This is a genomic window from Sphingomonas sp. CCH10-B3 (genome assembly GCF_001556185.1).
Classification (GTDB): domain Bacteria; phylum Pseudomonadota; class Alphaproteobacteria; order Sphingomonadales; family Sphingomonadaceae; genus Sphingomonas; species Sphingomonas aquatica.
Window position 1 is genome coordinate 1 of the sequence record NZ_LSIJ01000019.1, and the last position, 45236, is coordinate 45236.

Annotated in this window: 41 protein-coding genes; 20 read left to right on the plus strand and 21 right to left on the minus strand. The window is 65.0% G+C overall.

All coding sequences use genetic code 11. The features are described from left to right. On the plus strand, window positions 1-180 hold a 180-nt coding region (locus AX672_RS04485; RefSeq protein WP_168727329.1), incomplete at its 5' end, for a hypothetical protein. On the opposite strand, the gene AX672_RS04490 is transcribed toward AX672_RS04485, so the two are convergent. The 5 genes from AX672_RS04490 to serS form a co-directional block, all read right to left on the minus strand. Next, a complete protein-coding gene (locus AX672_RS04490; RefSeq protein WP_066648987.1) occupies window positions 181-501 on the minus strand; it encodes a pilus assembly protein PilZ in 321 nt (106 codons plus the stop codon). 92 nt (window positions 502-593) lie between these two features. Next, the gene (gene tyrS, locus AX672_RS04495; protein ID WP_066648894.1) at window positions 594-1772 is read right to left on the minus strand and encodes a tyrosine--tRNA ligase; all 1179 of its coding nucleotides are present in this window, start codon (window positions 1770-1772) and stop codon (window positions 594-596) included. A 38-nt stretch (window positions 1773-1810) separates the two neighbouring features. Continuing rightward, window positions 1811-2860 (minus strand): M23 family metallopeptidase, encoded by a 1050-nt coding sequence (locus AX672_RS04500; protein ID WP_066648897.1) that lies wholly within the window; start codon window positions 2858-2860, stop codon window positions 1811-1813. 15 nt (window positions 2861-2875) lie between these two features. Continuing rightward, window positions 2876-3640 (minus strand): 5'/3'-nucleotidase SurE, encoded by a 765-nt coding sequence (gene surE, locus AX672_RS04505; RefSeq protein ID WP_066648901.1) that lies wholly within the window; start codon window positions 3638-3640, stop codon window positions 2876-2878. Continuing rightward, window positions 3640-4923, minus strand: coding sequence for a serine--tRNA ligase (gene serS, locus AX672_RS04510; RefSeq protein ID WP_066648906.1), 1284 nt, complete (start codon window positions 4921-4923; stop codon window positions 3640-3642). Before serS ends, surE begins: the two co-directional genes overlap by 1 nt. An 80-nt stretch (window positions 4924-5003) precedes the next feature. On the opposite strand from serS, the gene AX672_RS18490 reads away from it, so the two are divergent. The 3 genes from AX672_RS18490 (at window position 5004) to AX672_RS04525 (ending at window position 7633) form a co-directional block, all read left to right on the plus strand. Further along, window positions 5004-5993, plus strand: a complete 990-nt coding sequence (locus AX672_RS18490) for a hypothetical protein (protein WP_066648908.1) — start codon at window positions 5004-5006, stop codon at window positions 5991-5993. Window positions 5994-6689: 696 nt separating this feature from the next. Further along, window positions 6690-7157 (plus strand): RNA polymerase-binding protein DksA, encoded by a 468-nt coding sequence (gene dksA, locus AX672_RS04520; protein ID WP_066648910.1) that lies wholly within the window; start codon window positions 6690-6692, stop codon window positions 7155-7157. A 95-nt stretch (window positions 7158-7252) separates the two neighbouring features. Next, window positions 7253-7633 (plus strand): PilZ domain-containing protein, encoded by a 381-nt coding sequence (locus tag AX672_RS04525; RefSeq protein WP_066648912.1) that lies wholly within the window; start codon window positions 7253-7255, stop codon window positions 7631-7633. Between the two features lie 55 nt (window positions 7634-7688). Here AX672_RS04525 and AX672_RS18135 read toward each other — a convergent pair whose 3' ends face one another. Then, window positions 7689-7844: a DUF465 domain-containing protein gene (locus tag AX672_RS18135; RefSeq protein ID WP_082730375.1), complete on the minus strand. Its 156-nt coding sequence runs from the start codon at window positions 7842-7844 to the stop codon at window positions 7689-7691. 206 nt (window positions 7845-8050) lie between these two features. Here AX672_RS18135 and AX672_RS04530 point away from each other — a divergent pair, with 206 nt between their 5' ends. Beyond that, window positions 8051-8248, plus strand: coding sequence for a YdcH family protein (locus AX672_RS04530; protein WP_066648915.1), 198 nt, complete (start codon window positions 8051-8053; stop codon window positions 8246-8248). Window positions 8249-8320: 72 nt separating this feature from the next. Further along, on the plus strand, window positions 8321-8779 hold the full coding sequence (locus AX672_RS04535) for a DUF1465 family protein (protein WP_066648918.1): 459 nt from the start codon (window positions 8321-8323) through the stop codon (window positions 8777-8779). 197 nt (window positions 8780-8976) lie between these two features. Here AX672_RS04535 and AX672_RS04540 read toward each other — a convergent pair whose 3' ends face one another. Beyond that, entirely contained in the window at window positions 8977-9948 is a 972-nt protein-coding gene (locus tag AX672_RS04540) for an NAD(P)H-dependent flavin oxidoreductase (RefSeq protein WP_066648989.1), read from the minus strand. Between the two features lie 103 nt (window positions 9949-10051). On the opposite strand from AX672_RS04540, the gene AX672_RS04545 reads away from it, so the two are divergent. Then, on the plus strand, window positions 10052-12649 hold the full coding sequence (locus AX672_RS04545; RefSeq protein WP_066648921.1) for a M1 family metallopeptidase: 2598 nt from the start codon (window positions 10052-10054) through the stop codon (window positions 12647-12649). Here the strand turns inward: AX672_RS04545 and AX672_RS04550 are convergent. After that, window positions 12646-13173 carry a gamma carbonic anhydrase family protein gene (locus AX672_RS04550; RefSeq protein ID WP_066648924.1) on the minus strand — a complete coding sequence of 176 codons (528 nt, stop codon included), beginning with the start codon at window positions 13171-13173 and terminating at the stop codon, window positions 12646-12648. The genes AX672_RS04545 and AX672_RS04550 overlap by 4 nt on opposite strands. A 68-nt stretch (window positions 13174-13241) precedes the next feature. Here AX672_RS04550 and AX672_RS04555 point away from each other — a divergent pair, with 68 nt between their 5' ends. Further along, window positions 13242-13604 (plus strand): winged helix-turn-helix domain-containing protein, encoded by a 363-nt coding sequence (locus tag AX672_RS04555; RefSeq protein WP_066648927.1) that lies wholly within the window; start codon window positions 13242-13244, stop codon window positions 13602-13604. A gap of 378 nt (window positions 13605-13982) precedes the next feature. On the opposite strand, the gene AX672_RS04560 is transcribed toward AX672_RS04555, so the two are convergent. The 3 genes from AX672_RS04560 to AX672_RS04570 form a co-directional block, all read right to left on the minus strand. Beyond that, complete coding sequence (locus AX672_RS04560) at window positions 13983-19868, minus strand: Ig-like domain-containing protein (RefSeq protein ID WP_066648930.1); 5886 nt, start codon at window positions 19866-19868, stop codon at window positions 13983-13985. Window positions 19869-20026: 158 nt separating this feature from the next. Next, on the minus strand, window positions 20027-21409 hold the full coding sequence (locus AX672_RS04565) for a leucyl aminopeptidase family protein (protein WP_066648934.1): 1383 nt from the start codon (window positions 21407-21409) through the stop codon (window positions 20027-20029). Then, window positions 21406-22806 (minus strand): serine hydrolase domain-containing protein, encoded by a 1401-nt coding sequence (locus tag AX672_RS04570; RefSeq protein ID WP_066648936.1) that lies wholly within the window; start codon window positions 22804-22806, stop codon window positions 21406-21408. Before AX672_RS04570 ends, AX672_RS04565 begins: the two co-directional genes overlap by 4 nt. A gap of 126 nt (window positions 22807-22932) precedes the next feature. On the opposite strand from AX672_RS04570, the gene AX672_RS04575 reads away from it, so the two are divergent. The 4 genes from AX672_RS04575 (at window position 22933) to AX672_RS04590 (ending at window position 25737) form a co-directional block, all read left to right on the plus strand. Then, the gene (locus AX672_RS04575; RefSeq protein WP_066648938.1) at window positions 22933-24159 is read left to right on the plus strand and encodes a Coenzyme F420 hydrogenase/dehydrogenase, beta subunit C-terminal domain; all 1227 of its coding nucleotides are present in this window, start codon (window positions 22933-22935) and stop codon (window positions 24157-24159) included. Further along, window positions 24156-24590 (plus strand): hypothetical protein, encoded by a 435-nt coding sequence (locus AX672_RS04580; protein WP_066648941.1) that lies wholly within the window; start codon window positions 24156-24158, stop codon window positions 24588-24590. Before AX672_RS04575 ends, AX672_RS04580 begins: the two co-directional genes overlap by 4 nt. A gap of 43 nt (window positions 24591-24633) precedes the next feature. Continuing rightward, the gene (locus AX672_RS04585) at window positions 24634-25077 is read left to right on the plus strand and encodes a MarR family winged helix-turn-helix transcriptional regulator (RefSeq protein ID WP_066648944.1); all 444 of its coding nucleotides are present in this window, start codon (window positions 24634-24636) and stop codon (window positions 25075-25077) included. Window positions 25078-25146: 69 nt separating this feature from the next. Next, window positions 25147-25737 carry a hypothetical protein gene (locus tag AX672_RS04590; RefSeq protein ID WP_168727332.1) on the plus strand — a complete coding sequence of 197 codons (591 nt, stop codon included), beginning with the start codon at window positions 25147-25149 and terminating at the stop codon, window positions 25735-25737. Here AX672_RS04590 and rimO read toward each other — a convergent pair. Then, window positions 25734-27068 carry a 30S ribosomal protein S12 methylthiotransferase RimO gene (rimO, locus tag AX672_RS04595; RefSeq protein WP_066648990.1) on the minus strand — a complete coding sequence of 445 codons (1335 nt, stop codon included), beginning with the start codon at window positions 27066-27068 and terminating at the stop codon, window positions 25734-25736. The genes AX672_RS04590 and rimO overlap by 4 nt on opposite strands. A gap of 42 nt (window positions 27069-27110) precedes the next feature. Here rimO and AX672_RS04600 point away from each other — a divergent pair, with 42 nt between their 5' ends. From AX672_RS04600 to AX672_RS04610, 3 genes are read left to right on the plus strand one after another with little or no spacing between them, the layout of a single operon-like run. Beyond that, on the plus strand, window positions 27111-27659 hold the full coding sequence (locus AX672_RS04600; protein WP_066648950.1) for a DOMON-like domain-containing protein: 549 nt from the start codon (window positions 27111-27113) through the stop codon (window positions 27657-27659). Then, entirely contained in the window at window positions 27656-28861 is a 1206-nt protein-coding gene (locus AX672_RS04605) for an exo-beta-N-acetylmuramidase NamZ family protein (RefSeq protein WP_066648953.1), read from the plus strand. The genes AX672_RS04600 and AX672_RS04605 overlap by 4 nt, the downstream gene beginning before the upstream one ends. Continuing rightward, the gene (locus AX672_RS04610) at window positions 28858-30003 is read left to right on the plus strand and encodes an aspartyl/asparaginyl beta-hydroxylase domain-containing protein (protein WP_066648955.1); all 1146 of its coding nucleotides are present in this window, start codon (window positions 28858-28860) and stop codon (window positions 30001-30003) included. The genes AX672_RS04605 and AX672_RS04610 overlap by 4 nt, the downstream gene beginning before the upstream one ends. Here AX672_RS04610 and AX672_RS04615 read toward each other — a convergent pair. Both AX672_RS04615 and AX672_RS19180 read right to left on the minus strand, forming a co-directional pair. Then, window positions 30000-30470 carry a hypothetical protein gene (locus tag AX672_RS04615; RefSeq protein ID WP_066648957.1) on the minus strand — a complete coding sequence of 157 codons (471 nt, stop codon included), beginning with the start codon at window positions 30468-30470 and terminating at the stop codon, window positions 30000-30002. The genes AX672_RS04610 and AX672_RS04615 overlap by 4 nt on opposite strands. A 226-nt stretch (window positions 30471-30696) precedes the next feature. After that, window positions 30697-30822 carry a hypothetical protein gene (locus AX672_RS19180; protein ID WP_269454027.1) on the minus strand — a complete coding sequence of 42 codons (126 nt, stop codon included), beginning with the start codon at window positions 30820-30822 and terminating at the stop codon, window positions 30697-30699. A 172-nt stretch (window positions 30823-30994) separates the two neighbouring features. Here AX672_RS19180 and AX672_RS04625 point away from each other — a divergent pair, with 172 nt between their 5' ends. Beyond that, on the plus strand, window positions 30995-31939 hold the full coding sequence (locus AX672_RS04625) for a hypothetical protein (protein WP_066648963.1): 945 nt from the start codon (window positions 30995-30997) through the stop codon (window positions 31937-31939). Window positions 31940-31954: 15 nt separating this feature from the next. On the opposite strand, the gene AX672_RS04630 is transcribed toward AX672_RS04625, so the two are convergent. After that, a complete protein-coding gene (locus tag AX672_RS04630) occupies window positions 31955-33133 on the minus strand; it encodes a vWA domain-containing protein (RefSeq protein WP_066648966.1) in 1179 nt (392 codons plus the stop codon). A 127-nt stretch (window positions 33134-33260) separates the two neighbouring features. Here AX672_RS04630 and AX672_RS04635 point away from each other — a divergent pair, with 127 nt between their 5' ends. Then, entirely contained in the window at window positions 33261-34739 is a 1479-nt protein-coding gene (locus tag AX672_RS04635) for a methyl-accepting chemotaxis protein (protein ID WP_066648969.1), read from the plus strand. Window positions 34740-34746: 7 nt separating this feature from the next. Here AX672_RS04635 and AX672_RS04640 read toward each other — a convergent pair whose 3' ends face one another. Further along, window positions 34747-35295 (minus strand): CHAP domain-containing protein, encoded by a 549-nt coding sequence (locus AX672_RS04640; protein WP_372587565.1) that lies wholly within the window; start codon window positions 35293-35295, stop codon window positions 34747-34749. 160 nt (window positions 35296-35455) lie between these two features. Between AX672_RS04640 and AX672_RS04645 the strand changes: the two genes are divergently transcribed. Next, on the plus strand, window positions 35456-36286 hold the full coding sequence (locus tag AX672_RS04645) for a GDSL-type esterase/lipase family protein (protein ID WP_066648979.1): 831 nt from the start codon (window positions 35456-35458) through the stop codon (window positions 36284-36286). Window positions 36287-36288: 2 nt separating this feature from the next. Here the strand turns inward: AX672_RS04645 and AX672_RS04650 are convergent, their stop codons facing one another. The 3 genes from AX672_RS04650 to AX672_RS04660 all read right to left on the minus strand — a co-directional run bounded on the left by AX672_RS04650 (window position 36289) and on the right by AX672_RS04660 (window position 38760). Continuing rightward, window positions 36289-37161, minus strand: coding sequence for a DUF817 domain-containing protein (locus tag AX672_RS04650; RefSeq protein ID WP_066648980.1), 873 nt, complete (start codon window positions 37159-37161; stop codon window positions 36289-36291). After that, window positions 37158-38012, minus strand: a complete 855-nt coding sequence (locus tag AX672_RS04655) for an AAA family ATPase (RefSeq protein ID WP_066648991.1) — start codon at window positions 38010-38012, stop codon at window positions 37158-37160. Before AX672_RS04655 ends, AX672_RS04650 begins: the two co-directional genes overlap by 4 nt. Before the next feature lie 82 nt (window positions 38013-38094). Next, complete coding sequence (locus AX672_RS04660) at window positions 38095-38760, minus strand: DUF6975 family protein (protein ID WP_202189236.1); 666 nt, start codon at window positions 38758-38760, stop codon at window positions 38095-38097. Window positions 38761-39018: 258 nt separating this feature from the next. Here AX672_RS04660 and AX672_RS04665 point away from each other — a divergent pair, with 258 nt between their 5' ends. Beyond that, the gene (locus tag AX672_RS04665; RefSeq protein WP_168727334.1) at window positions 39019-39966 is read left to right on the plus strand and encodes a hypothetical protein; all 948 of its coding nucleotides are present in this window, start codon (window positions 39019-39021) and stop codon (window positions 39964-39966) included. Window positions 39967-40000: 34 nt separating this feature from the next. Beyond that, window positions 40001-41221: a TonB family protein gene (locus AX672_RS04670; RefSeq protein WP_082730377.1), complete on the plus strand. Its 1221-nt coding sequence runs from the start codon at window positions 40001-40003 to the stop codon at window positions 41219-41221. Between the two features lie 85 nt (window positions 41222-41306). Here the strand turns inward: AX672_RS04670 and rpoD are convergent, their stop codons facing one another. Then, window positions 41307-43337 (minus strand): RNA polymerase sigma factor RpoD, encoded by a 2031-nt coding sequence (rpoD, locus tag AX672_RS04675; RefSeq protein ID WP_066648984.1) that lies wholly within the window; start codon window positions 43335-43337, stop codon window positions 41307-41309. Then, window positions 43337-45223, minus strand: a complete 1887-nt coding sequence (gene dnaG / locus AX672_RS04680) for a DNA primase (RefSeq protein WP_066648985.1) — start codon at window positions 45221-45223, stop codon at window positions 43337-43339. The genes rpoD and dnaG overlap by 1 nt, the downstream gene beginning before the upstream one ends. Window positions 45224-45236: the final 13 nt, after the last annotated feature.

Below are 45236 nucleotides of genomic sequence, written 5' to 3' on the forward strand. Positions count from 1 at the left end.
GCGCAGTTCCGGCTTGCGAGCCCCGAGATGCTCGGCGAGCTGCTGCCGATCGCGCATGACGACACCCGCCTGCTGATCGATCGCGACGGCGGGCTGGCGGGCGAGCGCGGCCAGGCGGCGCGGCTGGCGCTGTATCTGTTCGAACGCGATGCCGGGGTGGCGCTGCTGCGGTCGGGCTGATCAGCGCGGCTTGAGCATCGCTGCGAGCAGTTCGTAATAGTCGGCGAGTTCGATCATCCGGTCGAGTTCGCAGCCGATCCGGCCACCCAGCGACCAGCGCACCTGCGCGGAGACGACACCGACCACCGGCAGCGTGATGTGCAACCGTTCACCTTCGCGAAAATCGCCGTCGCAGCGCGCCATCAGCCCGAGCGCCGAGATATTGACGATCACCAGCTGCAGCGGTCGCGCGTCGGGGCCGATCGCGCGTGCCCGGTAATGAACCTCGTCGCGACCGGTGGTGCGTTCGTCCCGGTACGCGGCGGCCGAAGCGCCTGCCATCATCGCCATCCCTGTATCGTGCCCCCCGCACGCTCGCAGTCCCGGGTAAATGGCAGGGGTAGAGAAAGCGCTAATGCGAAATTGACTACAACTTATTGTGTAGCGACCAGCAGCCCGTGGTTCTTTTTGCCGGCCGACAGGCGGACGATGCGCGCGCCGCCGCCCTTGATCAGCCGCCGCGCTTCGCCCTTCGATGCCGCAAAGCCCAGCGCGACCAGCGCATCGACCAGCGCGATTCTGCCGCCTTCGACCACGTGCGTCGGCAGGGCGCCACCCGCACTGCCTTCCTCGAACATCTTGCGCGCGGTCTCGGATGCTTCGGCAGCAGCGGCTTCCCCGCGGCACATCGCGGTTGCCGCATCGGCGAGCGCGATCTTGGCGGCGTTGATCTCCGCGCCTTCCAGCGCTTCGAGCCGGGCGATCTCGTCGAGCGGCAGGTCGGTGAACAGCCGCAGGAAACGGCCGACGTCGCGGTCGTCGGTGTTGCGCCAGAACTGCCAGTAATCATAGGCGGACAGCTGATCCTCGTTCAGCCACACCGCACCGCTCGCGGTCTTGCCCATCTTGGCGCCATCGGCGGTGGTGATCAGCGGCGTCGTGATCCCGAACACTTCGGTGCCGTCGACGCGGCGCGCAAGCTCGATCCCGTTGACGATATTGCCCCATTGGTCCGACCCGCCCATCTGCAACCGGCAGCCGGCACGGCGCGACAGCTCCATGAAGTCATAGGCCTGCAGAATCATGTAGTTGAATTCGAGGAAGGTCAGCGGCTGTTCGCGGTCGAGCCGCAGCTTGACCGAATCGAACGCGAGCATTCGGTTGATCGTGAAATGCCGCCCGATGTCGCGCAGGAACGGGATATAGGCAATCGCGTCGAGCCAGTCGGCGTTGTTGAGCAGCACCGCATCGCTCGGGCCGTCGCCGAACGTCAGGAAGCGCTCAAACACCGTTCGGATCGAGGCGATGTTGGCGGCAATCGCGGCGTCGTCGAGCAGCTTGCGGCTCTCGTCCTTGCCCGATGGATCACCAACCTTCGTCGTCCCGCCGCCCATCAGCACGATCGGCTTGTGCCCGGCCTGTTGCAGCCGCCGCAGCATCATGATCTGGACGAGGCTGCCGATGTGGAGCGACGGCGCGGTCGCGTCGAAGCCGATATAGCCGGGCACGACCTGTTTTGCCGCAAGCGCATCGAGCCCGTGCGCGTCGGTCAGCTGGTGGATATAGCCGCGGCTGTCGAGCAGGCGGAGCAGATCGGAAGCGTAATTGGACATGCCGGTCGCTTAGAGGAAAGTGCCGCGCTCGCGCAATCTCAGCGCGGCGGAAGCTGGGTCAGCGGGTCGACGGGCGTTCGCCCCTTGCGCAGTTCGAAATGCAATTCGGGCCGGTCGGCCGTGCCGCTGGCGCCCGACAGCGCAACAGCCTGCCCACGCCGCACCGACTGGCCGCGCTGCACGAGCAATTGGCTGTTGTGCCCGTATACGCTGACCCAGCCATCGCTGTGCCGGACCATCACCAGGCTGCCGAGCCCCGGTACGCCGTCGCCGACATAGAGCACCACGCCGTCGGCAGCGGCGAGCACCGGCGTGCCGGTCCGGGCTGCGATCTTGATTCCGTCCATGCGCTCGCCGGTGCCGCCGGGGCCGAAGCGGCGCACGACGGTGCCGCTCACGGGCCAGACGAAGCCGCCCGTCCGGCGCGGCGGCGCGGCGATGGCGGCGTCGGGCGGCAGGATCCGCGTCGGCGAGGATGACGCCGGCGCCGGGCGCTTGTTGGGGCCGAGCGCTGGCTCGCTGCCGGTCACGATGTCGTCGATGTCGAGGTGAAACGCCGCCGCGCGTTCGGCGGCGCTCGGCGGATTGCTGGCGGTGCGCGGAATGATGATCCGTCGCCCGGCGCGCAGCACATAGGGCTCGACAAGATTGTTGACCGCGACGATCTGTGCCCAGGGCACGCCATAAGCGCGGGCAATGGCAATGCCGGTCTCGCCCGGGCGCACGAGGTGATAGCGGCCCGCCGGAATCCGCAGTCGCTGGCCGACATAGACGGTGTAGGGCGGGATCAGGCCGTTGGCGTCGCCGATCGCCTCGGTCCCCGCGCCGGTGCGGTTGGCGATGGCGCGTAGCGTATCGCCGGGGACGACGACATATTCGCTCGCCGGAATTTCGACCGCGTCGGGCGTGACGGGGCGCGCTTCCCAGGCCGGGCGCGGCGGGGCGGGGATGCGGGTGTCGGATTCGATCTGCGGCGGCGGCAGTGTGGGGCGACGGTCGGGCGGATAGTCGCTGGCGCGCTCGATCGGGGGCGGGACGCAGGCCGAAGCCAGTGCCGCCAGCGCCAGCAATCCCCACCACCCGCGCATTTCAAGCCACCTTCGTCAACGATACGCCGCCGTCAGCATATCGAGCGATTCACGATGTGTCAGGTCGAGATGGAGCGGCGTCACCGAAATGTAACCGTCGGCGATGGCCTCGACATCGGTCGAATGCGCGGGCGTCTCGATCGACGGCCCGAGCGCGAACCAGTGATATTCATAACCGCGTGGATCGCGATTGCTGACGATCTGCAATCGCCCATAATCGCGCAGCCCTTGGTCGACGACGCGCACGCCCAGCACCCGGTCGGCAGCCAGCGCCGGGAAATTGATGTTGACGAGCGTCCGCGGTGCGAGCGGCGCGTCGAGCAGCGGGCGCAGCACGCGTTCGCCCCAAACGCTGGCAGCTTCGAACGGGACGACATCGCCCATGCCTTCGCGCGCATAAGCCTGACTGAGCGCGATCGAGCGGACGCCTGCGAGTGCGCCTTCCATGGCTGCCGATACCGTACCCGAATAAGTGACATCCTCGGCGAGGTTGGCGCCGCGGTTGACGCCCGACAGGATGAGGTCGGGCGGCGTGTCCTTCATGATCTTGGCGAGCGCCATCATCACCGCGTCGGTCGGCGTACCCGCAACGGCATAGCGCTTGTCGCCATGTTTGCGCACGCGGATCGGGCGCGTGAGCGTCAGCGAATGGCCCGCGCCCGATTGCTCATCGGCGGGCGCGACGATCCAGACATCATCGGACAGGGTGGCAGCAATTGCCTCCAACACCTTGAGGCCGGGTGCATAATAGCCATCGTCATTGGTGAGGAGAATGCGCATCAGGCTTTGGGCTCCAGCCGGGTCAGACCACCCATATAGGGGAGCAATGCGTCGGGTACGGTGACGCTGCCGTCGTCGTTCTGGTAATTTTCGATCACCGCCACCAGCGTCCGCCCGACCGCGAGGCCGGAGCCGTTGAGCGTGTGGACGAACTCGGTCTTCTTCTGCTCGCCAGCCACACGGTAGCGGGTGTTCATCCGCCGCGCCTGGAAATCGCCGGTGTTCGAGCAGGAGCTGATCTCGCGGAACTGGCCCTGGCCGGGCAGCCAGACTTCGAGGTCATAGGTCTTGCGCGCGCCAAAACCCATGTCGCCGGTGCACAGCAGCAGCTTGCGATAGGGCAGGTCCAGCCGTTCGAGGATGGTTTCCGCCGCGCGAGTCATGCGGTCGTGCTCGGCCTCGCTGTCCTCGGGGCGCACGATGCTGACGAGCTCGCATTTCTCGAACTGGTGCTGGCGGATGAACCCGCGAGTGTCGCGCCCCGCCGCGCCCGCCTCCGAGCGGAAGCACAGGGTGAGCGCGGTCAGGCGCATCGGCAGGGCGCTTTCGTCGAGCAGTTCGCCCATGACGCTGGCGGTGAGCGAAACTTCGCTGGTGGGGATGAGCCAGCGGTCGTCGGTTGTGCGGAAACTATCCTCGGCAAACTTCGGCAACTTATCCGTGCCGTACATCGCCTCGTCCTTGACGAGCACCGGCGGGTTGCATTCCTGATAGCCATGCTCGCGCGTCTGGACGTCGAGCATGAACTGGCCGAGCGCGCGGTGGAGGCGGGCCATGTCGCCGCGCAGGAAAGTGAATCGCGCGCCCGACAGCCGCGTGCCGGTCTCGAAATCCATGCCGAGCGCTGGCGCCAGGTCGGCATGTTCCCTGGGCGTGAAGTCGAAGGCGCGCGGCGTGCCCCAGCGGGCGACTTCGACATTTTCTTCCTCGCCCGCGCCATCGGGCACGTCGGCGGCGGGCAGATTGGGGATGATCTCAAGCGCAGCCTTCAGCGCCGTCGTCGCCTCTTTCTCTTCCGCCTCAAGCGTGGGCAGGCGGTCCTTGAGCGCGGCGACCTCGGCCTTCAGCGCCTCGGCACCGTCCTTGTCGCCCTTGGCCATCGCCGCGCCGATCAGCTTGGAGGCATCGTTGCGGCGCGCCTGAATCGCCTGCATTTCGGTGGCCAGCATTCGGCGGCGTTCGTCGAGCGCGGCGAGGGCGGTCGCTTGCGCGGGAAGGCCCCGGCGCGCGAGCTGCGCGTCGAAGCCTTCGGGATTTTCGCGGATCAATCGGATGTCGTGCATGGCCCCCGCGCTATGGCGAGGGCCTTGCCGCGACGCAAGCTTATGCGGCTACGGCGGCGTCCGGACGCTTGGCGAGCCGCTTGCGCGCGACCAGCGCGGCGGCGGCGGCGCCGAACAGCAGCACCATCGGCGGTGCCGGAACCGGCGTCGGCGTGCCGCTCGACCCCGAGCTGCCGGTGCTGCCCGACGACGCGCTCGACGCCGACGATGCCGACGACGTGCTACCGCTTGCCGAACCCGACGAACCGGTGCTGCCGCTGGCCGAAGTCGAGCCCGAGGCGCTGGTGCTGAAGCCGACGCTCGACGAGCCCATCGACGACGAGCCCGAGGAGCTGGCGCTCGACGCGCTGCTGGCGCTGGATGCACTCGACGACGAGGTCGAGCTGCTGACGTCGCCCGACGAGGCCGAGGAGACATTGCCCGACGACGACGAGCCACCGGTCGATGTCGAGGTCGACGATCCGCCGGTTGAGGTCGAGGACCCACCTGTCGAGGTCGACGAACCGCCGGTTGAGGTCGAGGAGCCACCGGTCGAAGTCGAAGAGCCGCCGGTGGACGACGTGCTCGACACTTCGCCGCTCGACGAGGTGCTGGAGACTTCGCCCGATGAGGTCGACGACGACGAACCGCCCGTCGACGAGCCGCCGGTCGACGACGTGCTCGAAACATTCCCCGACGACGTCGACGACCCGCCGCTGCCGCCCGACGAGGTCGACGATGAGGTGGAGGAGCCGCCCGAGCCGCCGGTGCTCGAGGTCGAGGAGATGATGATGCTGATGCCGCTGGAGGTGCCTGAGCTGGTCCCGCTCGAAGTGCCCGAGCTGGTGCCGCTCGAAGTGCCCGAGCTGGTGCTCGACGACGTCGCGCCGCTGCTCGTGCTGCTCGCGCTCGACGTGCCGCCGCCGTTCGACGAGATTACAACGCCGCTGCTGCCGCCGCCGCCACCGAAGAATCCGCCCGCGAAGAAGCCGCCGAAGCCGCCGCCAAAGCCGCCGCTGCCGCCAATAATCACCGGGGCCACGCCGCCGCCACCGCCCGAAACCGGGAAGTCGCCGCTCGACGCCGCATAGGGCGGGGGCAGCGGGATCGGCTGGCTGGCGATCTGGACCGTGGCGGGTGGGCAGGTTGCGGTGGTGCGCGTCACGACGCGGCGCACTTGCCTGCCTTGACGCGCGACAGTCGTGCGAACGATCCGCTTGGTGTGCTTGACATAGGCTGCGCGCGGCTTGGCCGATTCGGTGACGTGCACCGCACCGCCGCCAACAACCGCGCCCCCGCATGCGCAAGCACAAAGTTTCGCCAGAGCCATCCGCACAGACATTGCTACACTCTTTCAAATTTTCCGGCCGATCGTGCGATCAAGGGCACGGTCAACTGGTTTGCTGCTCATCTCGCAAAGTGCAGAACAAAGCGTTAAGTTCAACAACGTTAACCATGATTTGATCTCCCCTAAGGCTCATGGTGACTACAATGGGCGGAATAAATTGGTTAACGTATCTTATTGGCACGAAATCGTGGGTTGAACGCGGCTGACCTGCGCCATTTGTTAATCATTATGCCGATTTGTCATTAAGTTACCGGCCATGCCGCCGGGAACTAAACCAGGCTGGCCGCCGCGCGAGCGTTCCTCCCGCGGCGACTAGGTGCAAAGCGCCGAAAGACCGCGATTTTCGACCAAAGGCTCGCTTGTCGCTCGCTGCATGTGTGGCTATAGGCGCGCTCGAGGGGCAAGGGCCACAAGGCTTGGTTTGCGTAGGAGAGTGGGGATGGCATCGCAGGTGAACCGCATCGACGAACCCGAAAAGACCGGGCCGATCCCGGCCAATGATGGTGGCGACGGTTATCGGCCGAGCGCTTCCGAACCTTTTATGAATCCCCGCCAGCTCGACTATTTCCGCACCAAGCTGCTACAATGGAAGGACGCGATCCTGCTCGAGGCACAGGGCACGCTGTCGCAGCTCCAGACCGAAAGCCTGCGCGAGGCCGACCTGACCGACCGCGCATCGAGCGAGACCGACTGGTCGATCGAACTGCGCACCCGCGACCGCCAGCGCAAGCTGATCTCGAAAATCGATGCTGCGCTGCGCCGGATCGAAGAAGGCGAATATGGCTATTGCGAAGTCACCGGCGAGCCGATCTCGCTCGCCCGGCTCGAAGCTCGCCCGATCGCAACGATGACCGTCGAGGCGCAGGAGCGCCACGAGCGCAACGAAAAGGTCTCGCGCGAGGACTGACGCGACCCCGCCGGCCACGGCATTTTAAGTAAATTGATACCCCTTGCCTGTTAGCTTCCCACCGAAATTCCCCTAGCGAGGTCGGGTAGGCAAGCATGGATCACGTCGGGCAAAATCCGGATCAAGAGGGTTGGAGCGAAGACAATGCGCACAAGCGCAATCAGTCGCGCGACAGCCTGTTTCTGGTCGCCCAGTTTCGGCAGAGCGCGCAGCGTGAAGTCGTGCGCCAGGTGCGCATCCGCAATCTTTCGGCCGGCGGGCTGATGGCCGAAGTGTCTGATCCGATCGCACAAGGCACGGCTGTTGAACTCGACGTGCGTGGGATTGGCTGGATTCCGGGCCGGGTGGCGTGGAGCGTGGCGGGCCGCATCGGCGTCGCGTTCGATCATCCGATCGATCCTGTGCTCGCGCGCAAGCCGGTCAGCGGCAATGCCAAGCCGCCGGTGTTCGTCAAGCCGATCCTGCCAGTCATCTGAGACCACACCGGCGTCGACGCTTGGCGCGCGGCGCCGGTGCGGTTTGGCGGCGCGCCTAGTGCGCGGCGAGCTCTTCCTTGATCTTGAGCTTCTGCTTCTTCAGTTGCGCAATCACCATCGCATCGGGTAGGGGCCGCTGGGATTCGAGCGCAATGCGCTGATCGAGTGTCGCGTGCTTTGCCGCCAATGTTGCTTGATGGTTGCTGAGCATGGAGAGGACTTCCTTTCCTGAATAGCCGCCCGACAACGAGCGGGTGGATCAATAAATCACAGATGGCTGGCGGTGTCGCGGGCATTTCACCCGGCGTGCGACGGACGCGCCGAATCACGCGATAATCTGCATGATGGGGCTCGCCTCGGCGCGCAGTTTTGCTATGGCGCGGGGAGCGGCACGAGCTGAACGCTAGAGACGGGGTCATGGACGATCGCCAGATCGCAAAGCGGATCGAAATCCTGAAGATCGAGCATCGCGACCTCGATGCGGCGATCGCGGCGCTGTTCGAGCAGAATTCGACCGATCAACTCCAGCTCGCGCGGTTGAAAAAGCGCAAATTGCGACTGCGCGACGAGATCAGTCTGCTCGAGGATCAACTTATCCCCGATATAATCGCCTGATCGCGCCGCTTTGGGACGGTCGGCTTGAGTCGCCGCATTTCCCTTGCGATCGGTTTCTGGCAGCACAGAGCGATGGGGACGGAACAGGTCAGTTCTCGGCTGCACCGGCGGCTGGTCGACGCGCTATACGTCGAGGCGATGCTGCTCGCCGACGAGGCGCGCGCCTATTTCGACGAAGGCGGTCGCGAGGATCGCGAGGCGCTCGGGCCAATGGAGCGCGTGGCCTATTCGTGCGAGTCACTGAAAGTCACGACGCGGCTGATGCACGTGATTGCCTGGCTGCTCACCCAGCGCGCGGTGGATGCCGGCGAAATGAGCCGGACCGACGCGCTCGATCCGTCGCGAAGGCTGGGGGCGCCGCCGCATTCCGATCCTGAAGTGATTGCATCGATGCCACCGCAGACGCGGGCGCTGGTGCGAGCGAGCATCGATCTGTTCCGCCGCACTGCCCGGCTCGATGCGGATCAGCTGGGCACGCCGACGGAAAGCCCGGCGCGCGCGATTCTGGAACGGCTGGCGGTGTCGATTTAGGGGTCGGTCGGACGGCAGCTTTCGCCTGAGCGACAGACGTTCATTGCGTACGCAACGCCGCTCAAAGTCCCCCGTCGCCCCGTGTCAAGCACGGGGCGATGGGCTAAAGTAGATTCTATACATCAGGCGCAAATGCGGGTTGACGCTGCCCGTCCGCCTCCCACCAAATTCAGACACTAGACCGAGCGCGATCAGACCTAAGCCGCCACAGCCTCCGCCACGCCCAGCCGCGCTTGCGCCGCGCGATATTCGCCCGCGATCCGCTCGACCATTTCCGCGACCGTGCCGACGTGATCGACGACGCCGATGCCCTGGCCTGATCCCCAGATGTCGCGCCATGCCTTGGCCCCGGCATTGCCGCCGAAGTTCATCGTGCTCAGATCGCCCTCGGGCAGGTTGTCGGGATCGAGCCCGGCGGCTTCGATCGAGCTGCGCAGATAATTGCCGTGCACGCCGGTAAACAGGTTCGAATAGACGATGTCGGCGGCCTTCGACGCGACGATCGATTCCTTATAGGCGGGCTGGGCGTTCGCCTCCTCGGTCGCGATGAAGGCCGAGCCGATATAGGCAAGGTCGGCGCCCATCGCTTGCGCCGCCAGCACCGCGCCGCCATTGGCGATCGAGCCCGACAGCGCCAGCGGACCGTCGAACCACTGGCGGATTTCCTGGATCAGCGCGAAGGGCGAGAGGCGACCGGCATGGCCACCGGCGCCGGCTGCAACCGCGATCAGCCCATCGGCGCCCTTTTCGATCGCCTTGCGGGCGAAGCGATCGTCGATGATGTCGTGCAGCGTGATGCCGCCCCAGCCATGCACGGCGGTGTTGAGATCCTCGCGCGCGCCGAGCGAGGTGATGATGATCGGCACTTGCCACTTCGCGCAGGTCGCCAGATCGGCCTCAAGCCGGTCGTTCGAGCGGTGGACGATCTGGTTGACGGCGAAGGGCGCGGCGGGGCGATCGGGATTGTCGCGGTTCCATGCCGAAAGCTCTTCGGTGATGCGATGGAGCCATTCGTCGAGCAGCGCCTGCGGCCGCGCATTGAGCGCGGGGAAGGAGCCGACGATCCCCGCCTTGCACTGGGCAATGACGAGTTCGGGACCCGAGATGATGAACAGCGGCGACCCGATCACGGGCAGGCGCAGGCGGTCGAATAAAGGTGGCAGGCTCATGTTCGTTTCATAGCGCAACCGAATATTCTGTCCAGCGGTCGGCAATTGCTTCAACCGCCAAATTGCGGCAGGAGCCGGAGAAATTTAATTGCGGAGACTTACCATGATGTCGTTGGTGCAGCGCCTGGGTCTTGCCGGTCTCATGGTGACGGTTGCGGCTCCCGCGCTGGCTGCGGGGCAGTTGCCGACTTCGGTGGTCCCGGTCCGCTATGACATCCGGGTCGATCCCAATGCGGCCGCCAAGACCTTCACCGGGCTCGAGACGATTACGGTGACGGCGAAACAGGCAGTGCGCACGGTGACGCTCAACGCCGCTGACCTCAAGATCACGCGCGCGACCATCGATGGCAAGCCAGTGCCGTTCAAGCTTGATGCGGCGAGCCAGCAAATCACGCTGACCGCACCCGCGCCGCTCAAGCCCGGCACGCATAGCCTGGGGTTCGTCTGGTCGGGTACGATCAACGATACGGCCGCGGGCTTTTTTGCGATCGACTACAAGAATCCTGACGGCTCGGCAGCGCGGATGCTCGCGACGCAATTCGAGGCGCCCGACGCGCGCCGCTTCGCGCCGATGTTCGACGAACCGGCGTTCAAGGCCAAGTTCAAGCTATCGGCAGTCGCGCCGGCCAAGCAGCTTGCCTATTCGAACATGCCGGCCACCGTGTCGCGGCTCGCCGATGGGCGTCAGCTATTCAGCTTTGCCGAATCGCCGGTGATGTCGAGCTATTTGCTGTTCCTCGGCATGGGCGATGTCGAGCGCAAGACGGTGATGGCCGGCAAGACCGAAATCGGCATCATCACCCGGCGCGGCGTCGTCGATCAGGGTGATTATGCACTTGCTTCGGCAAAGCGGCTGTTGAGCTATTACAACGATTATTTCGGCCAGCCCTATCCGCTGCCCAAGCTCGACATGGTCGCCGGGCCGGGGTCGTCGCAATTCTTCGGCGCGATGGAGAATTGGGGGGCGATCTTCTATTTCGAGCCGACCGTGCTTTACGATCCCAAGCGCGCCACCGTCAGCGGCAAGCAGGGGATTTTCGTCACCGTAGCGCATGAAGTGGCGCACCAGTGGTTCGGAAATCTGGTGACGATGCGCTGGTGGGACGATCTCTGGCTCAACGAGGGTTTTGCCTCGTGGATGGAAAACAAGGCCAGCGGCGATCTCAACCCCGAATGGTTCGCGCGCGAGACGGCGGTGTCGAACGACCGCGAAGCCGCACTTGGCGCAGATTCGACCGCCGCGACGCATCCCATCGTTCGCAAGGTCGAAACCGTCGACCAGATTGGCGAGGCGTTCGATAGTATCACCTATCAAAAGGGCCAGGCCGTCATCGGCATGATCGAATCGACGCTCGGCGCCGATCCCTTCCGCGCCGGCATCCGCCGCTACATGGCGAAGTATAAATATGGGAACACCGAAACCGATCAGCTTTGGGCCGAGCTCGAAGCGACATCGAATATGCCGGTCAAGAGTTTCGCGCGCGATTTCACGCTGCAAGGCGGCGTGCCGCTGATCACGGTGTCGGGCGTGACGTGCAGCGGCGGCAAGACCAATGTCACGCTGGCGCAGTCGCGGTTCGGGCTCGATGCCGCGTCCAAGGTGCCGCAGCGCTGGCAGGTGCCACTCACCGTCGCGACGCTGGGCGGCACGCCGACCCAGACCTTTGTGAAGTCGGAGACGCCCCAGACGATGACGGTCGCGGGCTGTGGCACCGTCGTCGCCAATCTCGGCAAGGGCAGCTATGCCCGGGTGAAGTACGACGATGCGGCCCATGCAGCGCTGGTGCGCGACTATTCGCGGCTGGCGGTCGCCGACCGGCTCGGCACGCTTGGCGATGATTTCGCGCTGGCGGCCTCGGGTGACCAGAGTCTCGCGCGCTATTTCGAACTCGTCGGTGCGGTGACGCCTGACGCCAATCCACTCGAATGGGACATGATCGCCGACGACATCGGCGGGCTGGCTGGGTTGTTCGCGCAGACCGACCTCGAGGCGCCGCTGCGCGCACGGACGATCAAGCTGCTCGCCCCGGTGATGGCGCGCGTTGGTTTCACGGCCAAGGCCGACGAGCCGGCGATTGTGACCAATCTGCGCGAGACACTGGTGTCGCGGCTCGGCCTGGCGGGCGATCCCGATGTCGCCGCGCAGGCGCGGCGCTATGTGGCGGCGCTGGCGACCGATCCCACTGCGATCCCGCCCGCGATCCGCCAGCCGATCCTGACCACCTATGCCGTCAACGCGACGCCCGCCGAATGGGATGCGCTGCTGTCAATCGCCAAGTCGACCAACAATCCGGTTGCGAAAAACGGCTATATCCGGCTGCTGGGCACGGCGCGCGACGATGCACTGGCGGCGCGGGCGCTCGACCTGATCAAGGCAAATGATTTCACCGCGCCACAAAAGGCCGAACTGCTCGGCGCGATTGCCGGGCGCCACCCGGACATGGCGTTCGACTTCGCGGTCGCTAATCTCGATCTCGTCAACAGCCTGCTGGAGACGAGCACGCGCGCGGGCTTTATCGTCGCGCTGGGGAGCCGGTCGAACGATCCGGCGATGCCGGGCAAGATCCAGGCCTTCGCCGAGAAAAACCTGCCCGAAGCCTCGCGCGGCGGGGCCAAGCGCGCGCTGACGGCCATTGCGGTGCGCAAATCGGCAGCCGACCGGCTGCGCGCGGCAACCGCAGCCTGGCTCGCGGGGAGCTAATCGATCCGCTTCAGCCCCGTCGCACAGGCACGGCTCTTGTCGACATAATGCTGCGCCGACATGCGCAGCATTGCCGCTGAGGCGTCGTCGAGCGTGCGCACCACGCGTGCGGGGCTGCCGACGATCAGGCTGTTCGGCGGAAAGCTCTTGCCCTCAGTCACCAGTGCGCCCGCGCCGACGATCGATCCTTCGCCGATGACAGCCCGGTTCAGCACGATCGCGCCCATGCCGATCAGCACCAGATCGCCGATCGTGCAGCCGTGCAGGATCGCATGATGGCCGATCGTGCAGTCGCTGCCGATCGTCAGCGGCGCGCCGGGGTCCGAATGCAGCATCGCGCCCTCCTGCACATTGCTGCGGGGACCGACGATGATCGGCGTGTTGTCGCCGCGGATCACGGCGCCGAACCAGACGCTCGCGTCGGTGGCGAGGCGGACGTCGCCGATCACATCGGCACTCGGCGCGACCCAGGCACCGGCAGGGTCGAGCACCGGGCGATGCCCGTCGATTTCATAAAGCGGCATGACATCACTCCCCCTTATTGGCGCCGCGCCATCTTGCGCCGTCGCACATGCTGCGACTAGCCTGAACCATGCGTGTCGGACCACTCAAGCTCAAAGCGCAGCTCTTCTGCGGCGACGAGCCTGCGCTCGGCCCAGGTAAGGCCGATCTGCTTGAAGCCATTGAGCAGACCGGGTCGATCTCGGCCGCCGGTCGCGCGCTCGGCATGAGCTATCGCCGGACATGGTTACTGGTCGACAGCATGAACCGCTGCTTCACCGACAAGCTGGTCGAAGCGCAAGCCGGGGGAGGGGCAGGGCGCGGTGCGCGGGTCTCGCCAACGGGCCGCGCAGTGCTCGCGCGCTATCGGGCGATGGAGGCCCGGCTCGCCGAGGCCGCGGCCGACGATCTTGCGGCGATGGCCCCCTATCTGCGTGAATCGCCGCGCGATTAGGCCGACTTAACGTCGATCAGCCCCTTTTTCGCGACGCGCGCGCACGCCTGTCATCTTTGGACTTTAAGGACCGCGAGCGTTCGGAACAGGAGGTCAGCCATGATTCAAGCGGTCCGGTGCCTGGTCGGCCAGCATAGTCCCAATCGTCGACGAGTGTGGAACGATTCGGTCAACATGCGTAGCGAATGTCGCGGGTGTGGCCTGCCGCTTGTCCGCGATCTCAACGGCTGGCGACCGTTCGAACCTTCGGATTACAGCGAATGGCGTTTGCCGCATCCGCATTCGGATCCAACACTTCGCAAACGCGCCTGATTGGCCGACCCAAGCGGACAGCGCCAGATGACGGCGGCGGCGTGATACCGCCGCCGCCGAATGCCCTCAGATGAAATCGGTGGTGGCGATTGATGCCGGCGGGTTGCTCAGCTGGATCACCAGATCGACGTTGAGCGTATAGCCCGCAGTCCCATCGCCATCGACGACAAGGAAGGTCGTTCCGGCCAGCGTGCCCGACGTCGGCGTGAACAGCACCGCATGGTTCGCGCCCAGCTGTGCCGGCCCCAGCGCCGCCGCCAGATCGGCATCGAATGTCGCCGTCGACAGCGCGCCCGACGTAACGGTCGCGTCGATCGCCGTGATCGTGTTGAACGTGTCGATCCGGTCGACGCCCGACACAAAGCCGTTGATGCGGTCGAACGCGGCGCCCGAAGATTCGCCGCCGATGGTGTAGCGATAGATGTCCGCTCCGGCCCCGCCGGTCAGGATATCCGCTCCCACGCCGCCAAAGAGTGTATCGGCGCCCGCCCCGGTCGTGATCGTGTCGTCCCCATAGCCGCCAATGATGCTGTAATTGCCATTGGTTTCGGCCGAGGCATTGAGAATCAGGTTGGTCGCCACGGGCAGCGCGTGAATGGTGAAAGTCTGGCCGGCCCCGACAACGGCATCGACAAAGGTCAGGTTGTAATTCGCCAGATCGCCGACGACGCCGCGGAGCAGCGCCAACACTTCGACATTCTGGAAAGTCACGCCGAAAAAGGTGGTGGTGTAGTTCCCGTCCAGGGCGACTTGATCGTTGGTCCCCGCGCCGCCATTGACCGTGTCGGTGTTCGAATCGAAGGCGCCGGGGCCGAAGTAAATGCCGTCGTTGCCCGCGCCCGTGGCAATCGTGTCGGCGCCGCGTCCGGCATAGACGCGGTAGGACCCATTGGTCTCGGACGAGGCGTTGAGCTGGAAGCTTTCATTTGCCGCAAGGCTGCTGGCATAAATGACGAGTTCCTGGCCCGCAGCGACATTGCCGTCGTTCATCACCAGATTGTAGCTGTACGGCGTGCCACTGCCGCCGCCATAGGTGTTGACGGTGCTCGACAGCAGCGCGAGCACTTCGACATTGCTCAACTGGCTGGCGCCGAAGTTGTAGCTGTAACTGCCTTGCAGCGCGATCTGGTCGTTGGTGCCGGTCCCGCCGTCAACGGTGTCGCTGGCATTGAACGCTGCGCCGAAATAGAAGGCGTCGTTGCTGGCGCCGCCCGATACCGTGTCATTCCCGCCCTGCGAAAGGTTGAAGAAATCGACATTGTTGGTGCCGGTCAGCGTGTTGTTGCCCGCGTCGCCGCGCAGCTGGTCGCCCGCTGAATCAACACCGTTGACCGTCACGTTGACGGTCGCAGTACCCCCGCCGACGAGCGTGTAGGTGAAGCTGTCGATGGCACTGCCGTTGGCGGCGCCGGTGGCCGTCGCCGTGGCAGGTGGAATGAGGTAGTTGAAGACGCCGTTCGGGTTATAAGTCAGCGTGTTATTGGCATTGCGCGTGACGATGGCCCCCGATGCCAGCGTTACTGTTCCGCCTGCACCGATCGTCACGCCGTTGATCTGGTTGATCGTCAGCGTGCCGCCCGGATCGCTGTCGTTCGCCAGAATCGCGATCGACGTCGTGGCATTCTCGTTCACCGTGCCAGCATCATTGACGCCGACGCTGGGCGAGAAGAAACCGAAGCCGAGCGTGTTGTTGGTGTCGTTGCCGGTGCCCGCTGTCGGCTCGTTGTTATAGCTGAGCGTGATGATCTGGTTCGAGACAATGCCGCCCGTAATCACGCTGCCGTTGCTGTCACCGGCGATGTTATTGTTCGGATCGACTACTCTGGTTGTCGAAATTCGGCCATTAAGCGCGCCAGCGCCAGTGAAATTCGAAGCGTCGAGCCGGACGATGTAGTTGCCGGGGGCAAGGTTCGCGAAGCTGTAGACGCCGTTCGCGCCGGTTGTGCCGGTTGCAAGCTGGGTGTCGCCAGCGTCGAGAATGGTGTTGCCGTTGGTATCCGCAAACAGCGTCAGCGCGACGCCGGTCGGCCCGACTTCGCCATTATTCTGCAGCCCGTCGCGGTTGGTGTCGATGAACACCGATCCGCCGAGCGTCAGCGTGTCGATCGTCAGCGTCTGGGTGTTGCTGGTAACGGTCGCGAAGTTGCTGCCCGTAATCGTCGAGGCCGAGGTCGGGTTGGTGATGACCTGGTTGCCGAGCGCATTGATGGTCGAATCGAACTGGATTTCGACTGCGCGGCCGGCGGCGAGCGTGCCGATGGCGGTCGCGCCAAGCGCAAAGGCTTCGCCGGTCACGCTGCCGGGGACCGCACCTTCGGCCTGGCCGGGGGCGGGCAGGCGGCGCTCGCCCGGGTTGATATAGCCATAGAGCAGGTTGCTGCTGTCGCTCGACAGATAGGTGTCTTCAAGCCCGATCGCGTGGCCCAGCTCGTGGAGCACCACCGTCAGCAAGTCGATGCGCGATGCCGTGATTTCGTTCAGGCCGCGCAGCCCGGCGCTCGTGCTGCCGAATTCGACGTCGTCGCCCGGCGTTGCGTCGATGAACCAGCGGAAGCCCGCGCCGTCGCTGTCGATCTGAATGCCGCGCGCCGACGCTAGACCGAGGTAGATACCCGGCATGTCGGCGACTTCGAAGCGCACGGCCTGGAGCGCAGCGAGCTGCTCGTCGGTTACCCCGGCGGCAACCCAGCGCTCGATCGCGGCGGCGACGATGGCATCAAGTGCTGCCTGCGTCAGAATGCCGGTTTCGGTCGCGGCGATCGGCGTCAGGTCGAACGATGTCGGTGCGCTTGGTGCGGTAGCTTCGGGCGCCGCTACCGCAGCCGGATCGGCGGGCAGGTCAAAGGCATTGGGATCGAGCGTCTGGCCGATGATATTGCCCTCATCGTCGAGCTGGACGCTGATGTGGCCGTTGGTCGGGCCATCGCCGAACAGCCCGAAGCGATCGGCGATCGAGCCGGTCGCAATCTTGATCGGGCCGAAGGGGAGGAGCCCGGGCGTGCTGGCGATGCCAAAGTCGCCCGCGCCCGACTGCGGCAGTTGCACCACCGCCAGCAGCGGTGAGGCGGGTGTGCCGGGCTGCGTCGGCGCGGCACCGCCGGGGGTGTTGTTGAAGGACGCGGTGTTATTGGCCAGCAGCGCCGCCGATGCGGTCGTGCCCCCATTCTGGCCGCTCACATAAGTGCCGACAGCCACTGTGTCGGTCGCGCCGCCGGTGTAACCGCGCAGATTGAACGTCGCGAGGCCGCTGTTGGTCGTGTTGGACAGCGCGCGGACGCGGATGTTGGTGCTCAACCCGGCGCTAATCGTATTGCCCGAAATCTGCGCGTTCAGCGTCTCGCGGTCGCCGCCGGTCGACACGCCAGCGGTCGCATTAATGCCGTTGATCAGGCCCGCGGTGGCAGTTGCGGTGACCGTGTTGCCCGTGACGGTCGCATTCAGCGTGCCGCCCGTGCCGGTGCCCGCGCGCGCCAGCACGGCGATGCCGAAGTTGCCGCTGATTTCGCGCACGATGTTATTGTTGATGAGCGTGGTCAGCGTGCCATTGCCGTTGAGTTCGGCATTGATGCCATAAGCACCGCCCGAGGTGCCCGAGTTGGCGACACCCGCGGTACCGATGGTATTGCCCTGGATCGTCGCCTGAACGTTGCCGCCGCTAACGGTCGACACGCCGACAAAGTTGATCGCCGCGCCCGACACCGTGCCGGTGATCGTGTTGTTGTTGATCGCCGCGACCAGATCGTCACCGCCCGAGGGGCTGATCGTCACGCCGCCGCCGAGGATGTTCGCCGAATTGCTCGTGGTCAGCGTGTTGCCGCTGAAGGTCAGGTTGTTCTGCGATCCGCCCGCGCCGCCGGTGCCGTTGGTCGCGAACTGGAAGTGATCGCCGCGGTTATTGTCGAAGGTCGATCCGGTGATGCTCGCGGTGGTCGTCGCAGTGCCGTTCGATTCGAGCAGCAGCCCGTCATTGCCGGTGGTTGCATTGTTCGAATTGCGGAAGTTCGAACTGGTGACCGTCAGGTTGAGCGTGCCGCTGTTGTTGATCAGATTGACATTATGATCGGCATTGCCGCTGAAGGTCGATCCGGTGATCGTCGCCGTGCCGGTCAGCCCGTTGACATAGACGCCGCGTTCGTTTGCGGCGTTGCCGTTGTTGCTGATCGTCACGCCCGACAGCGTCAGGCCATTGACCGACGCGCCGTCGATGCCGCTGCCAGCACCCCCGGTTACCGTAATTCCGGTAAGGCTGATCGGGCCAGTGGCGACAAGCCCGATGCCCTGCGCCGTCGAGTTGGCGATCGTCCCGCCAGAGTTCGCGGCCCCGGTGCCGCTAACAGTAAATGCGCCCGCACCGGTGCTATTGAGGAAAATGCCGTTCGCTGCCCCATTCGAATTGACGGCATCAAACCTGACGCCGTTGCCGCCAATCGTCGTGGACTGGATCGTAACGGCGGTGCCGGTACCCGTACTGACGGTGTTGCCAGCACCGGTGATATTGACCGTGCCGCCGCCAATCGCGAGGAACCCTTGACCGCTGGTTGTTGCAATGTCGAGCCCAGTTCCGGTCGTGTTGAAGTTGATCGTCGCACCGGTATTGTTCAGCAGAGCCACTGCTTGCGCATTGGTCGTTCCAACATTGACTGCGCCGGTGAAATTGATCGAGCCGCTGCTGTTATTTTGTATCTCGATCTGCCTGGTCGACCCACCTGCATTATCGCTGATATTGCCCGAAAAGGTGATCGCACCGCTGCTGTGGTTTTGCACGCTGACTGCCGAACCCGTCGCATTGGTGATCGTGCCACCATAGCTGACCGCGACACTGCCGCCGGACGATGCTGTCGCCGTACCGATCTGGAAGCCGACCGTACCCGCGTTGACGATGCTGCCCGAATTGGCCGTAAGCGAGCCCGTCGCGCCGCCGGTGATGACGACGCCCTGCGTGCTCGACCCCGACGAGCTGAGCGTGTCGAACGTCGCGTTGAGTGCGCCGCCATTTTGGATGGCGAGCGCGCGACCGGTGCCGGACACGCTGGTGGCGCTGATCGTCAGCGCGCCGACGCTCGCACCCGAATCGATGATGCCGGTACCGCCTGCTGCCGTGCCGTTCAGGCTGATCCCGCTGATCGTATTGCCACTGTTAAGGACGATGCCATTGGAAGCACCAAAATTGATCGTCGAATTGCTCGCGCTCACCCCCAGCGCGGTGCCATTGGCGGTCACTGCCGCACCGTCGCCGAACAGCCGCTGCCCGGCTTCGAGCGTGATCCCGGCGCCGTAATTGGCCCCACGATTGTTGATGAAAATCGCTTCGTTCGCCGAATCGACGTCGTCGTTGATCGTGCCGTCGCCGGTCACACCATTGAGTTCGGTCAGCGACGTGAAGGGGCGCAGATACGACCCGTCTGATGCACCATTGGCACCCGCATAGTTGCTGTCGACGTGCCAGATGACGTCGGTCACGTTGAGCGTCACGACGCCGTTGAAGCCCGTGACGTTGGTCAGCCCTTCCGCATCGGTGATCGTATATTGGAAGCTTGCGGTCTGGCCGATGTCGAGCCCGGTCGTCGGCGTGAAAGTGAAGGTGCCGTTGCCGTTGTTGACGATCGACCCGTTGGTCGCGCCGCTGACGGCCGTGATCTGAAGGGTTGCTGCATTGCCCAGCGGATCGAGATCATTGCCGAGCAATTGCGCTGCCGTGAAAGTGATCGGCACGTTGCCGGTGATGTTGAAGCTTTCGTTTATGGCGATCGGGGTGATGCGCACCGTGCCTGCGTTCAGCGTGGTCCCGTTGAAGGGGTCGCTCGCGCTGACGCCGGTCGCGTCCTGGTCACCGCTATTGGTGATGCGCAGGATGACGCGGACCAGTTCGCCGGGGTCGAAGACGCCGTCCGCATCGATATCGCCATTCGGCGCAAACTGCTGGCTGCGCGTGCCCGTGATGATGGCTGGCATGGCGATATCCCCCCTTGTCGTTCTTAATTGCCTGAACCGCTTAGGACTCAGACGTCAACAGCGGGACGATAATGTCTTATGTCGCCATAGCCTAGCCGGAAATGCATTCAGCGCTTTACATCGCGTTAAACCATCCCGTCTTGGTACGGACGGCACCCTCAGCCGTAACGCGTGCGCAGGACTTGCCACGCGGCGCGCAAGCCCAGCGCCTCGCCGCCCTTGGGGCGTGCAGGCTTGGCGGTCGGGCGCCAGGCGAAGGTATCGAGGTGTGCCCAGGGTACGCCTGCGGGCACGAAGCGACGCAGGAACAGGGCCGCCGTGATCGACCCGGCAAAGCCGCCGTCGGGTGCATTGACGATGTCGGCGATGTCGGACTTCAGCATTTCGTCATAGCCATCCCATAGCGGCAGCCGCCAGAGCGGGTCGAGGACGGCAGTGCCCGCCGCCAGCAGTGCATCGGCGAGCGCATCGTCATTGGCGAACGTCGCCGGCAAATCGGGCCCCAGCGCCACCCGCGCCGCCCCGGTCAGCGTCGCGAAGTCGAGGATCAGGCCCGGGTGGCTCTCAGCCGCCTTGGTGATCGCATCGCCGAGGATCAGCCGCCCTTCGGCGTCGGTATTGGTGTTCTCGACCGTCAGGCCTGCGCGCGTCCGCAGCACATCGCCGGGGCGAAAAGCGTTGCCGGAAATGGCATTTTCGACCGCCGGGATCAGCAGATGCAGCCGCACCTTCAGCCCGGCGCCCATCACCAGCCCGGCGAGCGCCAATGCGTGCGCTGCACCGCCCATGTCCTTCTTCATCAGCCGCATGCCCACCGACGGCTTGATGTCGAGCCCGCCGGAGTCGAAGCACACGCCCTTGCCGATGATCGCGACGCGCGGATGGTCGGGGTGCCCCCATTCGAGCTCGATCAGCCGCGGTGCGCGCTCACGGGCAGCGGCCTGGCCGACGGTGTGGATCATCGGATAGCCGGTCGCAAGCGCATCGCCACGCGTGACGGTTGTCGTTGCGCCAAACCGCGCCGCCAGCGCTTCCGCCTCGGCCTCGAGCTCGGCAGGGCCGAGGTCCGACGCGCCGGTGTTGACCAAATCGCGCACCTTGGCGGTCGCTTCCGCCAGCGCGATCGTCTCGCCGATCCTTGCCGGGTCGCTCGACAGCAGCACGCGTGGTCCGCTCGGTTCGCCCGTGCGGTAGCGATCGAACCGGTGCTGCGCGAGCAGCCAGCCGAGCCCGGCAGCACCGATCGCACCGTCGCGCAGGCGATAAGTTCCTTCGGGCAGCACCTCGCCCTGCGACGCAATCCGCCACGGCGAGCTTTCGGCTTCGTCGCACACCAGCAGCGCCGACCAGTCCTCGGCGGCTTCGCCGGGCAGAATCGCGCGATTGCCAGCCTTGCCGGTGATTTTTTGCGCCGCGAGCAGCGCGCGGACGCGCGGCGGCTGGGCGCTCAGCCAGCCGGCGAAATCATCGGGATAGACGACGTCGATCGTGCGCGCGGGCTGGCCGCGATCGGGCTGAAGCAGCGAAGCAAAATCGGTCATTCGGCGGGCATCACCAGAAATTGTTCGAACCGGCCGGGCGCCTCGGGCTCGCTATAGGTGATGATGTTGAGTGTGCGGGTCGCATAGGTAACCTTGTAATTGCGGTTGATGAAGCCGCCGCGCAAGCGAGGCTTGCGCACGAGTTCGAACGATTTGGGCGTGCCGAGCGGGGCAAGGCTGGTCTTGTAATCGCCAAGCGCAACGTTCGTGAAATAATAATTGGCGTTATCGGTCAGCAGCTTGCGGTCCAGGGTGCCGGTGCGAAGCTGATCGAACAGTCTCCGCGCCGCCACAGTTGTCGCCGCATCGGCGCTTTGGGCCTGTGGCGGGACCACCAGCTTGGTGATCTGCTGCGCGATGTTGGTGTAGGCGTCGGAGAAATCGCCATTCACGAAAACGACGACGGCTGCCTTCTGATCCGGAAAGACGATGTTTTCGGACAGAAATCCGACCGCCTCGCCCGAATGTTCGACATAGCGCAGGCCGTTCGCATTGCCGGTCACCACGCCGAGCCCATAGCCATTGGTCGTCCCATCGGGGAGCTTGACCGGCGTTTCCTGCGCTGCCCAGTCGTCGGGCGGCAGCAGGCTGCGGTTGATCCGCGCGATGTCCCATTTCGCGAGATCGCGCGCGGTCATCGACAATTCGCCGGCGGCATAGAGCCAGCCCGGCGCGGCGGGCTTCTCGACTCGCACCGGCCCCAGCGCGAACCGCTGATAGCCTTGCGGATAATTCGGGCCGATCGCCTTGTCCTGATCGATCGCCTTCATGCCCAAAGGCTTGAAGATGCGCGCGTCGAGGAAATCCATCAACGGCATGCCCGCGACCTTCTCGATGATCAGTCCCGCGACGACATAGCCGGTGTTCGAATATTGCCACTGCGTGCCAGGCTCGAAATCGAGCGGCTTTTTCGCCCAGCGATCGATGATGCCCTGCGGCGTCGTCGGCTTGGCCATGTCGGCGAAGCTGTAATCCTGCGGCCAATAATCCTGCAGCCCCGATGTGTGGCTGAGTAGCTGACGCAGCGCGATGTTGTCGCCGCCCGAAATGCCGGGGAGATATTTCGATACCTTGTCGTCGAGGCTGAGCTTGCCGTCATCCTCGAGCAGCAGCAGCGCCGCCGCCGTGAACTGCTTCGAAACCGAGGCGATCTGATAGGGCAAGTCGGGGCTGGCGATCTTGCGCGTTTCCGATTGCTTTCCCCAGGCCTTGGTGAACACGATCTGCCCGCCGCGCACGATCGCGACCGATGCGGAAGGGACGCCGGTGCGCGCGAGGCTGGTGGTGACGATCCTGTCGATCTGCGCGGCTTCGGCGGGCGTGATTGCCTGCGCGTGAAGCGCCGCCGGGGCGAGCGCGATGGCTAGGGCCGGGAGCAAAGTCAGGAAGCGCGTCATCAATGTCCTCGGATGTCAGCAACAAGTCGGCCAGCATAGCCACTCGTCCGCCGCGCGCCAGTGGCGTGTGAATTTGCTTTACCGCGCGCGGCGGCGCTGCCCATAATTGGCAAGCAAGGAGACGGCATGACGGCTGCATCGGATACTTCGACCGGCATCGCCGCGCCAGCCTTTGGCCCCGCCGCACCCCGCGACCTCTGCACCGACTGCGGCATTTCGCGCAGCAGCGACCCCAAGCGCTGCGGCGCTGCCTGCCAGTTCATCAAGCCCGATTATCCGGCAATGGAAGCGCGCGTCCACGGCCGCGCCCGCGATCCGGCGAAGGGCGACGAGCTGTTCTTCGGCCCGTTCCAGCGCATGGTCAAAGCGCGGCTCGTGAGCCCGCGCGAGGGCGCGCAATGGACCGGAATCACCAGCCGCCTCGGCGAGCGGCTGCTGCAGACGGGCGCGGTCGATGCCGTGCTGACGATGGCGCCCGACCCCGCAGACAAATGGCGCCCGGTGCCGGTGCTCGTCACCAAGGCGGAGGGGATGGCGCAGGTGCGCGGCATGCGGATGGGCTATGCGCCGCTGCTGGCGCTGCTCGAACCCGCACGCGCGGCGGGGCATCGGCGGATCGCGGTGATCGGCATCCCGTGCCAAGTTTACGCGCTCCGCCGGATCGAGGCCGAGCTGGGGTTCGACCGCCTCTACGTCATCGGCACGCCGTGTTCGGACAATACGACGACCGCGCATTTCCACGAATTTCTCGCGCTGCTGTCGGACGCGCCCGAAACGATCACCTATCTCGAATTTCGCGCCGATTATCATGTCGAGCTGCGCTTCGCCGACGGGCGGCACAAGGCGATCCCGTTCCTGCAACTGCCGCTCGCCGATCTGCGGCCCGATTTCTTCCCGATGACGTGCAAGACCTGCGTCGATTACACCAACGTCCTCGCCGATGTGACGGTCGGCTATATGGCGGGACAGGGGCAGCAATGGCTGATCGTCCGCAATGCGCGCGGCGAGGAGCTGGTGGGCCTGCTGGGCGACGAGTTGGAAACCGCCTCGCTCGAAAGCCATGGCAAGCGCGCGGGGCCGGTCAAGGGCTTCATCGTCAATACCGAATTGGCGGCCGGCGGCCTGCCGCTGCGGCGGATGCCCAAGCCGCTGCGCCGCATTTTCGGCTGGCTGATGCCGAGGGTCGGCCCGCGTGGTCTCGAATTCGCCCGCGCGCGACTGGAGATGAAAGCGGTCGAGACCGTGCTCCACCTCCGCCGCAGCCATCCGCGCCGGATGAAGACGATGATCCCCGACCATGTCTGGAAGCTGGTCGAACCCTATGGGATCAAGCCCGAGCCGGGTGAGCGATGACGGCGGCTCGGCGGCGTATCATCGTCTGGGCGATCGTACTGGGCTATGCGGTCTCGCTCGCTCTGCCAGCGGTCCAGACCGACGCGGCGGACACCGCGCGGATGCCAGGCTGGATGATGCTCGTGTTCGGCGGGCTGTTCTGGTGGATGGTGCCGACGATCGGCTGGTTTGCGAACCTCGCTGTGCCGACCGCGCTCGTCGCCTTACGATGGCGCTTGCCGCGCTGGTTTGGCGCGCTTTCGTTGCTGTTGACCGCAGCGACTTTGGTCGAAGCGATGCGCTGGTCGACGATTCCCACCACCACCGCGAAGGTCGAAATCGTCACGCGCCACTACAGCGGCTACTACCTGTGGTTGGCCGTGATCCTCGCTAGTGCGGTCGTCATCGGTCTGCAGACAGCGTGGCGCGGGCAGGCACGCAGCGTCTCCTGATTGTGGACTTGACGATATGTGTAAATGCACCTATCTACCGCGCATGGCTGACACCGATCTCATTCCCGCCACGCAACTCAGCGCCGAATGCGTGTGCCTCAACGTCCAGCGCGCGGCGCGGCGCGTGGCGCGACGCTATGATGCAGCATTTAAGCCACTTGGGATTACATCGGGCCAGTTCACCATTCTTGGCGCGCTGAATCAGCCGCAACCGGTCACGCTCGGCGACCTTGCCCATATCCTTGGGATGGAGCGGACGACGCTGACGCGCAATCTGGTGCCGCTCGAAGCGGCGGGGTTGCTGCGGTCATCGGCAGTCGAAGGCGATGCGCGTGCGCGGGCGCTGGCGCTGACGGATGCTGGGCGGGCGCGATTCGCAGCCGCGACACCGATCTGGCACGGGCTGCAAGCCGAACTCACCGCGCCGATGCACGACAATGGCTGGTCGGCCACGCGGCGAGCGCTGGCGACGCTTGGCCCCGGGTGAGTTTGGCGACCTGTCGCCCTTTTTTTGGCGAAGAAAGTGTAATTACACTTTCATAGAAGGAGAAGAACGATGTCTTCGATACCGTTACAAGGCTCTGTATCCAATCGTTTGGTCGCCGCTGGTCTGGCCCTGTGGGGTGGGGCTGTCGCGATTGCCGCGAGCACCGGCCTGCTCGCGCAGGTGCCGCCGCGCGCGATTGCCGGGCTGGTGGTGCTCGGCGTGACCTTGCCGACTTTGGCCTATGCCGCCAACGCCGCCGTCCGCGAGTGGGTCGAAAATTTCGGCATCCGGCGGCTGACGCTGTTCCATTCGTGGCGGATCGTCGCGGCGATCCTGTTCTTCGGCTATGGCGCCGCCGGGCTGCTACCGCCGCTGTTTGTCGAGCGCGCCGCCTGGGGCGATTTGATCGCGGGATTGCTCGCCGTCGCCGTCGTCGTAATGCCCTTCGCCCGCTGGCGCTATGCCGCGATGCACATCTTCGGCTCGATCGATTTCGTGACCGCTGTTGGCACCGGGCTCTATTTCACGCTTAGCGACCCGGCTTCGATGATCCAGATCCGCTATCTGCCGCTTGCGCTGATCCCGATGTTCGGTGTCGCCCTGTCGGGGGCGACGCATCTGATCGCCTTCGACCTGCTGCGCCGTGGCAAGACGGCCTAAGCGACCGGTACACCGTAGAGATCGTGCTCGTCGGCATCCTCGATGACGACGGGCACGATGTCACCCGGCGCAAGGTACCCCGCGTCGCGCAGATGGACCTCGCCGTCGATCTCGGGCGCGTCGGCTTGGCTGCGTCCGGTCGCGCCGCCGGTCTCGTTGTCGACCAGGTCGATGATCACCGGCAATGTCCGCCCGACCTTCGCGGCGAGCTTCTCCGCCGAAATACGCGCGGTCAGCGCCATCAGCCGGGCGTAGCGTTCTTCCTTCACATCCTCCGGCACTGGATCGGGCAAGGCATTCGCCGCCGCGCCTTCGACCGGCTCAAAGCGGAACGCGCCGACGCGGTCGAGCTGCGCTTCCTCGAGCCAGTCCATCAGATAGGCGAAGTCATCCTCGGTCTCGCCGGGGAAGCCGACCACGAAGGTCGATCGGATCGCGATGTCGGGGGCAATGCTGCGCCAGTTGCGGATGCGCTCAAGCACCTTGGCCTCGTTCGCCGGGCGCTTCATCAGCTTGAGCACCTTGGCGCTGGCGTGCTGGAACGGGATGTCGAGATAGGGGGTGATCAACCCCTCGGCCATCAGCGGAATGACCTGGTCGACATGCGGATAGGGATAGACATAGTGGAGCCGCACCCATGCGCCCAGCGACCCCAGTTCGCGCGCCAGATCGGTCATGTGCGCGCGCACCTCGCGGCCATGCCATTCGCGGGGCTGATGCCGGATGTCGACGCCGTACGCCGAGGTGTCCTGGCTGATCACCAGCAATTCGCGCGTGCCCGCCGCGACGAGCTTTTCGGCTTCGCGCAGGATCGCATCGGGGCGGCGGCTGACGAGATCGCCGCGCAAGCTCGGGATGATGCAGAAGGCGCAGCGGTGGTTGCAGCCTTCCGAGATCTTCAGATAGCTGTAATGGCGCGGCGTCAGCTTCAGCCCGCTTTCGGGCACGAGATTGAGGAACGCGCTCGGCGGCATCGGGGCGGCTTCGTGGACTGCACCGACGACTTCCTCATACTGATGCGCGCCGGTCACCGCGAGCACGTTTGGGAATTTGGCGCGAATCAGCTCCGCTTCCTTGCCCATGCAGCCGGTGACGATGACGCGGCCATTTTCGGCCAGCGCCTCGCCGATCGCTTCGAGCGACTCTTCCTTGGCGGAATCCAGAAAGCCGCAGGTGTTGACGAGCACGACATCGGCGCCGGCATAGTCGCCCGACAGGGCATAGCCATCGCTGCGCAACTTTGTCAGGATGCGCTCGCTGTCGACGAGGTTCTTGGGACAGCCAAGCGAGACCATGCCGATCTTCGGCGGGGAGGGGAGTATCGTTGCCATGGGATGCCGCGCATGTAGCGATTCGGCGCGCGATTTCATAGAGTGACGCAAGCGCACGCTTTCCGGCTGCGGCCGCACCCCAGCAATCCGGGCGACGCGATCCGCGAAATCGTCGCGCTGGTGCGCCGCCACGACGACATTCTCTCGATCAGTTTCCGCACGCTCGGGCGACGCGAGGAAGTGCGCTGGCCGATCGCGCTGCCACCTGGATTCAGCGACGGGCTGTGGCAGCATAGCTGCTTCGAAGCCTTTGTCGGAGTCGCGGGCGATCCGGCCTATGTCGAGCTCAACATGGCGCCATCGAAGCGCTGGGCGGCCTATCGTTTCGACGATTACCGCGCCGCGATGCGCCGGGCCGACACCGAGCCGCTGCGTCCCTTCATCTGGTTCGAATTCGATACCACGCTGATGGCCCGCTGGCGGGTAGGGGACCTCCCTGCGGACGCGGCCTGGCAATTGGGCCTGAGTGCCGTGATCGAAACGCGCGACGGCGCGAAGAATTATTTCGCACTGGGCCATGCGCCCGGCAATCCCGATTTCCACAACCGGGATTGCTTTATCGCGACCCTCCCGGCACCTGAGCCGTCATGAACTTCGGTATCGATCGCCTGCTCGCCGACCCTGAACTGCGTAAGCCGCTGGAGGGGAAGCGCGTCGCGCTGCTCGCGCATCCTGCTTCGGTCACTGCCGACCTGACCCATTCGCTCGATGCGCTCGTCGCCTGCGGTCTCAATGTGTCGGCGATGTTCGGGCCGCAGCACGGCGTGCGCGGTGACTTGCAGGACAATATGATGGAGTCGCCTGACTTCACCGACCCGCGCTACAACATTCCCGTCTTCAGCCTGTACGGCGAAGTCCGCCGCCCCACCGGCCAGTCAATGGGCACCTTCGACGTGATGCTGGTCGATCTGCAGGATCTCGGCACGCGCATCTACACCTTCATCACGACGCTGCTTTACGTGCTCGAAGCTGCCGCCCAGCACGGCAAGGCCGTGTGGGTGCTCGATCGCCCCAATCCCGCCGGCCGCCCGGTCGAGGGGCTCACCCTGCTGTCCGGCTGGGAAAGCTTCGTCGGGGCGGGGCCGATGCCGATGCGCCACGGGCTGACGCTCGGCGAGATCGGCCACTGGTTCGTCGATCACTACCAGCTCGACGTCGATTACCGCGTGATCGAGATGGAGGGCTGGGCACCCGATGCCGCCCCCGGCTTCGGCTGGCCCGCCGATCGCGTCTGGATCAATCCCAGCCCCAATGCCCCCAACGTCAACATGGCGCGCGCTTATCCCGGCACGGTGATGCTCGAAGGGACGACCTTGTCCGAGGGGCGCGGCACCACTCGCCCGCTCGAGCTGTTCGGCGCCCCCGATCTCGATGCCGCCGCCGTGATCGCCGAAATGCAGCGGCTCGCGCCCCAATGGCTGGCGGGCTGCACGCTGCGCAACATCTGGTTCCAGCCGACTTTCCACAAGCATGTCGGGCAGTTGTGCAACGGCGTTCACATCCATGCCGAAGGCCCGCGCTATGACCACGCCGCCTTCAGGCCGTGGCGCGTGCAGGCGCTCGCCTTCAAGGCGATCCGGTCGCTACGGCCCGATTACGACCTCTGGCGCGATTTCCCTTACGAATATGAATTCGGCAAGCTGGCGATCGACGTCATCAACGGCGGTCCGGGCCTGCGCGACTGGGTCGATGATGCGGCGGCCACGCCGGGTGACCTCGATGCTCTAACCGGTCCCGATGAATCCGCCTGGGCCGAACTGTCCGAAGCATACCATCGGTACGCCACAGCATGACCGATCGCGCCCGGCTCGAAGCGATGGTGCATGCCGCCGCGACTGCGCTGCAGGCTGGAAATCATGCCGAGGCTCGGCGCCTGCTCGAACAGGTGATGGCGGCCACGCGCGGCAACATCCAGATCTGGCTGATGCTGGCGATAGCGGCGCGCGGGATGGCCGACTGGCCGGCGGCAGAGCAAGCGGCCGAACGCGTGCTTGCCAGCGACCCGCAAAACATCCGGTCGCTGATCGTCAAGGGCGATGCCCGCGCGGCGCTCGCCGACCCCCGCGGGGCAACGCGTTTCTATGATCAGGCCGTCAAGCTGGCCGAGGGGCGCGCGATGCCGGGCGACCTGACCGCCGAAGTGGCGCGTGCGCGCGATGCGTCGCAAGGCTTTGCGACGGCGTTTCGCCGGCAGCTCGAAGCAGGGCTGGCAGCGGCTGCCATCCCGCGGTCGCGCCGCTTTCAGCACGCGCTCGACCTGCTGTTCGGTGAAAAACAGATTTATCAGCAGCAGCCCAAGATGTTCTATTTTCCCGAATTGCCGCAACGGCAATTCTACGAGCGCGAAGAGTTCGACTGGGTGCCCGCGCTGGAGGCAAAGACCGCCGAAATTGGTGCCGAGCTCGACCGTATCCTTGCCGATCGTTCGGGCTTTCGGCCCTATCTGGTCACCGATCCCAACAGCCCGCGCAAGGAATTCCACGGGCTGAATGACAATCCGGACTGGAGCTCACTCTACCTGCACGAAAATGGTGAGGCCGTTGCCGCGAACGTCGCCCGCGCACCAGTTACCTATGCAGCGATGCGGGCGTTGCCATTGTGCCGCATCACCACGCGCGCGCCGACAATCATGTTCTCGCTGCTGAAGGGCGGCGCGCGCATCCCGGCACACACCGGGATGCTCAACACTCGGCTGATCTGTCATTTGCCGCTGGTCGTGCCGCCGGGCTGCGGCTTTCGCGTTGGCAATGAGGTGCGCGAATGGGAAGTCGGCAAGCTGCTGATCTTTGACGACACGATCGAGCACGAGGCCTGGAACGACAGCGATCAGGACCGTGTCGTGCTGATCTTCGATGTCTGGCGCCCCGAACTGACCGCTGACGAGCGGGTCGCCGTCGAGGCGATATTTGCCGAGATCGACCGGGGGCAGGGTTAAGCCGGCGCCACCTGATCGAGCAGCCGGTCGATCGTGCCCTGCACCCGCGCCAGATCGTCACGCAGCGAACGCAGCTGGTCGAGCGGCGGCAGCGCATCGATCGGGCGGCGGCGACGGAACGGGCCGCGGAACAGCCGGTCGAGGATTACCATCGCGCGACTGCGCGGCTTCGTCAGCGCGCGGTGACGCGGCAGCGGCGTCAATTGCGGGTCGTCGAGCGCGGCGACCACTGGTTCTGCGGGTGGGGCGGGCGGCTCCACCGCGACCGGGTGCGCCACCAAATGCTCCGCGATCGTCGAGGTGGGGAGTGGTTGCGTCACCACCGGCCCGCGCCGCCGCGCCGCCTTGGCTTGCGCGCGGCGTTCCTGACGGCGGCTCTGGCGACTGATTGGCGCGCGTTCGACCAGCGGTTCGGCGGTGTCAGGCAGGGGGATGGCGCTGCGTTCGCTAGGCCGGGGCGGGGTCACCGGCGGGCGTTGCGGAGGCGCCCCGGCCCCGGAAGCGTTACGAACACGATGCGATTGGCGCTGGCGCGCACGAGCCTGCTTCATGATCTTCCCCCCGCTGTGAATGTCGTTTCGGCGTCTCCTGAAATCTCGCGCGCACTATCGCACAGCGCGCGACTCGCGTGAATCGGGGCGGTTGCCGGTTTGCGGCGGAACGAATCAGCGGCGCGGCGAAGCGAGTCGCGCGCTATGCGCCCGATGAGTCTGCTGCGGAATCGCGATCGGTGAGGCTGACATAGCCGAGCACCAGTGCGAAAATCGTGACCGCGGCGGCGGCCAGCGCGAGGAAGGGTTGGTCGAAAAGCTGGGTCATCGAACGGCTCCGGTCGTTAGGATCGGCGCCTTTATCGACCCGAATGGTGCCGCCGACTTTGACGCCGGTCAAAATGCCGCGTTGAGGTCAGGCCAGCCGTCGCTGCCCACAAATCGGTCCTTGCGCGCTTGCAGAACTTCCGAAGATTCCTGAAACCATTACAGGCGACCAAATGCAGGAACGACGCAACATCATGGCACTCACGATGGCGGGACAGCGGGGACGTGGCTGGACGGCGCTGTTTTGCCTGCTGGTATCGAGCCCCGGGCTCGCTCAGGACCGCCCGCCACCCGCACCTGCAGCGGCGCCATCTTCCGAAGCGAAGGCGCCTGCCAAGCTGGAGAAACCTGCTCCCAACGCCGCCGACGTCGTGGTCGAGGCGCGCCGCGTTACCGATCGCAAAGCGATCCAGCGCTTCGTCAGTGAAATCACCGCGCCCAAAGTCGGTCAAATCGCGCGATATCACCAGCCGCTCTGCCCGACGGTGGTCGGCATCGCCAGTGAATATGGCGATCTTATCCGCCGTCGGATCATCGAGATCGCCCGACGGGTGCGCATCCCGGTCGATCAGTCGCCGCGCTGCTTGACCAATTTTCTGCTGGTCATCGCCCCTGACGTGAGTGGCTTTATCCGTGACGCCCGCAAAAGCGGGCCCGGCTGGTTTGGCGGGATGGAGCCAGCGGATATCGACCGGCTCGAACGGTCAACCGCGCCGGTGCGGGCATGGAGCACGACCTCGCTTCGCAACGAAAGCGGTCGGCAAGTGGGCAGCGAAGGCACGCTCCTAACGCACACGGCATCGCTGATCGACGAAGTGACCACGCAATATCTCGATGCGTCCTTCGTGATCATCGATCGTGAAGCGACCTATGGTCTGACGCTCCGGCAAATTGCCGATTATGCGGCGATGCGCGGGCTTGCGCAGACGCAGGTGCCGACGGGGCAGACGAGAATGGCGACCATCCTCGGGCTGTTTGAAGCGACCGGCAATGGTCGTCCCCCCGAGATGACCCGAACCGACCTCATCTATCTGCAATCACTGTATAAGGAAAAAGGATTCGTCAAAGGCGTGTACGAACGCAACCGCATCGCCGCAGAACTGGCGCGGCAGGAATAGCGCGTCTACCCGGCCTCAACGCTTGCGGGTCAGCTCGCGCATCGCTTCGTCGAGCCCGACGAGCGTCAGCGGGTACATGCGATCGCCGACCAGCTCGCGGACGATGCGGATCGACTGCGAATAGCCCCATTGCTCAGCGGGGATCGGGTTGAGCCACACCGTCGCCGGATAGGTCGTCGTCAGCCGGTGGAGCCACACCGCGCCCGATTCCTCATTGAAATGCTCAACCGAACCGCCCGGATGGGTGATCTCATAGGGGCTCATCGACGCATCGCCGACGATCACCAGCTTATAGTCGTGCCCATATTTGTGGAGCACGTCCCACATCGGCGTGCGCTCGCTGAACCGCCGCCGATTGTCCTTCCAGACGCCCTCATAGGGGCAATTGTGGAAGTAGAAGAATTCGAGGTTCTTGAACTCGGTCGTCGCCGCCGAGAACAGCTCCTCGCACAGCTTGACCCAAGGGTCCATCGAGCCGCCGACGTCGAGGAACAGCAGCAGCTTGACGGCATTGTGCCGCTCGGGCCGCATCACCACGTCGAGCCAGCCCTGCCGCGCGGTGCCGTCGATCGTCGCGTCGATGTCGAGCTCGTCGGCGGCGCCTTCGCGGGCGAAGCGACGCAGGCGGCGCAGCGCGATCTTGATGTTGCGCGTGCCGAGTTCGCGGGTGTTGTCGAGATTGCGGAACTCGCGCTGGTCCCACACTTTCAGCGCGCGCTTGTGCTTGCTCTCGCCGCCGATCCGCACGCCTTCGGGGTTGTAGCCCGAATTGCCATAGGGCGAGGTGCCGCCGGTGCCGACCCATTTGTTGCCGCCCTGGTGGCGGCCCTGCTGCTCGGCGAGGCGTTCCTTCAGCGTCGCCATGATCTCGTCCCACGAGCCAAGCGACTTGATCGCTTCCATCTCCTCGGGCGTCAGGTATTTTTCGGCGACCGCGCGCAGCCAGTCCTCGGGAATGGCGGCGCCTTCGGTAGCGTAGCTGGCGGCGATGCCGCGAAACACCTTGGCGAAGACCTGGTCGAACTTGTCGAGCAGCCCTTCGTCCTTCACGTAAACCGCGCGCGACAGGTAATAGAAATCCTCGGGCGTGCGATCGATCACCTCCGCCGACAGCGCTTCGAGCAGGATCAGATGCTCCTTCATGCTCGCCGGAATGCCAGCGGCGCGAAGCTCGTCGAGGAAGTTCAGAAACATTCGCCATTCATGCCCCGGCCCGTCCGGTAGCGCAATGGCGCCTCCGCGCGATCCGGGCTGTCCCTACGCCTTAAGGACGAATTTACCTTGGCCGATTATCGCCGAGATTGGAGGGACGCTCGCACTGATGGATCAGTCGGAACGAATCGAGGCGGTCATCGTCGATGTCGCGCGCCAGTGCGGGGCACTGGTGATGGAATGCGCCGATGTCGGCGGCCATGTCGCGGTCGCGAGCGACCAGATCGACCGCACGATCGCCGATCTCGACGAATTCGACTCGGTTGCCGACGCGCTCGCACGCGACCATGCCAGCGTCGCGACCGCGATTGGTGAGGCGCGCGCCCTGACGGCACGAGCGAAGACCCAGCTGACGCAGGGCACTGCCGCCATCGTCGAGGCGATCGGCGGCTTCGGCGATGTTTCCGAACGGATTGTCCAGCTCAGCACGCGCGTGGCACGCATGGCGGAAGCACTCGAACAAGTGCAGCAAGTTTCGCAATTGATCGGCGGCATTGCCCAGCAGACCAATATGCTCGCGCTGAACGCCGCAATTGAGGCCGCGCGCGCGGGCGGGCAGGGGAGCGCTTTCGCGGTCGTTGCCAATGAGGTCAAACGGCTGGCGCAGCATACCCGCGATGCCACTCAGCGGATCGACCGCACCGTCGGCGCGCTTGCCGAGGAGGCCAATGCCTTCACCCGCGAAGTCACCGATGGCGCTGCCCAGGGCCGGGCTGCGGTCGACCGTTTCGGCGTCATTCGCTCGACCGTCGCCGATCTTGGCACGATCGTCGCGCGCGTTGACGAACAGACCGACGGTATCGCCGCCAGCAGCGCCCAGATGCAGCGCAGCATCGCCGCTGCGCAAAACGGGCTTGCACTGTCGGCGCGGGCGACCCGCGAAAATGGGCGAGCGCTGCGCAAGGCGCGCGGACGGCTCGAAGGACTCGAATCCGCCTGTAACCTGATGCTCGACCAGCTCGCGCATTCGGGCGTCACGATCGATGATACGCCGCTGATCGAACGCGCCAAGGTAATCGCTCGCGAGATCACCGATGTGGTGGAACGCGCGATCCGGCGCGGCGAGATCGGCATGGCGGATGTCTTTGACACCGATTACCGCCCAATTCCGGGCACCGACCCGGTCCAGCACAATGTCCGCTTCTGCGATTTCGCCGACCGGTACATCCGCCCGATCCTCGACCGTGTGACGCGCGAGATCGACAAGTCGATCGGATCGGTGATCAGCAATGTCGACGGCTATCTGCCGACGCACCTGACGCTGCGGTCACAGCCGCAGGGGCCGGATCGCGAGTGGAACAATACCTGGTCGCGCAATCGCCGTCATATGGGACTCGACGATGCAACCGGCCGCGCGGTGGCCAGCGAGGCGCCAGCGATGCTCAGCTGCTATTGCATGGCGCTGGGGCATGAGGAGTTTTTGCCGCTCAAGACAGTGTTCGTACCGCTGCGCTTCAACGGCCGCCGCTGGGGCAATTACGAGCTTGCCTATGTCGATACGCTTAGCCCGAGGGCGGAATCGATTTCGCAGGAAGCACTTGAGGCGAGCCTTGCGATGATGCGCGGCCAGACCAGCCTCGCAGCTTGAACGCGCATCAGCGGTAAGCGTCGATCAGCGCGCCGACATAGTCGGGCTTGGCGCCCGTCATTTCGCGCGCCGGACGCGCCGGATCACCGCGCCCCGAAGCCGGCTTTCCATAAACGAAGCCATAGATGGGATAGACCGTCGACCCGAGCCCGGTCGCACCCTGGTACCATACTTTCACCGCGCTCCAGTCGTTGTCGGGCGATACGTCGGTCAGCGTCACGTCCTGCTCGACATGCCCGCGCTCGCCGTTCAGGCGCGACCAATTGGCATGCGTCACCATCAGCACGCGCCGGTCGACGATCCGGCTGACGACCGCGACATGGCCGCGCTGAAGCCGGGGCGAGCGCGCGAACACGATGACGCTGCCGACGCGGGGCGTCTCGCCGCGGGCATAGCGCCCCTCCGCCCGATCCCACCACGTCCAGGCATCGCCATAGATCTGGATGCCCGACGCCGCCCGCGCGAACGGCACGCATTCGCCGACATAATCAAGCAACGAAGCCGATGCCGGCGCCGTCGCCAGCAGCGCACATATTGCAAGAATCGGTACGGGCAATCGCATTTCCCCACGTTGCACCGGGTCGCGTAGCCGAAGCGTTGGCCGACTTGGTTAATCGGCGGACTTTTTTGCCGGTCGGCCGGGTGCATCAGGGACTTGCCAGCGCGCCGCGCTCGCCCGATGGCGGTGGCCTGGCGCCGCTGAAGGAACGCAAGCAATGCACGATCGATCCGGCTTTTGGTGGCGCGCGGCCGCGGCCCTTGCGATCACCGCAGCACCGACGGCAGCGACACCGCGCGACTTCAAGGCCGCGCAGCCGATCGAGCGGATCGATTATTGGCAGGAGCGCCAGCGCACGATCGCCGCAACGCTCGCCAACACGGCGAGCCTGCCGAGTTACCGGCTCGTCTTCATCGGTGATTCGATTACCGATTTCTGGCTGCTCGGCGCCAATCCCTGGGTTGCGGGCCAGCGCAATGGCCGCGCCGTTTGGGACGAAAGCTTCGCCGGCGCCGATCCTGCTTACAAGGCGCTAAACCTCGGCATTTCGGGCGACCGGACCGAGCATATCCTGCATCGGCTGTTGCCCAGGGCGGAGGGAGGTCTCGGCGAACTCGATCCGCCTGCGCTCGACCCCGACTATGTGATGGTCATGGCGGGCATCAACAACAGCTGGGGCGCCGAGCCGCCGGCTAGCGACAGCATCGTCGCTGGCGTGATCGCGATTGTCGATGCAGTCCACGCGCGCAAACCGAACGCGCGGATCATGCTCCAGTCGCTGCTGCCCAGCAACGAGGAGCCGCGTAACCGCGACGTCGTGCGACCGGTGAATGAGCGGCTGGCCGACATCGTCGGTCGGCCACCCTATTCGAGTTATGTCCGTTTTCTCGATCTCTATCCGGTGTTCGTCGATGCGCAGGGCGCGCAGATCGCGGGCTATTTCAATGACGGCCTGCACCCCAACGAAGCAGGGTATCGCCGTTGGCGCGACGTGCTGATGCGAGCGCTGTCGCGCGATCAGGCGCTGCACCCACGACGCCGGCGGTAGGGTCAGCTCGCGGGCTCACGCGGTGCTCGATCGTCCTCGTTTCGCTCGTGGAGTGCGGCGACCAGAACGAACGAGATGATCATGAGCAGATACCAGGCCCCGAGCTTTTCGGGCGACACCAGAGTCCAGCCATTGCGCTGTGCCGGATACAGCCATGCATGCGAGAGCGTGCCGAGGTTTTCAGCCAGCCAGATGAAGACGGCGACCAGAAACCAGCCCAGCAACAGCGGCATCCAGCGCGCCTTGCGAAACGGCGTGAAATAGACGCGCGTCCGCCAGAACAGCAGCCCGGTTGCGGCAAACAAGCCCAGGCGAATATCCGGCAGCCAATGGTGGGCGAAGAAATTGACATAGATCGCGACCGCCAGCGCATAGCTCGCCCAGCGCGGCGGATAGTGTGTGTAGCGGAACCGGAATATCCGCCACACGCGCGCGATATAGCTGCCGACGGCAGCATACATGAAGCCCGAGAACAACGGCACTGCGCCGATCTTCAGCACACCGGGCTCGGGATAGATCCACGACCCCGCGCTCGTCTTGAACAGTTCCATCACCGTGCCGATTACGTGGAACGCGAGGATCACCTTGGCCTCGCCAAGCGATTCGAGCCGGAACGCGATCATGCCGATCTGGATCGTCAGCGCCGCCAGCGTCAGAAAATCATAGCGCGCAAGCGGCATGTCCTTTGGATAGAACAGGAAAGTGCCCAGCAGCAGCGCAAGCATCAGCGCGCCGAACAGGCAGGCCCAACCCTGTTTAAACCCGAACAGGCAGAATTCGTATAGCCCCCCCTGCCAACCGGCGGTCGGCTGCGCCGCTTCGAGCCGGGCGCGGACACGGGCGAACCGCGTGGCGCCCGGCGGCTGCTCGCTCACCCCTTGTTCTGCTGCCGCTTGGCCATGAAGGCGAGCCGTTCGAACAGCATCACGTCCTGTTCGTTCTTCAGCAGTGCGCCGTGCAGCGGCGGGATCGCCTTGGTCGGATCGCGGTTCTGCAACACTTCGAGCGGCATGTCCTCGTGCAGCAAGAGCTTGAGCCAGTCGAGCAGCTCGCTGGTCGACGGCTTTTTCTTCAGGCCCGGCACTTCGCGCACGTCGTAGAAGATGTCCATCGCGCGGCTGACCAACAGCTTCTGGATGCCGGGAAAGTGGACGTCGATGATCGCCTGCATCGTGTCGCGGTCGGGGAATTTGATGTAGTGGAAGAAGCAGCGGCGCAGGAACGCGTCGGGCAGTTCCTTTTCGTTGTTCGAGGTAATGACGACGATCGGTCGTTCGACCGCGCGCACCGTTTCCTTGGTTTCGTAAACGTGGAATTCCATCCGATCGAGCTCTTGCAGCAGGTCGTTCGGAAATTCGATGTCGGCCTTGTCGATCTCGTCGATCAGCAGCACGGGCGCCTTGTCGCGCGTGAAGGCTTCCCACAATTTGCCACGGCGGATGTAGTTGGCAATGTCGTGGACGCGTTCGTCGCCGAGCTGGCCGTCGCGGAGCCGAGCGACCGCGTCATATTCATACAGGCCCTGTTGCGCCTTGGTGGTCGATTTGATGTTCCATTCGATCAGCTCGGCGCCGACGGCCTTGGCGATTTCGTGGGCGAGGACGGTCTTGCCGGTGCCGGGTTCGCCCTTCACCAGCAGCGGTCGGCGCAGCGTGACGGCGGCGTTGACCGCGACTTTCAGATCATCGGTCGCAACATAGTTGGCGGTGCCTTCAAAGCGCTTCATGGCCATCCCCGTTTTCGAATATCGGGTTTGGCATAGCGGCTTTGGCGGGCGCAGCACAAGCGCCGCCACGTGCAGCGAAGTCTCAGGCGTGGTTGCGGGCGATCGCGCGTGCTTCGAGCAGGTCCCACAGCCCGCGATGCTGCGCGAGCACCTGCTGCGCGCCGAACGCCATGGCGCGTTCGGCAGCGGGCCGCTCGCCGACGGCGGCAACCATGGTTGCGGTATCCTCGGCCAACGGTAACGTGCAGGCGCGGCAATCGATGCCGAGCCGTTCGGCGGCGGTTTCGAGCACGACGCGGACGGCGGTCCAATCGAGCACGAGCGCGACTGCGGCCCCGACCGCGCAGCCGTCACGGTCGGACTGGGCGAGCGTGTCGAGCGCGTGCCGCTGTGCGAGAATCGTCGCTTCCGATTCGGCCTGGCCCGGCGTCGACGGCAGCGGACCCGCGGCGGACGCAAGCTTGGCAAGCAGCGCGCGTTCGGCGGCAAAGCCATCGACGGCGGCGTCGAACCAGCCGGCACATTCGCCGTGGCGGTTACGCGCGGCCGCGTGATCGACCACGCCGGGCTGGCGCCCGTAAAGCATCCCGAGCGCATGGACGGCATCGGTCACATCGCGCGCGAGCGCGCCCGGTCGGGCGAGTCGGCTGCAGGTCGCGTGGTGCGCGCTGCCATCGCTGTCGACGAGGCCGACGAGCATGCTCCAGCCGGGGCCGAAATGCGCCGAAAACGCCGGATCGAGAGCCATGTTGCTACGCCACCTTTAAAAAAATCGAGCCGTTTCAAGCCGCCCGAGCGCCCTTGTGGAGTGAGGGTTATACCGAAGCGCGTAAAGACGGGGTTTATGACGTGTTTACTGCCGACAACCCGGTGCCGGAACGAGCCCATCCGAGGCGGTCGCGTCGCGACCGGGATCACACGCAGCAAGCAGCACGCTTGTTCGGCTCCGGTTCAGCCAAAGCGCGGCAGCGACATCGTTCGGGAGCAATGGAGGGACCTTCGGGTGGTGCAATCGAGACGTGCGGCAGTGCGGGCGACAATCGCCCTGTTGATCGGCGCAGCGAGTGCCCCGACGCCGGCAGAGGTCCCCGTATCAAGCGAACTCGTCACTTCCCCTGGCACGGATGTTGCCGCAACCATCGAAGGACAGCCGGTCAGCTTGCGCGTGTTGTCGGCTGGCCCGGACCGCCTTGTCATCAACGTGGCCTCAGCGGATCGGCTTGGCCTGAAGCCAGCGATATTGGTCGGTCGCGCCAATCTGAACGTCGCCGGGCGTCGCGAGTTCGAAGGCAAAAATCGTCCCGTCGATTTTACCGTTGGCGGCGCGAAGCAGAAGGGGCGGGCGCTCTGGTTTCCGACCGCGCCCCCCGTGCCCGGCGATGGAACGATTGGCCCGTGGGGCCTGCCGCAATCGCGCGTCACGCTGGTTTTCGGCCCAACCGAGGCTGCGACGCAGCGCCATGACTTCTCGCTGTTTGGCAGCGCCAACAGCGGCAGCGGCACGAGCTATCGCGAAGAAGGCTTCGGGCTTTACGCCGCTTTCGATCTCGATGATCCCGGCGCCTATCCGATTGCATCGGCGGCAGCCGGGGCTGCGATCGCCAAGGCTTATGGCGGGCAGCTGGGCGGGCCGAGCTGGGACGTTGAAATCCTGTTCGGCATCAAGCGACCGGTACGGCTGATGACGCTGGCGCGGCCGTTCAAATTCGGACCGCTCAGCTTCACGAAGATTGCGGTGCGGGTGCGCGACCGGATCGACGCAGCCGGGCGCGGCGAGGAAATCAAGGACGCCGACCGGATCGAAGATCCTTCCGAAGTCGTGGTGACTGCCACGGCCAAGGGGCGCCCGCCGATCTTCAGCATGACCATCCCGCGCGCTGCGATGCCGGATTGTTCGCGGCTGACGTTCGACAAGGGGCTGAAGCGGATCGAACTCTGGTGCAAGCCGACCTGATCCGTTAATCTGATTGGACAGCTTGAGGGGCGAAATGAAGCGATTGGCGGCGATTGCAGGACGGGTGCTGGCGTGCTGTTCTCTGATGGTGGCATTGTCACAACCGCTGGCAGCTCAGGGGGTTGGCTCGGGCACGCCGCCAAAGCCGCTGAACAGCTCGATTTGGATCAACTCGGAAGATTATCCGGAAAGGGCGAAGCGCGAGGGCGCTGAGGGAGTCGTCCAGTTTGCGGTCACTGTCGGCGTCGATGGCCGGGTCCAGCGCTGCGATATCATACGCTCAAGCGGCAGGACCGACCTTGATGAGAGGACCTGTGCGGTCGTCACCTTACGTGCGCGCTTCGCACCCGCGCTGGACGTCCAAGGCAAACCGACCGTCGGCGTCCACCGCAGGATGGTCAGCTGGAAGCTTGCGGACCCGCCGCCAGTCACCGCCACGACCACGACCGCTGCAAATGGCGTCCAGCCGCCGGTTCCCGTCGAGCCCGCCGTTTCGTCGCCAGTTGCAAGGCCCGTTGCAACGCCCGTGGTCAGCGTGTCACGCCCTCCCGTCGTCGGAGGCCCGCGATATGCGCTGGTTGTCGGCAACTCGCAGTACACGGGCGGCATGGGTGCGCTGGCAAATCCGGTTCGCGATGCCCAGCTCGTCGCCCAGGCCCTGCAACGGGCAGGTTTTTCAGTAGAAGTCGTAACGAACGCGAATCAACGCGCGCTGAAGTCGGCAATTGCGCGCTTCGGTCAGCGCCTGCTGGCCGCGGGGAAACAGTCGACGGGTCTGTTCTACTACGCGGGACATGGTGTCCAGTCGCATGGCGCGAACTATCTGATCCCGGTTGACGCCGCGCTCGAAACCGAGGCCGACGTCGATCTGGACGGCGTGTCCGCCGACACGGTGATCCGGCAGATGGCACAAGCCGGGGTTTCGACCAGCATCGTCATCCTCGATGCCTGCCGCAACATGCCGCTGACGCGCCAATTTCGTGCTGGCGACCGCGGTCTGGCACGTATGGAAGCGCCGAACGGGAGTTACATCGCCTATTCGACCGCCCCCGGCCAGACGGCCGCCGACGGAAATGGGACCAACAGCCCGTTCGCGCTCGCGCTTGTCGCTGAAATGGCCAAGCGCGACGAGCCGATCGAATCGATGTTCCGTAACGTCCGCAATGCGGTGTTCCGCGCGACCAACGGCAAGCAGACGCCATGGGATTCAAGCTCGCTGTTCGACAGCTTCGTGTTCACCCCGTCACCACGGTGACCACGAACGGGTGACGCCGCCAGCCACCCGTCCGTCATAGCCGCTGCAGAACCGGTTGCCCGGGCCACCAACGTGGGTCCGGCCATCACTGATCGAGGAACGACCGCATCTTGCGTGACCGGCTCGGGTGCTTGAGCTTCCTGAGCGCCTTCGCCTCGATCTGGCGGATGCGTTCGCGGGTCACGCTGAACTGCTGGCCGACTTCTTCGAGTGTATGGTCGGTGTTCATGCCGATACCGAAGCGCATCCGCAGCACGCGCTCCTCGCGCGGGGTAAGGCTAGCGAGCACGCGGGTGACGGTTTCCTTCAAATTGGCCTGAATCGCCGCATCGACCGGGATGACGGCGTTCTTGTCCTCGATAAAGTCGCCCAGATGCGAATCCTCCTCGTCGCCGATCGGCGTTTCGAGGGAGATCGGCTCCTTGGCGATCTTCATCACCTTGCGGACCTTTTCGAGCGGCATCGACAGCCGCTCGGCCATTTCCTCGGGCGTCGGCTCGCGGCCCTGCTCGTGCAGGAACTGGCGGCTGGTCCGCACCAGCTTGTTGATCGTTTCGATCATGTGCACCGGGATGCGGATCGTGCGCGCCTGATCGGCGATCGAACGCGTGATCGCCTGCCGGATCCACCAGGTCGCATAGGTGCTGAACTTGTAGCCGCGGCGATACTCGAACTTGTCGACCGCCTTCATCAGCCCGATGTTGCCTTCCTGAATCAGGTCCAGGAACTGTAGCCCGCGGTTGGTGTATTTCTTCGCGATCGAGATCACGAGGCGCAGGTTCGCTTCGACCATTTCCTTCTTGGCAATCCGCGCCTCGCGCTCGCCCTTCTGGACCATGTTCACGATGCGGCGGAATTCGGCGAGGCTCATGCCGGTCGCCTGGCTGATCTCGCTGATCTCCACGCGGATGCGGTCGACCGCGTCGCCCTCATTCTCGGCGAAAGCTTTCCACTTCTTGTCGACGCCGGCGACGCTCGCGACCCAATTTTCGTCGAGCTCGTTGCCGACATAGCGGTCGAGGAAGTCCTTGCGGCTGACCTTGTGGCGCTCGGCAAGCCGCAGCATCTGGCCGCCCAGCGCAGTGAGGCGCCGGTTGAAGCTGTAAAGCTGGTCGACGAGATATTCGATCTTCGCCTGATGGAACTGGACGCTTTCGACTTCCGCCGTCAGTTCTTCGCGCAGCTTCTGATATTTGCGCTCGTCCGCTGCCGACAATTCACCGCCCGCCGCCATCGCGTCGAGCCGTCCGGCCTGCATCTTCGAAAATTTCTTGTACAGCGCGGTGATCGACGCGAACTTTTCGAGCGCCTGCGGCTTCAGCTGCTCTTCCATCTGCGCGAGGCTGAGCGTGTTGTCTTCCTCATCGTCGTCCGAAGGACGCGGCGCGCGCCGCTCGGTCATCGACTCCTCGTCATCGTCGTCGACCGAAACTTCCTCGGGCTCTTCTTCGGCCTTGAACGACGGGCCGGCGTTCTTCTCGCTGATCTCGCCGTCGCCGCTGTCGTCGTCGGTCAGGCTTTCGGGCGCCGGGTCCTTCGAGAGCATCGCGTCGAGATCGATGATCTCGCGCAGCTGCATCGTGCCTTCGTTCAGGGCAGTCGACCAGTCGATGATCGCGTTGAAAGTGATCGGGCTTTCGCACAGCCCCAGAATCATCGTGTCGCGGCCGGCCTCGATCCGCTTGGCGATCGCGATTTCGCCTTCGCGGCTGAGCAGCTCGACCGCGCCCATCTCGCGCAGGTACATGCGCACGGGATCGTCGGTGCGATCGACCGTTTCCTTCTTCTTGGTTTCGAGCGCAGGCGCCGATTCCTCGGCCGAATCGACCGATTCGACTTCGTCATCGTCCTTGTCGTCGGCCTCGGCATCCTCGCCGACGTCTTCGTTTTCGACGATGTTGACGCCCATCTCGTTGAGCGCGGACATCACGTCTTCAAGCTGGTCCGAGGTCATCTGCTCCTGCGGCAGCGCCTCGTTCAGCTGGTCATAAGTGATGTAGCCACGCTTCTTCGCGCGGGCGACCAGCTTCTTGATCGACGCGTCGTTCAGGTCGATCAGCGGCGCATCGCCGACTTCAATCGTATCCTCGCCGCCGCCCGCATTCGCTTTCGCCATTAACTATCCTCGAGCCCCGTTGTTCGCCCATCTGTCCGGTCGTCTTCGTTCGCTTGGCACAGATTTGCAAGCCGTGCTTCCAATGCCTGCCGTTCAATCACCAGCGCTGCCTGCCGTTCCCATGCACCATCTTCAAAGCGCATCGCCGCAAGTGTCGCCTCCTGCAATGCGCTATCGACTTCGGGCCGGGCCGCCAGAATGGCGATTGCCTCGTCCAGATCGGCGCGTGCGCGATCCGGGTCGATTTCCTTCCGCGTGAAGGAATAGGGCGTGGCATCGGCCCGGAGAAGATCGCGCACGATCGGATCAAAACCGGATGTGGCCAATATGGTACGCAGGGCGTCGCTATCAAGCGCCGGATCGGCAACGACTGCATCGACCATCGCCGCGAACAGCGCGCCGAGTGCGCCGCCCGAGAATTTGAGCGCACCAATCACCTCGATGTGCCGCGCAATCTCGCCAGGGTGGCGGATCAGCCCGGCGAGCACGGGCTTGGCGAGTGCGGGGTCGATGCCGCTCTGCCGAATCGCCTGCGCCTTGGGGTGATCGCCGCCGATCGGCGCGGCGGGGCGCCATTTGGCAGACCTTGGGCCGCTCGCGGCGCGCGGTGCGTTCCACACCCGCGGGGCAGGAGCAAAATGCGCGTCGAAGCGGCGACGGAATTCGGCACGATATTCCTGACCGACGTTGGCGTCGACAATGGCGGCGGCGCGCTCGCCTAGGCGGGCCTTGAGACCTGCGCGTTCCTCGGGCGTGGCCAGCGGCTGCGCGGCGAGCTCGTCGGCCCATAGCCGGTCGACCAAGGGCTGGGTTTCGCCGAGCAGCTTATCCATCGCTGCGGCACCACTTGCGCGGATCACATCGTCAGGGTCCTGCCCCGGCGGCAGCGTGACGAAGGCGAGGCTGCGGCCTGGTGCCAGCATCGGCAGCGCACGATGGGCGGCGCGGATCGCCGCGCGTTGCCCCGCGCCATCGCCGTCGAAGCACAGCACCGGCACGTCGCTCAGCCGCCACAACCGTTCGAGCTGGGCTTCGGTCAGCGCGGTGCCCAGTGGGGCGACCGCTTCGTCGAACCCCGCCTGCGCGAGCGCGATAACATCCATATAGCCTTCGACGACGATCACCCGGTTTGCCTTGCGGCTCGCGGGCGCGGCGCGATCAAGATTGTAGAGCGTGCGTCCCTTGTCGAAGAGCGGGGTGTCGGGCGAGTTGAGATACTTCGGCTCGCCACTGCCGATCACGCGGCCGCCGAACGCAATCACGCGCCCGCGCGGATCGCGGATCGGGATCATCAGCCGCCCGCGAAACCGGTCATAAGGCTCTTTGTCGTCGACCTGAATCAACAGTCCGGCCTCGACCAGCATGGCGTCGCCGAACTCTTTCAGCGCGGTGCGAAGCTTGCCGCGCGCGTCAGGGGCATAGCCCATGCCGAACGCCTTCGCCGTCTCAGGGCGGATGCCACGCCGCTCGAGCAGCGTGCGCGCCTCGCTGCCCTCGATCCCGCCAAGCTGCGCGCTGAACCAGTCGGCGGCGGCCTGCATGACGTCGTGCAGCCCCTTGGCGCGCTCGGCACGCACGACCGAGGCGCGGTCCTGCTCGGGCATGTCGAGCCCGGCGGCAGCGGCGAGTTCCTTCACGGCATCGATGAACGGCAGCCCGCGCTGGTCGGTCATCCAACGGATCGCGTCGCCATGCGCTGAACAACCGAAGCAGTGATAAAAGCCCTTCTCGTCGTTGACGTAGAAGCTCGGGGTCTTTTCCTGATGGAACGGGCAGCAGCCTTTGTACTCGCGCCCCGCCTTGGTGAGTTTCATGGATTTGCCGACGAGCGTCGACAAGACGGTGCGCGCACGCAATTCGTCGAGGAAGGCGGGGGTGAGGGTCACTGACTCCCCCTCC

Coding starts and splice junctions, on each gene's coding strand:
- AX672_RS04490 (WP_066648987.1), bottom strand. CDS start 501: ATGGCAGGCGCTTCGGCCGCCGCGTACCGGGACGAACGCACCACCGGT.
- tyrS (WP_066648894.1), bottom strand. CDS start 1,772: ATGTCCAATTACGCTTCCGATCTGCTCCGCCTGCTCGACAGCCGCGGC.
- AX672_RS04500 (WP_066648897.1), bottom strand. CDS start 2,860: ATGCGCGGGTGGTGGGGATTGCTGGCGCTGGCGGCACTGGCTTCGGCC.
- surE (WP_066648901.1), bottom strand. CDS start 3,640: ATGCGCATTCTCCTCACCAATGACGATGGCTATTATGCACCCGGCCTC.
- serS (WP_066648906.1), bottom strand. CDS start 4,923: ATGCACGACATCCGATTGATCCGCGAAAATCCCGAAGGCTTCGACGCG.
- dksA (WP_066648910.1), top strand. CDS start 6,690: ATGGCATCGCAGGTGAACCGCATCGACGAACCCGAAAAGACCGGGCCG.
- AX672_RS04525 (WP_066648912.1), top strand. CDS start 7,253: ATGGATCACGTCGGGCAAAATCCGGATCAAGAGGGTTGGAGCGAAGAC.
- AX672_RS18135 (WP_082730375.1), bottom strand. CDS start 7,844: ATGCTCAGCAACCATCAAGCAACATTGGCGGCAAAGCACGCGACACTC.
- AX672_RS04530 (WP_066648915.1), top strand. CDS start 8,051: ATGGACGATCGCCAGATCGCAAAGCGGATCGAAATCCTGAAGATCGAG.
- AX672_RS04535 (WP_066648918.1), top strand. CDS start 8,321: ATGGGGACGGAACAGGTCAGTTCTCGGCTGCACCGGCGGCTGGTCGAC.
- AX672_RS04540 (WP_066648989.1), bottom strand. CDS start 9,948: ATGAGCCTGCCACCTTTATTCGACCGCCTGCGCCTGCCCGTGATCGGG.
- AX672_RS04545 (WP_066648921.1), top strand. CDS start 10,052: ATGATGTCGTTGGTGCAGCGCCTGGGTCTTGCCGGTCTCATGGTGACG.
- AX672_RS04550 (WP_066648924.1), bottom strand. CDS start 13,173: ATGCCGCTTTATGAAATCGACGGGCATCGCCCGGTGCTCGACCCTGCC.
- AX672_RS04555 (WP_066648927.1), top strand. CDS start 13,242: ATGCGTGTCGGACCACTCAAGCTCAAAGCGCAGCTCTTCTGCGGCGAC.
- AX672_RS04560 (WP_066648930.1), bottom strand. CDS start 19,868: ATGCCAGCCATCATCACGGGCACGCGCAGCCAGCAGTTTGCGCCGAAT.
- AX672_RS04565 (WP_066648934.1), bottom strand. CDS start 21,409: ATGACCGATTTTGCTTCGCTGCTTCAGCCCGATCGCGGCCAGCCCGCG.
- AX672_RS04570 (WP_066648936.1), bottom strand. CDS start 22,806: ATGACGCGCTTCCTGACTTTGCTCCCGGCCCTAGCCATCGCGCTCGCC.
- AX672_RS04575 (WP_066648938.1), top strand. CDS start 22,933: ATGACGGCTGCATCGGATACTTCGACCGGCATCGCCGCGCCAGCCTTT.
- AX672_RS04580 (WP_066648941.1), top strand. CDS start 24,156: ATGACGGCGGCTCGGCGGCGTATCATCGTCTGGGCGATCGTACTGGGC.
- AX672_RS04585 (WP_066648944.1), top strand. CDS start 24,634: ATGGCTGACACCGATCTCATTCCCGCCACGCAACTCAGCGCCGAATGC.
- AX672_RS04590 (WP_168727332.1), top strand. CDS start 25,147: ATGTCTTCGATACCGTTACAAGGCTCTGTATCCAATCGTTTGGTCGCC.
- rimO (WP_066648990.1), bottom strand. CDS start 27,068: ATGGCAACGATACTCCCCTCCCCGCCGAAGATCGGCATGGTCTCGCTT.
- AX672_RS04605 (WP_066648953.1), top strand. CDS start 27,656: ATGAACTTCGGTATCGATCGCCTGCTCGCCGACCCTGAACTGCGTAAG.
- AX672_RS04610 (WP_066648955.1), top strand. CDS start 28,858: ATGACCGATCGCGCCCGGCTCGAAGCGATGGTGCATGCCGCCGCGACT.
- AX672_RS19180 (WP_269454027.1), bottom strand. CDS start 30,822: ATGACCCAGCTTTTCGACCAACCCTTCCTCGCGCTGGCCGCCGCCGCG.
- AX672_RS04625 (WP_066648963.1), top strand. CDS start 30,995: ATGCAGGAACGACGCAACATCATGGCACTCACGATGGCGGGACAGCGG.
- AX672_RS04630 (WP_066648966.1), bottom strand. CDS start 33,133: ATGTTTCTGAACTTCCTCGACGAGCTTCGCGCCGCTGGCATTCCGGCG.
- AX672_RS04635 (WP_066648969.1), top strand. CDS start 33,261: ATGGATCAGTCGGAACGAATCGAGGCGGTCATCGTCGATGTCGCGCGC.
- AX672_RS04645 (WP_066648979.1), top strand. CDS start 35,456: ATGCACGATCGATCCGGCTTTTGGTGGCGCGCGGCCGCGGCCCTTGCG.
- AX672_RS04655 (WP_066648991.1), bottom strand. CDS start 38,012: ATGAAGCGCTTTGAAGGCACCGCCAACTATGTTGCGACCGATGATCTG.
- AX672_RS04660 (WP_202189236.1), bottom strand. CDS start 38,760: ATGGCTCTCGATCCGGCGTTTTCGGCGCATTTCGGCCCCGGCTGGAGC.
- AX672_RS04670 (WP_082730377.1), top strand. CDS start 40,001: ATGAAGCGATTGGCGGCGATTGCAGGACGGGTGCTGGCGTGCTGTTCT.
- rpoD (WP_066648984.1), bottom strand. CDS start 43,337: ATGGCGAAAGCGAATGCGGGCGGCGGCGAGGATACGATTGAAGTCGGC.